This window comes from Streptomyces sp. NPDC057249, from assembly GCF_042669245.1.
Classification (GTDB): Bacteria; Actinomycetota; Actinomycetes; order Streptomycetales; family Streptomycetaceae; genus Streptomyces.
Map to the genome: position 1 here is coordinate 384,992 of NZ_JBHUXS010000004.1, position 56,880 is coordinate 441,871.

48 protein-coding genes and 2 pseudogenes (1 of these 50 running past the window's edge) are annotated in these 56,880 nt (G+C 73.0%); 25 read left to right on the top strand and 25 right to left on the bottom strand.

The genetic code is table 11. From position 1 onward, the window contains the following. Positions 1 to 167: 167 nt before the first annotated feature. A pseudogene (locus ACFUJY_RS10480) lies at positions 168 to 793 on the bottom strand (uridine kinase); the annotation flags it as partial. Positions 794 to 982: 189 nt separating this feature from the next. Between ACFUJY_RS10480 and ACFUJY_RS10485 the strand changes: the two are divergent. Beyond that, positions 983 to 2,338 carry a peptidase C39 family protein gene (locus ACFUJY_RS10485; RefSeq protein ID WP_383297326.1) on the top strand — a complete coding sequence of 452 codons (1,356 nt, stop codon included), beginning with the start codon at positions 983 to 985 and terminating at the stop codon, positions 2,336 to 2,338. A 489-nt stretch (positions 2,339 to 2,827) separates the two neighbouring features. On the opposite strand, the gene ACFUJY_RS10490 is transcribed toward ACFUJY_RS10485, so the two are convergent. The 11 genes from ACFUJY_RS10490 to ACFUJY_RS10540 all read right to left on the bottom strand — a co-directional run bounded on the left by ACFUJY_RS10490 (position 2,828) and on the right by ACFUJY_RS10540 (position 12,862). After that, the gene (locus tag ACFUJY_RS10490; protein ID WP_383297329.1) at positions 2,828 to 3,868 is read right to left on the bottom strand and encodes a hypothetical protein; all 1,041 of its coding nucleotides are present in this window, start codon (positions 3,866 to 3,868) and stop codon (positions 2,828 to 2,830) included. Positions 3,869 to 3,910: 42 nt separating this feature from the next. Beyond that, positions 3,911 to 4,183, bottom strand: coding sequence for a DNA-binding protein (locus ACFUJY_RS10495; protein ID WP_383297332.1), 273 nt, complete (start codon positions 4,181 to 4,183; stop codon positions 3,911 to 3,913). Next, complete coding sequence (locus ACFUJY_RS10500; RefSeq protein WP_383297335.1) at positions 4,180 to 4,902, bottom strand: hypothetical protein; 723 nt, start codon at positions 4,900 to 4,902, stop codon at positions 4,180 to 4,182. Before ACFUJY_RS10500 ends, ACFUJY_RS10495 begins: the two co-directional genes overlap by 4 nt. Before the next feature lie 13 nt (positions 4,903 to 4,915). Next, entirely contained in the window at positions 4,916 to 6,946 is a 2,031-nt protein-coding gene (locus ACFUJY_RS10505) for a hypothetical protein (protein ID WP_383297338.1), read from the bottom strand. Then, complete coding sequence (locus tag ACFUJY_RS10510) at positions 6,933 to 7,178, bottom strand: hypothetical protein (protein WP_383297341.1); 246 nt, start codon at positions 7,176 to 7,178, stop codon at positions 6,933 to 6,935. Before ACFUJY_RS10510 ends, ACFUJY_RS10505 begins: the two co-directional genes overlap by 14 nt. A gap of 912 nt (positions 7,179 to 8,090) precedes the next feature. After that, on the bottom strand, positions 8,091 to 8,300 hold the full coding sequence (locus ACFUJY_RS10515) for a hypothetical protein (protein WP_383297344.1): 210 nt from the start codon (positions 8,298 to 8,300) through the stop codon (positions 8,091 to 8,093). Positions 8,301 to 8,681: 381 nt separating this feature from the next. Continuing rightward, complete coding sequence (locus ACFUJY_RS10520) at positions 8,682 to 9,023, bottom strand: hypothetical protein (protein ID WP_383297346.1); 342 nt, start codon at positions 9,021 to 9,023, stop codon at positions 8,682 to 8,684. Positions 9,024 to 9,350: 327 nt separating this feature from the next. Then, positions 9,351 to 9,524 carry a hypothetical protein gene (locus ACFUJY_RS10525; protein WP_383297348.1) on the bottom strand — a complete coding sequence of 58 codons (174 nt, stop codon included), beginning with the start codon at positions 9,522 to 9,524 and terminating at the stop codon, positions 9,351 to 9,353. A 580-nt stretch (positions 9,525 to 10,104) separates the two neighbouring features. After that, on the bottom strand, positions 10,105 to 11,046 hold the full coding sequence (locus ACFUJY_RS10530; protein ID WP_383297349.1) for a hypothetical protein: 942 nt from the start codon (positions 11,044 to 11,046) through the stop codon (positions 10,105 to 10,107). Between the two features lie 148 nt (positions 11,047 to 11,194). Beyond that, entirely contained in the window at positions 11,195 to 11,854 is a 660-nt protein-coding gene (locus ACFUJY_RS10535; protein WP_383297351.1) for a Crp/Fnr family transcriptional regulator, read from the bottom strand. Between the two features lie 342 nt (positions 11,855 to 12,196). Beyond that, positions 12,197 to 12,862 carry a hypothetical protein gene (locus tag ACFUJY_RS10540; protein ID WP_383297353.1) on the bottom strand — a complete coding sequence of 222 codons (666 nt, stop codon included), beginning with the start codon at positions 12,860 to 12,862 and terminating at the stop codon, positions 12,197 to 12,199. A gap of 164 nt (positions 12,863 to 13,026) precedes the next feature. On the opposite strand from ACFUJY_RS10540, the pseudogene ACFUJY_RS10545 reads away from it, so the two are divergent. Together ACFUJY_RS10545 and ACFUJY_RS10550 are read left to right on the top strand one after the other, a co-directional pair. After that, positions 13,027 to 13,152: pseudogene (locus tag ACFUJY_RS10545) on the top strand (peptidase C39 family protein); the annotation flags it as partial. 130 nt (positions 13,153 to 13,282) lie between these two features. Next, a complete protein-coding gene (locus ACFUJY_RS10550; protein WP_383297355.1) occupies positions 13,283 to 14,335 on the top strand; it encodes a glucose 1-dehydrogenase in 1,053 nt (350 codons plus the stop codon). Positions 14,336 to 14,357: 22 nt separating this feature from the next. On the opposite strand, the gene ACFUJY_RS10555 is transcribed toward ACFUJY_RS10550, so the two are convergent. After that, positions 14,358 to 15,008, bottom strand: coding sequence for a TetR/AcrR family transcriptional regulator C-terminal domain-containing protein (locus ACFUJY_RS10555; protein WP_383297357.1), 651 nt, complete (start codon positions 15,006 to 15,008; stop codon positions 14,358 to 14,360). Between the two features lie 72 nt (positions 15,009 to 15,080). Here ACFUJY_RS10555 and ACFUJY_RS10560 point away from each other — a divergent pair, with 72 nt between their 5' ends. Beyond that, complete coding sequence (locus ACFUJY_RS10560) at positions 15,081 to 16,508, top strand: FAD-dependent oxidoreductase (protein ID WP_383297360.1); 1,428 nt, start codon at positions 15,081 to 15,083, stop codon at positions 16,506 to 16,508. A 4-nt stretch (positions 16,509 to 16,512) separates the two neighbouring features. Here the strand turns inward: ACFUJY_RS10560 and ACFUJY_RS10565 are convergent, their stop codons facing one another. After that, positions 16,513 to 16,977: an MSMEG_6728 family protein gene (locus ACFUJY_RS10565; protein ID WP_383297363.1), complete on the bottom strand. Its 465-nt coding sequence runs from the start codon at positions 16,975 to 16,977 to the stop codon at positions 16,513 to 16,515. Between the two features lie 139 nt (positions 16,978 to 17,116). On the opposite strand from ACFUJY_RS10565, the gene ACFUJY_RS10570 reads away from it, so the two are divergent. The 4 genes from ACFUJY_RS10570 (at position 17,117) to ACFUJY_RS10585 (ending at position 19,851) form a co-directional block, all read left to right on the top strand. Beyond that, positions 17,117 to 17,617, top strand: a complete 501-nt coding sequence (locus tag ACFUJY_RS10570) for a DUF2975 domain-containing protein (protein ID WP_383297366.1) — start codon at positions 17,117 to 17,119, stop codon at positions 17,615 to 17,617. Next, a complete protein-coding gene (locus tag ACFUJY_RS10575) occupies positions 17,617 to 17,868 on the top strand; it encodes a helix-turn-helix domain-containing protein (protein WP_383297368.1) in 252 nt (83 codons plus the stop codon). Before ACFUJY_RS10570 ends, ACFUJY_RS10575 begins: the two co-directional genes overlap by 1 nt. A 278-nt stretch (positions 17,869 to 18,146) precedes the next feature. Then, positions 18,147 to 18,296 (top strand): SCO1431 family membrane protein, encoded by a 150-nt coding sequence (locus tag ACFUJY_RS10580; RefSeq protein ID WP_383297371.1) that lies wholly within the window; start codon positions 18,147 to 18,149, stop codon positions 18,294 to 18,296. Positions 18,297 to 18,678: 382 nt separating this feature from the next. Next, positions 18,679 to 19,851 (top strand): acyl-CoA dehydrogenase family protein, encoded by a 1,173-nt coding sequence (locus ACFUJY_RS10585; RefSeq protein ID WP_383297373.1) that lies wholly within the window; start codon positions 18,679 to 18,681, stop codon positions 19,849 to 19,851. A gap of 395 nt (positions 19,852 to 20,246) precedes the next feature. On the opposite strand, the gene ACFUJY_RS10590 is transcribed toward ACFUJY_RS10585, so the two are convergent. Beyond that, entirely contained in the window at positions 20,247 to 20,642 is a 396-nt protein-coding gene (locus ACFUJY_RS10590; RefSeq protein WP_383297376.1) for a hypothetical protein, read from the bottom strand. Between the two features lie 202 nt (positions 20,643 to 20,844). Between ACFUJY_RS10590 and ACFUJY_RS10595 the strand changes: the two genes are divergently transcribed. From ACFUJY_RS10595 to fxsA, 4 genes are all read left to right on the top strand, one after another. Beyond that, positions 20,845 to 21,285: an Lrp/AsnC family transcriptional regulator gene (locus ACFUJY_RS10595; protein WP_383297379.1), complete on the top strand. Its 441-nt coding sequence runs from the start codon at positions 20,845 to 20,847 to the stop codon at positions 21,283 to 21,285. A 46-nt stretch (positions 21,286 to 21,331) separates the two neighbouring features. Continuing rightward, complete coding sequence (locus ACFUJY_RS10600; protein WP_383297382.1) at positions 21,332 to 22,972, top strand: amidohydrolase; 1,641 nt, start codon at positions 21,332 to 21,334, stop codon at positions 22,970 to 22,972. Between the two features lie 527 nt (positions 22,973 to 23,499). Further along, entirely contained in the window at positions 23,500 to 24,267 is a 768-nt protein-coding gene (locus ACFUJY_RS10605) for a polyprenol monophosphomannose synthase (protein ID WP_383297385.1), read from the top strand. A 62-nt stretch (positions 24,268 to 24,329) separates the two neighbouring features. Further along, positions 24,330 to 24,920, top strand: a complete 591-nt coding sequence (gene fxsA / locus ACFUJY_RS10610; RefSeq protein ID WP_383297388.1) for an FxsA family membrane protein — start codon at positions 24,330 to 24,332, stop codon at positions 24,918 to 24,920. A 135-nt stretch (positions 24,921 to 25,055) separates the two neighbouring features. Here the strand turns inward: fxsA and ACFUJY_RS10615 are convergent, their stop codons facing one another. The 4 genes from ACFUJY_RS10615 to ACFUJY_RS10630 all read right to left on the bottom strand — a co-directional run bounded on the left by ACFUJY_RS10615 (position 25,056) and on the right by ACFUJY_RS10630 (position 28,571). Then, the gene (locus ACFUJY_RS10615) at positions 25,056 to 25,430 is read right to left on the bottom strand and encodes an RNA polymerase-binding protein RbpA (RefSeq protein WP_003959706.1); all 375 of its coding nucleotides are present in this window, start codon (positions 25,428 to 25,430) and stop codon (positions 25,056 to 25,058) included. 274 nt (positions 25,431 to 25,704) lie between these two features. Beyond that, the gene (locus ACFUJY_RS10620; RefSeq protein WP_383297391.1) at positions 25,705 to 27,090 is read right to left on the bottom strand and encodes an MFS transporter; all 1,386 of its coding nucleotides are present in this window, start codon (positions 27,088 to 27,090) and stop codon (positions 25,705 to 25,707) included. Positions 27,091 to 27,147: 57 nt separating this feature from the next. Beyond that, the gene (locus ACFUJY_RS10625; protein ID WP_383297394.1) at positions 27,148 to 27,912 is read right to left on the bottom strand and encodes a glycerophosphodiester phosphodiesterase; all 765 of its coding nucleotides are present in this window, start codon (positions 27,910 to 27,912) and stop codon (positions 27,148 to 27,150) included. Then, positions 27,909 to 28,571, bottom strand: a complete 663-nt coding sequence (locus ACFUJY_RS10630; protein WP_383297396.1) for a YitT family protein — start codon at positions 28,569 to 28,571, stop codon at positions 27,909 to 27,911. Before ACFUJY_RS10630 ends, ACFUJY_RS10625 begins: the two co-directional genes overlap by 4 nt. 102 nt (positions 28,572 to 28,673) lie before the next feature. Here ACFUJY_RS10630 and ACFUJY_RS10635 point away from each other — a divergent pair, with 102 nt between their 5' ends. Further along, positions 28,674 to 30,170: a PLP-dependent aminotransferase family protein gene (locus tag ACFUJY_RS10635; RefSeq protein ID WP_383297398.1), complete on the top strand. Its 1,497-nt coding sequence runs from the start codon at positions 28,674 to 28,676 to the stop codon at positions 30,168 to 30,170. 55 nt (positions 30,171 to 30,225) lie between these two features. On the opposite strand, the gene ACFUJY_RS10640 is transcribed toward ACFUJY_RS10635, so the two are convergent. Together ACFUJY_RS10640 and ACFUJY_RS10645 are read right to left on the bottom strand one after the other, a co-directional pair. Continuing rightward, on the bottom strand, positions 30,226 to 31,815 hold the full coding sequence (locus ACFUJY_RS10640; protein WP_383297400.1) for a hypothetical protein: 1,590 nt from the start codon (positions 31,813 to 31,815) through the stop codon (positions 30,226 to 30,228). A 37-nt stretch (positions 31,816 to 31,852) separates the two neighbouring features. Next, positions 31,853 to 32,047 carry a hypothetical protein gene (locus tag ACFUJY_RS10645; RefSeq protein WP_018103962.1) on the bottom strand — a complete coding sequence of 65 codons (195 nt, stop codon included), beginning with the start codon at positions 32,045 to 32,047 and terminating at the stop codon, positions 31,853 to 31,855. A 242-nt stretch (positions 32,048 to 32,289) separates the two neighbouring features. Between ACFUJY_RS10645 and ACFUJY_RS10650 the strand changes: the two genes are divergently transcribed. From ACFUJY_RS10650 to ACFUJY_RS10675, 6 genes are all read left to right on the top strand, one after another. Beyond that, entirely contained in the window at positions 32,290 to 32,682 is a 393-nt protein-coding gene (locus tag ACFUJY_RS10650) for an ankyrin repeat domain-containing protein (RefSeq protein WP_383297402.1), read from the top strand. Between the two features lie 234 nt (positions 32,683 to 32,916). Continuing rightward, a complete protein-coding gene (locus tag ACFUJY_RS10655; protein WP_383297404.1) occupies positions 32,917 to 34,338 on the top strand; it encodes a HEAT repeat domain-containing protein in 1,422 nt (473 codons plus the stop codon). Between the two features lie 101 nt (positions 34,339 to 34,439). Beyond that, the gene (locus ACFUJY_RS10660; RefSeq protein ID WP_383297406.1) at positions 34,440 to 38,069 is read left to right on the top strand and encodes a hydantoinase B/oxoprolinase family protein; all 3,630 of its coding nucleotides are present in this window, start codon (positions 34,440 to 34,442) and stop codon (positions 38,067 to 38,069) included. Positions 38,070 to 38,139: 70 nt separating this feature from the next. Continuing rightward, positions 38,140 to 39,666, top strand: a complete 1,527-nt coding sequence (locus ACFUJY_RS10665; protein ID WP_383297408.1) for a hypothetical protein — start codon at positions 38,140 to 38,142, stop codon at positions 39,664 to 39,666. A 67-nt stretch (positions 39,667 to 39,733) separates the two neighbouring features. After that, a complete protein-coding gene (locus ACFUJY_RS10670; RefSeq protein ID WP_383297410.1) occupies positions 39,734 to 40,642 on the top strand; it encodes a hypothetical protein in 909 nt (302 codons plus the stop codon). A 55-nt stretch (positions 40,643 to 40,697) separates the two neighbouring features. After that, the gene (locus ACFUJY_RS10675) at positions 40,698 to 45,440 is read left to right on the top strand and encodes a hypothetical protein (protein WP_383297412.1); all 4,743 of its coding nucleotides are present in this window, start codon (positions 40,698 to 40,700) and stop codon (positions 45,438 to 45,440) included. Between the two features lie 6 nt (positions 45,441 to 45,446). Here the strand turns inward: ACFUJY_RS10675 and ACFUJY_RS10680 are convergent, their stop codons facing one another. Next, the gene (locus ACFUJY_RS10680) at positions 45,447 to 45,899 is read right to left on the bottom strand and encodes a hypothetical protein (RefSeq protein WP_383297414.1); all 453 of its coding nucleotides are present in this window, start codon (positions 45,897 to 45,899) and stop codon (positions 45,447 to 45,449) included. A 400-nt stretch (positions 45,900 to 46,299) separates the two neighbouring features. Here ACFUJY_RS10680 and ACFUJY_RS10685 point away from each other — a divergent pair, with 400 nt between their 5' ends. Genes ACFUJY_RS10685 through ACFUJY_RS10700 form a run of 4 tightly spaced genes read left to right on the top strand, consistent with a single transcriptional unit; the run spans position 46,300 to position 50,472 of the window. Then, positions 46,300 to 49,014: a nitrate- and nitrite sensing domain-containing protein gene (locus ACFUJY_RS10685; RefSeq protein ID WP_383297416.1), complete on the top strand. Its 2,715-nt coding sequence runs from the start codon at positions 46,300 to 46,302 to the stop codon at positions 49,012 to 49,014. Then, positions 49,011 to 49,454: a roadblock/LC7 domain-containing protein gene (locus ACFUJY_RS10690; protein WP_383297418.1), complete on the top strand. Its 444-nt coding sequence runs from the start codon at positions 49,011 to 49,013 to the stop codon at positions 49,452 to 49,454. The genes ACFUJY_RS10685 and ACFUJY_RS10690 overlap by 4 nt, the downstream gene beginning before the upstream one ends. A gap of 9 nt (positions 49,455 to 49,463) precedes the next feature. Continuing rightward, the gene (locus tag ACFUJY_RS10695) at positions 49,464 to 49,886 is read left to right on the top strand and encodes a DUF742 domain-containing protein (RefSeq protein ID WP_383297420.1); all 423 of its coding nucleotides are present in this window, start codon (positions 49,464 to 49,466) and stop codon (positions 49,884 to 49,886) included. After that, positions 49,867 to 50,472, top strand: a complete 606-nt coding sequence (locus ACFUJY_RS10700; protein ID WP_383297422.1) for an ATP/GTP-binding protein — start codon at positions 49,867 to 49,869, stop codon at positions 50,470 to 50,472. Before ACFUJY_RS10695 ends, ACFUJY_RS10700 begins: the two co-directional genes overlap by 20 nt. A 158-nt stretch (positions 50,473 to 50,630) precedes the next feature. On the opposite strand, the gene ACFUJY_RS10705 is transcribed toward ACFUJY_RS10700, so the two are convergent. Next, a complete protein-coding gene (locus ACFUJY_RS10705) occupies positions 50,631 to 50,981 on the bottom strand; it encodes a DUF962 domain-containing protein (RefSeq protein WP_018103974.1) in 351 nt (116 codons plus the stop codon). A 119-nt stretch (positions 50,982 to 51,100) separates the two neighbouring features. Beyond that, on the bottom strand, positions 51,101 to 51,907 hold the full coding sequence (locus tag ACFUJY_RS10710; RefSeq protein WP_383297424.1) for a M15 family metallopeptidase: 807 nt from the start codon (positions 51,905 to 51,907) through the stop codon (positions 51,101 to 51,103). Positions 51,908 to 52,033: 126 nt separating this feature from the next. Between ACFUJY_RS10710 and ACFUJY_RS10715 the strand changes: the two genes are divergently transcribed. Continuing rightward, on the top strand, positions 52,034 to 52,543 hold the full coding sequence (locus ACFUJY_RS10715) for an NUDIX domain-containing protein (protein ID WP_383297426.1): 510 nt from the start codon (positions 52,034 to 52,036) through the stop codon (positions 52,541 to 52,543). Between the two features lie 23 nt (positions 52,544 to 52,566). Here ACFUJY_RS10715 and ACFUJY_RS10720 read toward each other — a convergent pair whose 3' ends face one another. Then, on the bottom strand, positions 52,567 to 54,912 hold the full coding sequence (locus ACFUJY_RS10720; protein ID WP_383297428.1) for a glycoside hydrolase family 31 protein: 2,346 nt from the start codon (positions 54,910 to 54,912) through the stop codon (positions 52,567 to 52,569). A gap of 231 nt (positions 54,913 to 55,143) precedes the next feature. Between ACFUJY_RS10720 and ACFUJY_RS10725 the strand changes: the two genes are divergently transcribed. Next, positions 55,144 to 56,880 carry the 5' portion of an acetoacetate--CoA ligase gene (locus ACFUJY_RS10725; protein WP_383297430.1) on the top strand. The gene runs 240 nt beyond the window's last position, so 1,737 of the gene's 1,977 nt are visible here — the first part of the coding sequence; its start codon is at positions 55,144 to 55,146; its stop codon lies beyond the right edge, outside the window.

Sequence of the window (56,880 nt, forward strand, 5' to 3'; positions counted from 1 at the left end):
CCGGGCAGGCCGGCACGGCACAGGACGAAGCCCCCGGTCACGGGGGAACAACCGGGGGCTTCGTGTCTGCGGGGGCTCCGAAAAGCCGCACATTGAGAACGTAAGACCTGTACCGCCCCCGGGTCAAGCGGAGTTGAAGTACTTCCGAGCGGTTTTCCGCCGGCGCGATAGGGCGGCGCGAGCCGGTCACGCCGGGTGACGGAACGGTTCAGCGCCGCTCCCGCACGGGTCCCTCCAGCCACTCGTACCCCACAGGCAACTGCCGTACCAGAGCGTCCGCCCAGGGGCGCGACGGATCGGCCGAGAAGTGCGCGGTCTCGGCCGCCGTCCAGCCGTCCCAGAAGGAGCGCAGCGCCGGCCCGTCGCGCCGCCGGCCGCGCGCCCAGGAGTCCTCGGCGGCCAGCTCCATCCACAACAGCCGCGCCAGCAGCGGTCGCAGGGCGCGCCGCCCGGCGCCGACGCCCTCGATCAGGACGACGGGGGCGGGCTCCAGGGTCCTGGCCGGCCCGAAGGTCCGCGCCGTCCAGTCGTACGGGGCGTAGCGCGCGGGTTCGCCGCGCGAGAGCGGACCCGTCACCTGCTCGCGGAGCCGGTCCGTCCAGGCGAACGGTTCCTCGTGCGTGGCCAGATCGTCCAGGTGCAGCACGGGTGCCCCGCCGAGTGCCGCCGCGAGCCGGCCGGCGAAGGTGCTCTTGCCCGATCCCGCGTGGCCGTCGACGGCGACCAGGCGCACCGGTCCGCAGGAGGGCGGGAGCGCGGAGAGCCGCGCGGCGTGAAGCGCGAGATCGTTCATGCGCCCAGCCTAGGTGCCGGCCGGGGTAGGCCGTTCGGCCCAGCCGCAGGTCACGCCAGTGGTAGAGACCAATATTGGTCGACCGGCGCAGGTCGAATCGCTGGCCGAACCGGGACGCGACCCGCGATAGTTGGCGCACTGTCGTGCACCGCAGCCCCATTCCGCAGACGACGACCGGGGGTCTCGCCCATGCCCAGTCCCACTTCACGCCGCACCGTGCTCGCCGCCGCCGCCGTCGTGGCGGCCGCCGGTGCCGGAACGCTGTCGTCCGCCGCCTCGGCGGCAGCCGCCCCGCGCCGCGGCCGGCCCGCGCCGCCCTCGGTGGACAACCACGCCTGGACCACGTACACCGACTGGCGGTGCGGCGACCCGGCCGGGACCCGCGCGGTCGCCGGCCGCCGCGCCGGTCTGGTCATCGCCCACCCGCTGGGCCGTACGGACTACACCGACCCGCACACCGGCACCACCGCCGCCTGGGAGTACGCGACCTGGACCTCGCCCGTCCACCGCTCCTCCGTCCCCGCCACCGAGGTGATCGCCTCCTGGAACGCGGACACCCCGGCCGGCACCTGGACGCAGGTCGAGCTGTGCGGCCGTTACTCGGACGGCACCGAGACCCCCTGGTACGTGATGGGGCGCTGGGCCGCCGGTGACGCGGACATCCGCCGCACCTCGGTGGACGACCAGGGCGACGGCAAGAGCTCCGTCTGGACGGACACCTTCTCGGTGGACGACGCGGCGAGCGGCCTGCGCCTGCTCTCCTACCGCCTCCGGCTGACCCTGTACCGCACCCCGGGCACCCGCCTCACCCCGACGGTGTGGCGGGTGGGCGCGATGGCCTCGGACATCCCCGACCGCTTCACGGTGCCCGCGAGCACCCCGGGCCTGGTCCGCGAGCTGCCGGTGCCGCGCTACTCGCAGAACGTCCACGCGGGCCAGTACCCGGAGTACGACAACGGCGGCGAGGCGTGGTGCAGCCCGACCTCCTCGCAGATGATCATCGAGTACTGGGGCCGCGAACCGTCCGCCGAGGACCTGGCCTGGGTGGAGCCCGGCCTCCCGGACCCCTCGGTCTGCCACGCCGCCCGCTTCACGTACGACTACCAGTACGAGGGCTGCGGCAACTGGCCGTTCAACGCCGCCTACGCGGCCACGTACGACGACATGAGCGCCGCGGTGACCCGCCTGGGCTCCCTGAACGACGTGGAGACCCTGGTCCGCGCGGGCATCCCCGTCATCACCTCCCAGTCCTTCCTCAAGGAGGAGCTGACCGGCGCGGGCTACGGCACGTCCGGCCACCTGATGACGGTCATCGGCTTCACCGCCGACGGCGACGTCATCGCCAACGACCCCGCGTCCCCGGACGACGACGCGGTCCGCCACGTCTACAAGCGCCACGAGTGGGAGACCATCTGGCTGCGGACGAAGCGGTACGACGCGAACGGCAAGGTCAGGAGCGGGACCGGCGGGGTCTGCTACGTCTACTGGCCGGCCCACCCGACGCCGGCGCAGCGGTGGGCGCTGCGGTCGTTCGGGCTCCTGTGAACCTGTGCGGTGCCACGGCTGCATCGACCTGACGGCGGCGTTCCCAGCCGTTCTGGGTGAGGTGGCCGCACTTGTCCACCGTGACCTTGATCGAGCGGTGCCCTCGCCGGCGAGACACCTCGTAGATGGACACGCCAATCGTCGTGGTCACGGTAATCCACTTGTCCCGCAAGTCGTGCGGGTACGACAAATCCACTGTTCGCATTTCGGACAGGAAGCCGGCCGATGAACTGCTCAAGGAGAGGCCGGCACCGCGATGCCGCGCTATTCACCCTCCTCCGATGCTTCAAGGAAGCGCGGACAGTTCGGCTGTCACGGCGGCCATGAGGGTCTGGCCGCCCCAGTGGGGTGGGGAGTCGGCCGACCTGGGCGAATCCGGTCTACTGCGCGGGGCCGCCCGGGCGGGGGGAGGCGGAGGCCAAGTTCTCCGCCTCCCCGTTGCGGCTCATGGTGCCTAAGCCCAGGGGCCGGGCCGCGCCGGGGCACTGTTCAGGAGTGACGCAACTCCACTGCCTTGGAGTGCAGTTCCTGCATCATGGTGATGCTGTGAAGCATTTTCCGGAAGGCCGACGTGATCCTGCGTGCGGGGCGGCGCATAAGGCGACTGGCGGCACCGAGCATATTGATCATGGCCATGCCCTCCTGAACGGAAGCCGATTCGATCTCGGCGCCCCAGTCCATCAAGGCGATCTGTTCCAGCGCTTCCTCGGCGTCCTCCGGCCATTCGGCGGGAGGAGTGGTGGCCAGCCAGTCCAGGAATGCCTGAAAAGCGGCGTAGGAGGTGCGCATACGTTCGACGAAGCGGTCCGCCGCAGCCTCCAGTTCTCCGGTCGGTCCCTCGATGGCCTTGGCCAGACGGTTCACCACGGCCATCCTCTTGCTCGCCGGGGCCCCGGAGTGGTTGGCCTGGGTCATTTCCTCCCCAAGGAGCATCATGAGCTCCGTGAGGTCCGACATGGCCGCGTCCACGTCGGCCATGTCGTCGGCGAGTACCTCCAGCTGGGTCTCGGCCTCCACAATCAGATCGAACATGCCCGGGAGGTTCTCGTCGGGGCCGCTCTCCACTCCGGTCGCGGAGCCCGTCTCGATCGGGCTGTCCGTCCGCAGCGGGTTCGCCGCCAGCGTGTCCAGCAGTTGCTTTCGTGCAGTCTCGGTGCTGCCCGGGTGGGACGGGAAGGCCAGGCGTAGCACCATCCCGGCGGCGGGACGGCACTCGGCGTCGTGGGTGATGTGGACGGTGCGCCGGCCGAGCGCATGGCGCGCGCCGAAGGCGAAGGCCAGCTCCGGGTCGAGACCGCCGAGGTCCGCGACGACGACGTCTGCCTCAGTGAGCAGGTGTAGCAGTTGGTCCAGGGGCAGGCCGGCCTCGGAGAGGCTGCCCGCCCTCAGCAGGGTGAGGCCGAGTTGTTCGCACACCGGGCGCACGATCTCCTCGTGGATGACGGTGGACCGGTGCCGCACCTCCGGGAGGCAAGGGGCGGCGGAGTAGGTGGTGGTCGCGGTCCCGTCGATGACGAGGCAGGTGGGCATGATTGATACCTTTCGGTGGTGGTCCGGCAGGGCAGGAAACGGTCAGTCGAAGAGCGTGAGTGCCACGCCGTCGGCGATCTCGTCGGCGAAGATGGGACGCTCCTCGATGCCCAGTGCGGCCAGCAGTTCCACGGTCCGCACCCGGTGGCGGCGGCCGACGGGCACAGTGGGACAGGGAAACTCGTCATGGGCGACCAACCGGTAGGCGGTGTCCATGCACATGCCGAACGCCCGGGCCGCCGTGCGCAGGTTGACGGTCACCGGCAGGTCGAAGATCTCGCGGAAGGTGAGGGGGGTCTCTTGGCCGCCGCTCATCCCTTCCTCCCGACCCGGCGCAGGGAGAGGGCGGCGACCCGGCGGCCCCGGCCGGAGTGCCCGACGCTCGTGGCCGTACCGGCCACGCCCCAGGCGCTGGCGAGAGCGCCGATCCGTACGCCTTCGACACGGTGCGCGGGTACGGAGATCCGCAGGCTTGCGGAGAGCCCTGACCAGCGCGGGGCCGGGTCGTAGTCAGCCCGCCAGACGTCGTCGCTGCCCGCGCTGGAGGAAGTACCGCCCGCGCGTTCCACGTCCTCCACCGTGTTCTCGCGGTGCGTGTCGCGCCAGACCTCCCAGGCGCGGGAACAGGCCGACCGCAGCACCGTCCTCCCGGGATCCGGATCCTGCGGGTCCAGCTTCGTCAGCTCTTCGAGGTAGCAGGTGACGAGTTCCGCCTCGACGTCCTCGCGGTCGGCACGGCGGCACCGGGTGATCCGGGACGCGTTGCGGCGCAACCCCGGGAGCCCCAGCCACACCACCGCCTCCCGCCAGTCGGTACCTCCGGTCCGGAAGCGCTCCGCGACCTGGTGCCACAGGAAAGCCCGTGACAGGGAGCACGCGGTGCGGTCGTAGAGCAATGCGCGGGCCCGTTCCAGGGAAAGGGGTACGCCCGCCGGTTCCGTGCTGTCGAGCAAACGTAGCGGGGGCGTCGGGGCGTTGTCGGCCCACCGGCGCTCGACGGTGGTGAGGATGCCAGGGAGAGAGAAGAAAGTCATGGTCGCCTCCTGTTCAACCGGCCTGTCGGGCCAGGGTGTTGTCTCGCCAGGCCTTCAGCGCGCGGGCGGCGGGTACCTTGCCGGGCATCGTGTCTGGGCCTCTTTCCACGGCTAGGAGCCAGCGGAGGGATCCCGGCTCCCGGGCGGTCACCAGCCCGTCGAGGAGCCGGGCGACCGCCCGGGTCCGGCCCTTGGCGCCGGCCGCCCCGGCACACCAGGTGAGCAGGGTGTCGCCCATGCTGGAGAAGGCGACCGACTCATTCAGGGAGTGTCCGACGAGATGGACGGTGACCGCCGCCGACCCGGCGCGGGCCAGAGCCCGTCCGCTCCACCACGAGAAGTCGGTGCGGGCCAGGACGGGAAAGGCACAGGCGGTTAGCAGGCCGGCCGTGGCATCGGTCCGCGCCCAGTCCCGCATCCGGTGCAGGACGGTCATCCTGGTGGTGTGGTCGCCTCGGTCGAAGCGTCGTACGAGTGCCCTCTTGGCAGCCTCGAAGACGGAGAGATCGTCCTGCCCGGCGCCCAGGGTCTCCGTGAGCTGTTCCAGCAGTCGCAACGCCTGCTCGTCCCCGGGACCTTCGGGCTCCCCACAGGCGTACGCCACAGCGTGCATCAAGGAGGCTTCGGGCGTGACGCTCCACAGGTCGAGCAGGTCGGCCGCCGCCTGTGCCACCGCACGGTCCCGGAAGCGTGTCGCCAGGCATCGCGCAGCCACCCGCGGGGCGGGAAGGACTGGAGCGGAGGCCAGCGCGGGCAGCAGTTGCAGGGACTGGCCGCTCGTGACCTCCGCCAGAGCGGCGACGGCCCGGCCGGCCTGCTCGATCTGGTTCTCCTCCAGGCCGGGGTCGGCGAGCCAGGCGTGCACCACCGGCACGAGGTCCGCACGATCCCGGCACAGGCTCTCCCACACTGCCCTGCTCACGGCGGGCCAAAAGAAGGACACCGTGTCGGTGGCCTCGTCATCGGCGCGGCTCACGCGATGGGCTCCGAGGATCCGCAGGACCTCGGCCGGTGGCTTCGACGGGAGGTCCTCGCCCGGATGACAGTGGGAGCCGGGACCCCGCATCCTGTCCGGACCTGCCAGCCGCAGCAGTTCCTGCGCCCGTTCCATCACGAGGGCACGGTGCTGCCCTCCGTAGACGCAGAGGGAGAGCAGACAAGCCAGCAGGGCGGGATCGCGCTGAGCCCGGGCCAGGACCTCGGGGCCCTCGGCCCCGGCCAGGGTGCGCATGAGCTCCCCCGAGGCCGGGTCGCCCGCCGCCGCCAGGCGCCGCAGGGTGTCCGCGGCCTGTACGGCGTGGCGTGGCGGGAGGCCGTCGGGCAACAGCTCCTCTAGATTGCCGGGTTCCAGGGCCCGCAGTAACCGGGCGCGTACCGCCTCGTCGGGGCAGCCGTCCGCGAGGTGGGTGGTGAAGACCTTTCGGGGGTCCGGCGACCGGTGGCGCACGACCGGCACGCCGAGGTGGTCCTCCAGTGCGCCTACTAGGCCGGGGGCCTCCACGAGGACGATGACGAGGCGGGCGCCAGCCTCCGTCAGGAGCCCTTCGAGGCGGGCCAGGTCCCACGGCCGGAGCGCGAAGGGATCCGCGGGCTCCGTCACCAGGTATCCGTCCACGCCCTGGGCGCGCGGCGACCACCGGGAGAGGTTGGCCGTTCCGTCGACCTGGACGAGGACGGGGGCCTCGTGGCCGTGCGCGAGCAGGTTGAGTGCGTGTGTTTCCCGCCCCGTCCCGGCCTCGCCGACGAGTACCACGATGCCGGATTCGCGCACCGCGAGGGCTTCCTCGAAGCCGGGCGGCGGTACGAAGCGCCGCCGCGCCGTCTGCACATGCTTCGCCCGTACGGGGCCTTGCCGTATCGGCCTCGGGACCGCGCCGCCCTCCGCCGAAGGTGCGAGCCGCTGGTGCTGGCCGCCTGTCAGCAATCCGGTGTTGATGACGCCGTTGGGGGCCCAGATCGCCGGCCCCCGACCCGCCAGAGCCATCGCGAACTCGGCGAATTCAGTCTCGGGCTCGGTCTCGCTGGGGAGATCAGCTGTCGCCATCGGTTCCTCCGCCGGCGTGGTCGGAGAATCCGACGGTGGTGACGTGCTGACCGCCGTGGACGGTGCCGGTATTGATGATGCCGCGCTCGGCGTTCAGCACGGTCGCGGGGGAGGTCGCCGCCTGGGGAGCGGCGTCCGGTGTTGCCTCGGCCTCGTGTGCCGGGCCTGTGGTCTCTCGTCGTCGGCGGAACGCGAGGACATTGTCCGGGGCCTGGGGTTCTTCTGCTTGCATGTCGCCCTTTCCTTCCGTGGGCGCCCGGAACCGTGCGGGCGGGCGCCTCCCTTTCGGACACGTCGAGATTCCCGCAGGTGCATCCCCGAAGCCGCTCCGGAGGACCAGGAATCAAGTAACCCCAGTCACACACGGAAATGGTTTATGGAACGGCGTGGAGAAGAAGAGCGGGTGTGTCACCGAAAGGCGACACACCCGCTCAGAAATTCGATATTCGCATATGTTCGCCAGAGTCAGATGTACTTGCCGGGGGCCGACCTCCCGAGTGCCCCGATCCGGTCTCGCGGCAGGCTGGAGAGCTCCTTGCGCTCCTGTTCGGACAACGTGCCCAGCAAAAGGCCAAAGCTCCTCCTGCCAGTCGCAACGCGGCGGACTCAGCAGATCCTGGTGACCGACCGACCGACCGCCCAGTCCAGCACCTGCCGCACCTATGCGGGGTGATGAAGCAACCACAGGGCCGCCAGCGGCACCGGGTCGGTGTGGAGGGCCTGGAGACAGAACTCGTCATGCCCCGGCGGCTGGCCGTCCAGGAGTAACGGACCCCGTCGCTTTCCCGCCCGCCGAGAAGCAGCTCCTCACCGTTCTCCCGGAGCCGCACGTCGAACACCCGGCAGCGCAGGCCATCTTCCTCCAGGCGCTGCGGCAGACCGAGATGCCGCATGATCTACAGCGCCCACAGCCCGTTGCCGGAGGTGGTCTGGGCATCCGCCAAGTAACTCAGAGCAGAGGCGAGATGGGTCCGTACCAGGTGCCAGCCGTGCAGACACTCGCACGGACGATGCGTACGGGTCGGGGTCCCACCAGGAGACCCACAGGCCGACCGAGTTCGTACCGTGGACCTTGGGAGGCCGACCGCCCGCGTGTCCACGTGCTCCGTCGTGTCCACCCGGAAGACGTCGCTGTACTTTCCGTTCAGGTGAGGAGCGGGGGCCTCGTCCACCAGGGGTGCATAGGTACCGAACCCTCCGGGTCCCCTTGCCGGCCGAGAAAGGAGTACTCCCCCGTCTCGTCCCTGAGCACCAGCGCCCAGTCCTTCGACGCGCACCAGCGGTGGCCGGGGATCTCCCACCAAGGCTGCCTGTCCAGCCGGTGAAAGCGGCGGTCGGTGGTGTCGTCGTTCATGCTGCCTCGCTGTGCGCGCCGGTCCGCCGCCGATGGAGCGCGTCGCGGGCGGTGACGAGGCCGGGCCAGCCGTTCGCACCTGCCTGGTCCATTTCCACGAACAATCGGAATGCACCGGAGCGCATGGATTGGCCGCGACAAGGTTCTCGACGGCCCGGAACTGTTCGTCATTCCACTTACCCGCCTCCGCCCAGCGCAGCAACGTCCCGCACGTCGTTTCACACCGGACAGAAGAAAGCAACTGACGCGCTGGACCCACCACCGCGACCGTCTACCCGACACCTACCGCGCCATTGTCGGCCCCGTCTCCGACCGCACCGCTCAAGCCTGAAGCAGCGACCCCCCCCAACGGAGCACCACGCCTCACCGGCTTATCACGCATCAACTGGTTAGACGGAAGTCGGTCGCCGTGCTCCAGCGATGCAGTCGGTGGCGAATCTCGGCGACGAGCACGACGTCCTCGGCCGCGACGCCCAGCGCGTTCGCCACGATGAGCCGACGGGTCGCATGGTCCGACCGGGCGAGTTCCCGGAGGCGCACCAGGGCGTTGTGCCCGCCGCCCCAGCTCGCCATCCGTTCCATGGCCCGGCCCGCCGGTCCGGCGAACCCGCTGGAGCTGGCTACGTTCCGCAACCACTCGACGAGCAGTCCTGACAACTGCCCGTACTCGCGCCGCGCATGTCTGGAAACGGCCTCGGCCTGTCGACGTCCGATGAACGCCACACCCTCCACACTGTGCGAGTAGGCTCCCTCCGCCCGGATCTTGCGGTCCTGGCGGACCGCGCGCGCGGCGTTCAGCAGTTCCGTCGGGGAGTGCCGGAAGACGAACTTCGGTTGGGCCGGTCCGTTTTCGTGGCCCCGTAGACGTCTTGCCGGGCAGCACCGCCGTCAGTCGGTCCCCCGCCAGCTTCGCCGACCGGTCGGCCTCGTTCCTGACGATCTGCTGGTCCAGCCCCTCGTAGACCGAAGCAGTCAGCAGGAAGGCCAGTGATTTCGGCTTGTCGCACAAGCTCTCGATGAACTCCGAGATCTCCCGCTCGGCCTGGTAGCTCAGCCGGAGCCCCAGGTGGCCGAGAGCTTCCGGATCGTGTCGGCCTTGACGAGGGCCGTCACCCGCTCCACCGATTCTGTGGGTACCAGCCCCGGCACCAGAAGTTCGCCCAGGTCGTAATGGTCGGCGAGCGCAGACAGCAGTCGGTCCCGCTCCCACCGGTCCTGCACCACCGCCTCGAAGCAACTACCGAACACCAGGGGGCGGCGGGGCGCACACGGTGGCGCTGATGTGGAGGTCCGGTTCGATGCAGTGCAGCAGGGCCGTGTCGTCGGGCAGGACTATCACCATGCACGCATGGGTCCTTTTGAGCGGCTCCGGTTTCTCAGCATGACCGGGGAAGAGGCAGGGAGGGGAACACCCCATCTATCGGGTACCCCGCGCCGAAGCGTCGGCGGGCTTCCAGCGGTCCAGTTCGGTGATGCCGTCCAGTGCCGGCAGCGGCGCATCAGCCCCGCAGCTCGCCCGTAAAGGTTGAGCGCCGCGGCACGACGGCCTTTTCCTGGTCGGCCGGCCAGGAAAAGGGGCCCCTGCCTCAGCTTTGCGAGGGCTGCTTCGAACCTGTCGGGGCGTGCGAAACCCTGCGAGGCGGCCTTCCTCTCCACGTTCCTCCGGGGCGTAGATGACGGGCGCCCACTCCTTCGCCCCGCTGATCAACTCGGTGATGTCGTGCTCCGCTTCGGATCTCGGAGCCCCGTCCTCGCGCAGGGGTCCGGGGCCGGGCGGCCTGGCCGCCCCCGCTCTCCCGTTCCCTCACTCGCGCCCCCGGCGCTCGTCGCCGCGGATCTGATCGCCCTGGAGGCGGCGGATCTTTTGGCCCTTCACGTAGTCACCGGCGATCCGGTCGCCCGCCACGTGGTGATTGCGCACGCTCTGACCGCCGTGGAGGGTACCGGTGTTGATGTTGCCGCGGGGGGCGGTGATGACATCTGTGCAGCGGGCCGTCGTGTCGTCGCCGGACGATTCGGCAGGCCGCGGGGAGGGCTCCGGTACAGGTTCCGGAGCGGGGTCGTCGACGAGGGTGCCCTCGTAGAGGGGGCCGGAGGGGTTGGGGACGTAGAGCCAGGCCCGTCGGGAGAACGACTTACCCTCGACCGTCGCGGCCACCTCCACGAAGTGGTCGGGGTGGCGCCCCGTGTAACCGCCGGCGACCGCGTCCTCGTAGCACCGCTCGGAGAGAATGGCCGCGACGTGGGTGATGGTCTCGTTGTGGGAGGTGAGCACGGCCTTGACGGGGCGCGAGTCGAGCAGCCGGTGGGTGTCGTTGCGTGCTGTGCCGTTGCCGCTGAACTCGTCCCCGGTCTCCGGAAGCGGGCCGACATGCAGACTGACGCGGAGCCTAATCGGCGCCGCCCCGTGGGAGAGGACGTTGAAGTCGGTCAGAACCTCCTGGAGCGTGAGCAGCAGGGGGTGGATGACGAAGGGCATGCGTGCCGGGTCGAACCCGAAGACGTAGCCATCCCCGGTGGTGGCCGGGAAAGTACGGTCCTCCCACAGGTCTCCGAGGCCGGCCCTTAGCAGCGCGGTCTTGAGGAGTTCTGGGACGACCCGGCTGACGGCCTCGTGCTCGATCGCCGGGCGGCCCGTGAAGTCCTTCGCATCGACAGCCAGAATGCCCTGGTAGGGAGGCAACGGCCGGCTGTGGGTGTACGGGGCGATGATCCGCTGGGGTAGGGCGCTACTGAACTCGGGCATGTCACTCCTCCGTTAAGCCCACCCGGCCACTCTCGGGTCGGGTGGGAACGCTGTCGCGTGCCATGTCGAGCTTCACAGCGGGCGGGGAGCCGTTCCGTTCCACAGGTCCCGATTGAGAGTGATGTGGGCCACACCGCCGATGGAGGTGTCAGCCGCCCGCGTGGCCGTCGGCCGCCTTGCGTAGGCCCTCCACGCTGACCACCTCGATCCGGCGGTTTCCCGCTCTCACGCAGTCGGGGCCGAGCCGTTCGAGCGCCTTGCTGACGGCTTTGCGGCCCACATCGATGTGCCGGGCCAGCTCCTCCCTGGTGAGGGAGAAACAGGGCTTCTCTCCACCGGCGGCCGCGACCAGGCGGAGCAGGGCCAGGGCGAGACGTTCGTGCACAGCCCCCTCACTCAGCTCGACCTGTTCGCGCATACGATTCCAGGCCAATTCAAAAATGGGGGGTGCGAGCTTGTTCTCCTGGATGAAGCGATGGAAATCCTGTGCGGGCACAATGCACGCCCTGCTTTTCCTCAGCGCCCACACATCGGCCATCCGGACGCTTTTAGGCTGAAGCGCCATCTCCCCCAAAATCTCGCCCCGCCCCCGGAAACCGAGCACTCGCTGCCGCCCGTCGGGCTCGGTCCTGACGACCTTCACTAGCCCCTCCAGCAGGGCAAGCACATGCGTCCCCTGGTCGCCTTGCCGCAGCAGGGCGCGGCCCGCGAGGTAGGTCTGCTCCGGATACCGCGTCAGTCGCGCCCATTCCTCGTCCGGCACTAGAGCACACAGAGGAGCCGACGGAAGAGAATCATCTTCGCTCATACGGTCAAGCTAGAGGATAAAAGCTCCGGATGGGCATGGAATTCATAGGCCAGTGTGCGCGTCACAAATAGAACGGCCGAGTTATTTCCGTTTAACTGCCCGCCATCATCCTGCTGCCCTTGAGCCGTTCTAATGCGGAGAGGCGGACCTGGATGCGAAGAGGGAGACCAGGAAGGCGACCACGCAAAGGCGGCGGCGACGCTGGAGGTAAGGCTCTGGCTGCCTCAGGCTGGCGGGAGCCGACCGGGGCGGGCGAAGAGAACCTTCTCGGCCGGGTCCGCCCGGCCGAGAAGGGCGGGATCTGCTGGTCTGCCTGGTTGCGACCGGCGGTGCCGAAGGCGGTCACAGGATGCAGGGGCCAGCTAGCTGCCGACCTGCTCGGTGGTGTTGAGGAGGTCGGAGGCCGCGCCGGACTCGGCGGGGCCGGACGTCGGAGAGGGCCATCAGAGTCTGTGAGACGACCATCGTCCCCATACCCGAGCTGATCACCAGTGTCGGGTCGAGGGCAGAGCCCGCGTGGGTGGAGCGGACGTTCGTCAGGTAAGCCAGGGCCAGGCAGAGCGAGCCCAGGACCATGACATGCTTCGAGCCGTACATCGGCAGGAGTTGGGAGGTGAGGCCTGCCACCATCTCGATCACTGTACTGACTGGCAGGAAGGCGAGGCCCGCCTCCAGTGGGCTGAAGCCCCCGCACCTGCTGCACGAAGAGCGCAGGCAGAAGGACATGCCGAAGATCGCCGCCGCCAGGCACAGACTGATTTCGTATGTGCCCGCCCCTTTCCAGTCGGCGAACATGTGGCGGGGGATCGGCTTCCGGGAGCGGTGTTCCACCACGATGTACGTGGCCAGCAGGACGAACGCGGCGCAGAATGACGCGTCCGTGTACGGATCGCTCCATCCCCCGTGCGCCGAGCGGATGAAGCCGTACACCAGCGCCGTCGTGCCGAGGGCCGACGTGAGCGCGCCCGCCGGGGAAGCGGCCGGGGTGGCGTTCCGAATCCTTGGCACAACGGGGAGTCAGCAAAACGATCATCAGGGCGATCGGCACGTCACAGACGCCCGTAAAGGCTGGCATCGGGTCAGCGCCAACGCGTCTGTGCTCGATTGTCTCACGCGTCCCGAGTCGCTGACCTGCGTGTTTGCGTGGGAGGGCGGCGCCCTCCCTTTAGGGAACCATCTGGCTGCGGACGAAGCGGTACGACGCGAACGGCAAGGTCAGGAGCGGGACCGGCGGGGTCTGCTACGTCTACTGGCCGGCCCACCCTACGCCGGCGCTGCGGTCGTTCGGGCTGGTGTGAGCCGGTAGGCGCAATCCCGGGGCGTACCGGCCGCCGGGGCGCAAGATCGGCGGGCGATCGGGTAAACGGGCAGCGGGTGAGCGGCCGGGAGAGGCCGACGCCGCTGCCCGCGTGCTCGAAAGGGGTACCGATGCGTGCCGTTACCGTGCGGCCTTCGGCCGGCAAGAGCCTTGAGGTGTGCGAGGTGCCCGACCCGGCGCCGGGCCCGGGCGAGCTCCTGGTGGACGGGCTCGGTGTGGGGGTCTGCGGCACGGACAAGGAGATCGCGGCCGGGGATTACGGCTGGGCGCCGAGCGGGGAGGACCGGCTGATCATCGGTCATGAGTCGCTGGGCCGGGTGCGGCAGGCGCCCCCGGCGAGCGGCTTCGAGGCCGGGGACCTGGTCGTGGGCGTGGTGCGCCGGCCCGATCCGGAACCGTGCGGCGCCTGCGCCCGGGGCGAGTTCGACATGTGCCGCAACGGGCGCTACACGGAGCGCGGGATCAAGGAACGGCACGGCTACGCCAGCCAGTCCTGGACCGTCGAGAGCGATTACGCGGTCCGGCTCGACCCGTCCCTGGAGCGCGTCGGCGTCCTGCTCGAACCGACCACCGTGGTGGCCAAGGCGTGGGAGCAGGTCGAACGGATCGGTGCGCGGTCCTGGTTCGAGCCGCGCCGGGTCCTGGTCACCGGGGCGGGACCGATCGGCCTGCTCGCCGCGCTGCTGGGCCGGCAGCGCGGACTGGACGTCCACGTCCTCGACCGGGTGACCTCGGGGCCGAAGCCCGGTCTGGTGACGGGCCTGGGCGCCACGTACCACTCCGGCACGATCGACGAGGTGGCCTCGGCCCTCCGCCCGGACGTGGTGATCGAGGCGACGGGCGCCGGAGACGTGGTCTTCGGCGCGATGCGGGAGACCGCGAGCTACGGGATCGTCTGCCTGACCGGCGTCTCGCCGAAGGGGCGCCGGCTGTCGGTGGACGCCGGCACGCTCAACCGCGAACTGGTGCTGGAGAACGACGCCGTGGTGGGGTCGGTCAACGCCAATCTGCGCCACTACCACGCGGGCGCGGAAGCCCTCCGGCGCGCAGACCCGGACTGGCTGGAGCGGATGATCACGCGGCGGGTGCCGCTGCGGGACGCGGCCGACGCGTTCATCGCGCACGACGGCGACATCAAGGTCGTCATCGATCTCGACGACTGACGCCCGGGGGCGCCGAGCGCCGTCACTCGACGCCGTAGGCCGCCGCGATGCCCGCGATCACCAGGTCGAGCGCTTCCGCGTAGTGCCGCTCGTAGTCCGCGAAGATCTCCTCACCCGCCGCGGCGGTCAGCGGGTAGGCGGCCAGCAGCCGGGCGCGCTCGGCCACGTCGAAACCCTCCCGGCGCAGGCCCGGCAGGGGCTCGGCGCCCTGCTGCTCGATGACGGAGCCCAGCGTGAACATGTACGTCGTCGTGGCCGCCCGCACCGCCTGGGCCAGGGTGAACCCGGCGGCGGTGAGCAGCCGCAGGGTCCCCTCCATCTGCTCGGCGTGCACCGCGCCCGTGAAGCGCGAACCGCTGAACACCTTGGCACCGTCCCGGTAGCCGAGCAGCGACGTCCGCAGGGCGTGGTTGCTCGTCCGCAGCCGCTCCCGCCAGGTGTCGTCCGGGTCGAGCGGGGTCCCGGCGAGCATGCGCCGGTACATCTCGGTCGCCATCTCGTCCAGCAGTGCCTGCTTGTCCTTGAAGTGCCAGTAGAGGGCGGGCGCCTTGACGTCCAGCTCCTTCGCGATGGCGCGCAGGGACAGCCCGTCCAGGCCCACCTCGTTCAGCAGCGTCAACGCCGTGTCCGCGACCCGTCGGCGGTCGAGGGGGGCGCGTCGGTCGGTACTCACGCTTGACAGCTTAACGCCGTTAAGGGCACGCTCGGAACCACCGAGCACTTAACGGCGTTAAGGGGAATTGTCATGGATACGGATGTCCTGATCGTCGGCGCGGGCCCCACCGGCCTCGCCCTCGGAGTGGATCTGGCCCGGCGCGGCGTGCGCGCGCTCGTCCTGGAACGTGCGCGGGAACTGTTCCCCGGCTCCCGGGGCAAGGGCCTCCAGCCCCGCACCATGGAGGTCTTCGACGACCTCGGCGTCATCGACGCGGTCCACGCGGCCGGTGGCACCTACCCGGTCGGCATGGTCTGGCGGAACGGGGAACGGGTCGGCGAGCACCACATGTTCGACCCGGTCGAGCCGAGCGAGGACGCGCCGTACGACAAGCCCTGGATGGTGCCGCAGTGGCGCACCCAGGAGATCCTGGCGGAGCGGCTGGCGGAGCTGGGCGGCGAGGTCGCCTTCGGCCGGGAGGCCGTCGGTCTCACGCAGGACGCGGAGGGCGTCACCGCCCACCTCTCCGACGGCGGCACGGTGCGCGGCCGGTATCTGGTCGCCGCCGACGGCGGCCGGTCCGCGGTGCGCCGCGCGCTGGGCATCGGGATGACCGGTGAGGACGTCGACCCGGGCCCGACCCTGGTCGCGGACGTCCGCATCGCCGGGCTTGACCGCGACAACTGGCACATCTTCCCGCCCAGCGACGGCGCCGACCTCCTCGCCGTCTGCCCGCTGGCGGGCACCGAGGACTTCCAGGTGACCGCCCGCTTCCCCGAGGGGACCGACGTCGACCTCACCCCGGACGGCGTCCGCAAGGTCCTCGCCGCGCGCTCGCACATCCCCGCCGAGGCCGTGACCGAGGTGCGCTGGGCCTCCGACTTCCGCCCCCGCGCCGCCCTGGCCGACCGCTTCCGGGCGGGCCGGGTCTTCCTCGCCGGGGACGCCGCGCACGTGCACTCCCCGGCGGGCGGACAGGGCCTGAACACCAGCGTGCAGGACGCCTACAACCTGGGCTGGAAGCTGGGCGCGGTCCTGACCGGCTGTGCCCCGGCCGCGCTCCTGGACAGCTACGAGGAGGAGCGGCGCCCGGTCGCCGCCCAGATGCTCGACCTGTCCACCGGCGTCCACCGGGGCGAGGTCCGCCGAGGCGGCGCGACCCGCCAACTGGGCCTCGGGTACCGGGAGTCGTCGCTCACCGAGGAGGGGCGGCACGCGGTGCCGGAGGGCGCGCCCCGGGCCGGCGACCGGGCTCCCGACGCGACCGTGGACGGCGTGCGGCTCTTCGACGCCTTCCGGGGCCCGCACTGGACGCTGCTCGCGCTCGGGACCGACGCACCCGGCGGTCCGCGCGGACCCGTGGCGCGGGTGGTGAGCGGGAGTGCCCCCGGCGCGTACGGCACCGGGCTCTTCCTCGTACGCCCGGACGGGTACATCGGATGGGCCGGCGCCACGCCGGACGGGCTCGACGCCTACCTCCGCCGCTTCGGCCCGACCGGCTGGGCGGACACGGCCTGAGGCCCTAGGAGCGGTCCGACGCTGGCCACACGTACGGCAGGTCGTCCGGCACGCCGGGGAAGCGGCCCCGGTAGTGCTCCGGATCCTTGCGGAGCAGCGCCGACTGATGGCTCCGGTGGAAATCCGGGTCGCCCAGCCACGGCGGCAGCTCGCCCGCCGCCGCCAGCTCGGGCTGCGAGCGGACCGGTGCGTCGTCCGTGTGGGCCCGGAAGTCGTGGACGAGGGTGCCGGCGCAGGTGTCGGCGCGCCCCTCGGCCGTCCAGAGCGCGCACATGTCGAGGCCGTACCGGACGAGCGCTTCCTCGTACCCCGTCCACATGCGGACCGCGGGATGCCTGCGCCAGCCGTAACCCGGCACGGTCAGGCCGCGGAACACCTGCAGGGCCTCCACCCGCTGCTTGCCGAGCCGTCTGGCGTCCAGCACGGCGGCCGACTCCGTGAAGCCGGGAAAGGGGAGGAAGGTCTGCATACGACCTGTCTACCCGGGCGACCGCCGTTCCGCCCTCCGTGCGCCGCCCGGGTGCACCGGCTGGGCGGTGCGCCTCACGGTTGGCTATCGAGAAACGATAGATTAGGATCGCATCTCGATAGGTGGAGGGAGAGAGGTCATGGGAAGACTGACGGACTTCGCGCTGCGTTGCGTGATCGTGGCGCTGCTCGCCGGTGCGCTGTTCCTGCAGGTGCTGATGCTGGTGCTGATCTTCCGCGACCCGGGGAGCGGCGGCGCCGACGCCGCGGAGCTGCCCCGGGTCCCGGTCGCGCTGATCGTCGTCCTGGGGATCGGCTGCGCCGAGACCGTTCTGACGTGCGTATGGCGACTGGCCGCGATGGCCCGCCGGGGAACGGTGTTCTCCAGGCCCGCCTTCCGGTACGTGGACCTCGTGACCGGTGCCTTCGCCGGTGCCGCGGTCCTGCTCTGGGCCCTCGGAGCGGTTCTGGCGCCGGGCGAGGCCGTCGCGCCGGGTGTCGTCCTCCTGATCGGCGTGGTCGGCCTGGCGGTGTTCGGGGTAGCGCTCGTCGTGCTCGTACTGCGCACGCTGCTCGCCCAGGCGGTCGCCCGCGACGTCCAGGCGACACGGATGCAGGCCGAGCTGGACGAGGTGATCTGATGCCGATCGTCGTCGACGTCGACGTGATGCTCGCCCGGCGGAAGATGTCCGTGGGGGAGCTCGCCGAGCGGATCGGTATCACCCCCGCCAACCTGGCGGTCCTCAAGAACGGCCGGGCCAAGGCCGTGCGCTTCGCGACGCTCGCCGCGCTCTGCGAAGCGCTCGACTGCCAGCCGGGGGACCTGCTGCGCTGGGAAGCCGCGGGCGAGCCGGACCGCTTACCCGGCCAGGACGCGCCGGTCTCGCGCTGACGCGCTCGCCCCGGGCCGTTCTCCGCGGAGCGCGGGCATCGCCGACACCTGCGGCCCTCGGGGTCCCCTTCGCGGGGCGCCGAGCGCACGGTGTGGTCTGCGGCACACGCACCCCCGCCCCCTCACACGGTTTCCGCACGTCGTGGCGGCGGGGTGGGGCCGGTCCCACCCGGTGCAGTGACGGACATCTCTACCCCTGGCCCCGCCGGGGTGGCACTGTGGTCGGGTCCCGGCCGGGTGCTGGGCGCTCCCCCTGCCGGCCGACCGAACGAGATGCCATGACCGCGACTGCCGCCTCCTTCACCGCCGCCCGCCGCCGCGCCCGCACCGGCGGCCCCGACGACGGCCCCAAGCTGCTGGAGCACGTCATGGGCTGGACCCTCGTGGTCGTGGTGGCCATGCTCGTCACGCAGCTCGGTCTGCTCTAGGACGTACGCGGAAGGGGCCGGGAGGCCGCACGGCTCCCGCCCCCGACGTGCGCCGCGCTACCGGGTCGGCCGATTCCCTGACCGGCTCGCCGTCGGTGGTGTCACCGCTCAGCTGACGGACCGGTCCCGGCGATCTCCGGGGCCGTCGCAGCCGGGGCCGCGAGCCCGGTCATCCGTATGTTCGGTCAACCGGTGACGGATGCCATCCGATCGGGCATACTCGTCCCGCCACAGCCGCCTGCCTGCACCTCTCGTAATCCGGGAGGGCAACATCGGCTGGGCAGCAGTGATTTCGGGCATCGCCCGGAGATCCCCCCGGCGGCGCCGCTCACACCCCGCGCGCGCGACCGCCGCAACGCCCGACAGGGAGGAGAGCGCCGTCATGTCCGACCGTGCCCCGCAGTGGGTCGAACGCCGTCTGCCCACCGAGGAAGCCGGCCAGCTGATCGATCTCGTACGTGACATCGCCCAGCGGGAGATCGCGCCGAAGGCGGCCGAGGAGGAGGAAGCGGGCCGCTTCCCCCGCGAAGTCTTCACCCTGCTCTCCGAGTCCGGCCTGCTCGGCCTGCCCTACGACTCCGAACACGGCGGTGGCGACCAGCCGTACGAGGTCTACCTCCAGGTACTCGAAGAGCTCAGCGCCGCCCGGCTCACCGTCGGCCTCGGTGTCAGCGTCCACTCCCTCGCCTGCCACGGCCTCGCCGGCTACGGCACCCGGGAGCAGCGCGCCGAACACCTCCCGTCGATGCTCTCCGGCGGCCTGCTCGGCGCCTACTGCCTCTCCGAACCCGCCTCCGGCTCCGACGCCGCCTCACTGCGCACCAAGGCCGTGCGGGACGGCGACGACTGGGTGATCACAGGGACCAAGGCATGGATCACGCACGGCGGCATCGCCGACTTCTACACCGTGCTGGCCCGCACCGGCGCCGAGGGCGCCCGGGGCATCACCGCCTTCCTCGTCCCCGGTGACGCCGCCGGGCTGAGCGCGGCCGTCCCCGAGAAGAAGATGGGCATGAAGGGCTCGCCCACCGCCCAGCTCCACTTCGACGGCGTCCGCATCCCCGACACCCGCCGGATCGGCGAGGAGGGACAGGGCTTCGCGATCGCCCTCTCCGCCCTCGACTCCGGCCGGCTCGGCATCGCCGCCTGCGCCATCGGCGTCGCCCAGGCCGCGCTGGACGGGGCCCTCGGATACGCCACCGGCCGCAAGCAGTTCGGCCGCCCCATCGCGGACTTCCAGGGCCTGCGGTTCATGCTCGCCGACATGGCGACCCGCATCGAGGCCGGGCGCGCGCTCTATCTGGAGGCCGCCCGGCTGAGGGACGCCGGCCGCCCCTTCTCGCGCCAGGCCGCCATGGCCAAGCTGTTCTGCACGGACGCCGCGATGCAGGTGACCACCGACGCCGTCCAGGTGCTCGGCGGCTACGGCTACACGCAGGACTTCCCCGTCGAACGCCTCATGCGCGAGGCCAAGGTGCTCCAGATCGTGGAGGGCACCAACCAGATTCAGCGGATGGTCATCGCGCGTCACCTCGCGGGCCCTGAGTCCCGCTGACCCGCAGCGGCCGTTCGGACCACACGGGCGTCGTCATGATCCGGTTCCAGTCCTGGTCATGACGGCCCGGCAGGGTCCGGCCCGTGCTCTCCCAGTGCCGCAGCAGCGCCCGGTAGATCGGCGGATCGCTCGACCGGGGCACCGCGCGCGGCGCCGACCGGGGCGGCTCGGACCGGGACGCCGGTACGGAAGCGGACTGCGGAACCGATTCTTCGGAGGGCGGAGCGGCGAGCCGTCGGCGCCCGGCGCCGGCTGTGGAGTGCAGCGGGGTCATACCGGGCCAACGCCGCGGGACGGGGTGGGGTCACTGGCTGTTCGATTCGGGCGCATGTTCACCCGGTTCCCCCGGCTGCCGGGTTGCTCACGCACCCCGGCCGCGTGTTCGGGAGGCGGGGTCAGGCGGCCTCGCGCCGGAGCGGGTGGGCCACCCGGATCGGGCGGGAACCGGCACCGCCGGCGTGCGAGAAGGGCTGCGTCCGCCAGTCGAGCCCCTGCGGGAGCGTCAGCAGCAGCGCCGTCTCCTGCTCCTGCACCCCGTCCGCCTCGGCGGGCCGGGCTCCGGCGGCACGCCCCGTACCGGGGCACACGGTGAGCACGAACGGGTTCCACGGGGACGGGCACAGCGCGTGCTCCGGGAGCACGTCCTCGTCCGCCAGGAGCGCGATGGGCTGCGCGCAGTCCGGGCAGACGACCCGGTACATCTCGAAGGTGTCGTACGCGTCGGGAGCGGTGTCCTCGAACGGATCAACGGGCTCCGGTTCGGTACGTCCGGTGAGCTTCAGGTGTGACATGGGAAATCCCCCCTCGGATGGGCCGGCATGACGCTGTGGCCTCGGCCACAGCAAGCACTTCCCGCCGCCGATCGGCCGTAACCGTTCCGTGTCCCACTACTGCCGCGTAAACCTGTGGCGTTGGTCACATGCCCGGCGCAGGTGCCGTCCCAAAGGCTGGGCAGCTGTGCCGGGAACCACTCATGGCCATAGATTGATCCATATGGAGGAGCTGGACCGTCACATCGTGGAGTTGCTCGTCAAGGACGGGCGGATGAGCTACACCGACCTGGGCAAGGCCACCGGCCTGTCCACCTCGGCGGTTCATCAGCGCGTCCGCAGGCTTGAGCAGCGCGGGGTGATCCGCGGCTACGCCGCGGTCGTGGACCCGGAGGCGGTGGGCCTGCCGCTGACCGCGTTCATCTCGGTCAAGCCGTTCGACCCCAGCGCCCCGGACGACATCGCCGAACGGCTCGCCGGGATTCCCGAGCTGGAGGCGTGCCACAGTGTCGCCGGCGACGAGAACTACATCCTCAAGGTCCGCGTGGCGACCCCGCTGGAGCTGGAGAACCTGCTCACCCGCATCCGCTCGCTCGCCGGAGTCTCCACCCGCACCACGGTCGTCCTGTCGACCCCGTACGAGGCACGCCCGCCGCAGATCTGAGGGGGGCGCGCGCCGGGACGCCCCGGCGCGCGGGAGACTGGTGCTCATGACCGAGAGCACCGCCCCCCAGAGCGAACACCGCACCGTGCTGCTGCGCGGTGGAGACGTCCACAGCCCCGCCGATCCCTTCGCCACCGCCATGGTGGTCGAACGGGGCCATGTCGCCTGGGTGGGCTCCGAAGGCGCCGCCGACGCCTTCGCGAGCGGCGTCGACGAGGTGATCGACCTCGACGGGGCGCTGGTCACCCCCGCATTCACCGACGCCCACGTCCACACCACCTCGACCGGCCTGGCCCTCACCGGGCTCGACCTCTCCGGCGCCCGCACCCTCGGCGACGCCCTCGCCCGCGTCCGCACCCACGTCACCGCCCACCCCGCCGACCGGGTGGTCCTCGGACACGGCTGGGACGCCACCCGCTGGCCCGAGCAGCGCCCGCCCTCCCGCGCCGAACTGGACGAGGCGGCGGCCGGCCGGCCCGTCTACCTGCCCCGGGTCGACGTGCACTCGGCCGCCGTCAGCACCGCCCTGCTCGACCTCGTCCCCGGCGTCACCACGATGGCCGGATACCACCCGGACGGCCCGCTGACCGCCGCCGCCCACCACGCCGTGCGCGCGGCCGCCCACGACGCCGTCACGCCGGCCCAGCGCACCGCCGCCCAGCGCGCCGCGCTCCGCCACGCCGCCTCCCTCGGCATCGGCTCCCTCCACGAGTGCGGCGGCCCCGACATCTCCGACGAGGACGACTTCACCGGGCTGCTGAAGGTGGCCGCCGAGGAGGCCGGGCCCCGGGTCTTCGGCTACTGGGCCCAGGAGGTGGCCGACGAGAAGGACGCCCGCCGCGTCCGGGAGCTGGGCGCCGTCGGCGCGGCCGGCGACCTCTTCGTGGACGGCTCGCTCGGCTCGCACACCGCCTGCCTGCACGAGCCGTACGCCGACGCCCCGCACACCGGTACCGCCCACCTGGACGCCGCCCGGATCGCCGCCCACGTCGCCGCCTGCACCGAGGCGGGGCTCCAGGCGGGCTTCCACGCCATCGGGGACGCGGCGCTCTCGGCGGTCGTCCAGGGCGTCGGGGCGGCGGCCGAGAAGGTCGGCCTGGCCCGGGTGCGGGCCGCCCGGCACCGCGTCGAGCACGCGGAGATGCTCACCCCCGAGACCGTCGCGGCCTTCGCGGAACTGGGCCTGACCGCCTCGGTCCAGCCCGCCTTCGACGCGGCGTGGGGCGGCGGGGAAGGCATGTACGCCCAGCGCCTGGGCGCCGGACGGGCCGTCACCCTCAACCCGTACGCGGCGCTCCTGCGGGCCGGTGTGCCGCTCGCCTTCGGCTCGGACAGCCCGGTGACCCCGCTGGACCCCTGGGGGACCGTGCGGGCGGCCGCCTTCCACCGGACGCTGGAGCACCGCGTCTCGGTCCGGGCCGCCTTCACCGCGCACACCCGGGGCGGCTGGCGGGCCCTGGGGCGGGACGACGCGGGGACCCTGGTGCCCGGCGCCCCGGCCGACTACGCGGTCTGGCGTACCGACGAGCTGGTGGTCCAGGCCCCGGACGACCGGGTGGCGCGCTGGTCGACCGACCCCCGGTCCGGGACACCGGGACTGCCCGACCTCGGCCCCGGCGCCGACCTCCCGGTCTGCCTGCGCACCGTGGTCCTCGGACAAACTGTCTACGTAAGGCCGAACGAGTGACGTGCGGGCATTCCGGTCCGCCGATCGAAGGCGGGCCGGCTCTTCCGCTACCTGGGGATCTTCGGGACTGACCAGGCCATTTCGGTAATCGATGCAGGTCAGGCAAGTATTGACAGAATGCGGCCATCGGCCGGTAGGTTCGGCCGAGTCCACCACAGGACGTCCGACCGGTGAAACCTCCACGCAGTCGTCGAACGCCGCTGGGTCACGGGGTGGTGTGCCGCACCGGCGCACCACCACTGACAGCCAGGTTCAGCGCCCGCGCCTCGGGGGCGAGGGAAGGTTTCAGCCGGACGGAGGGTGCGACCCGGGTGGGGCCCGGACGTTCAGTAGACAACGGCTCTAGGTCGACCCGCAGCCAGCGGGTCCCAGGTCGGCCCGAAGGACACCGGGCCCCGATCCGCACTTCTGTCCCCGATTCCGCTCTTCTGTCCGTCGCGGCCCGCGCGCCACCCCGACCGGGTCGGCATTCCGCGCCGCCGCGCTCGATATGGTGTGCACCTGTGTACGGACGTGAGGGGCAGTAAGTGAACGACGGCGGTCAGCGGCAATTCGGCCCGCTCGGCAGTGTCTTGGTGATCATCCCGACGTACGACGAGGCCGAGAACATCAAGCCGATCGTGAGCCGGGTCCGCGCCGCCGTGCCGGAGGCCCACATCCTCGTCGCCGACGACAACAGCCCCGACGGCACGGGCAAGCTGGCCGACGAGCTGGCCGCGGCCGACGACCACGTCCACGTCCTGCACCGCAAGGGCAAGGAAGGGCTCGGCGCGGCCTATCTCGCCGGCTTCCGCTGGGGCATGGACCACGACTACGGCGTGCTGGTCGAGATGGACGCCGACGGCTCCCACCAGCCCGAGGAGCTGCCCCGGCTGCTCACCGCGCTCAAGGGCGCGGACCTGGTCCTCGGCTCCCGCTGGGTGCCCGGCGGCCGGGTGGTGAACTGGCCCAAGTCGCGCGAGTTCATCTCGCGCGGCGGCAGCACGTACTCCCGGCTGATGCTGGGCCTGCGGACCCGGGACGTCACCGGCGGCTACCGGGCCTTCCGCGCCGACACCCTGAAGGGCATCGGCCTCGACGCGGTCGCCTCGCAGGGCTACTGCTTCCAGGTCGACCTGGCCCGCCGCGCGATCGACGCCGGCTTCCACGTGGTCGAGGTGCCGATCACCTTCGTCGACCGCGAGATCGGCGACTCCAAGATGAGCAAGGACATCCTGGTGGAGGCGCTGTGGCGGGTGACCGCCTGGGGCGTCACCAGCCGTACGAACCGGGCCCTCGGCCGCCGTACCCCCTGAGCCGCCCCGGCGCCCTTCACCCCCTTACGGCGTACGGACGCGCGGCCAGGCACACTGGGGGCATGACGACCGGCACACCGCCCCCGACCGCCCGCAGGCGCTCGCGCGCCCGGACCTTCGTACCGCTCGCCGTCGCCGCCTGGGCGGTGCTGGAGATCTGGCTGCTGATCCTGGTGGCGGACGCCGCGGGCGGACTGGCCGTGCTGATCCTGCTGGCCGCCGGCATCGTCCTCGGCGCCGCGGTGATCAAGAGCGCCGGCCGCCGGGCCTTCCGCAATCTCACCGAGACGCTTCAGCGGATGCCGGGGCAGCCGGGCGCCGAGGGCGCCTCGCCCGTCACTCCCGAGAGCGGCCGGGGCAACGGCTTCCTGATGCTCGGCGGGCTGCTGATCATGATCCCCGGCCCGCTCTCGGACGTGGCCGGGCTGCTGCTCCTGATCCCGCCGGTGCGCACGGCGCTCAGCCGCTACGCGGAGCGCTCGCTGGACCGGCGCATGCGGACGGTCGCCCCCGGCGGCTTCTCGGACGCCTTCCAGCAGGCCCGCATCCACCGCCCGGACGGCAAGGTGGTCCAGGGCGAGGTCATCCGCGACGAGCCGCCCCGCCACGACCCGGGCCCGAACGACGAGCCCCGCCCGCCGCTGACGCGGTGACCCTTTCAAGCCCGTCCGGCGATTGAGGTCAGTCCTTGACGCAGGCCGGTGCGAGCCGCAGCACACGACAAAGCCGCGGGCCCGGCACGCAGAACGTGCCGAACCCGCGGCCTGTCGCGGAACCGCGCTAGCGGGTCACGCGGACTTCCTGCTGTCCCGAGGATGCACAGCAATGTTCATCGCCCCGGAGCGCAGGACGGCCAGCCGCTCGGCCAGCACCTCCTCCAGCTCCTCGCGCGTGCGCCGCTCCATGAGCATGTCCCAGTGCGTACGCGCGGGCTTGCCCTTCTTCTCCTCGGGGCCATCCCCGTCCACCAGGAGTGCCTGGGCGCCACACGCCTTGCACTCCCACTCCGGCGGAATTTCCGCCTCTACCGAGAAGGGCATCTCGAATCGATGTCCGTTCTGGCATGCGTACTCCACCGCCTGGCGCGGGGCCAGATCGATGCCGCGGTCCGTCTCGTAGCTGGTAACCACGAGTCGCGTGCCGCGGAGAGCTCGCTCACTCATGAATCGTGCCTCCCGGGCTTGTCGCCCACAGGACAGGTGTCGCTGTCGTCGTCAATCGGTCAACGTCCGGTCGGCGGCAAAGATTCCCGTTATCGGTCATGCGTCGCCCGTCGAACCGCTGATTTTCAGGTTTCCCAGGGTTCAAGTACCCGCCCATACCCGGTTTGTCACCTTTGACGGAAGTTGTCACCCAACGGTTCGCGAAGTTCCACTCGCCGTAACGGTCACCCGGGGCAGGCCAAAGGCGTACACTACCGGCCTTTTACTTCAACGTCTAAATCCGCTCGGGTACGGGGTTTCCCGCCGCCGCCACCGCCCGCCTGAGCGGGACCCGCGCGAGCAGCATCGAACCCACCGCGAAGAAGACCACCAGCGAGATGATCGCGTCCCGGTAGCTGCCGGTCAGCTGGTACGCGAGACCGAACACCAGGGGCCCCAGCCAGCTCAGCCCGCGGTCGCTCATCTCGTAGGCCGAGAAGTACTCGGCCTCCTTGCCGCGCGGCACCAGGTGCGAGAACAGGGAACGGGACAGCGCCTGGCTGCCGCCCAGCACCAGCCCGATCGCCGCCGCCAGCAGATAGAAGAAGACGGGTGAGCCGGCCGGCAGGAAGTACCCGGCGACCAGGATCAGCGTCCACACCACCAGCGAGCCCAGGATCGTGCGCTTCGCGCCGTACACCCGGGCCGTCCGGCCCATCGCCAGCGCCCCGGCCACCGCGAGCACCTGCACCAGCAGCACCGCGGTGATCAGCGTCGACTGGCCGAGCCCCAGCTCCTCGGAGCCGTACACCGACGCCTGCGAGATCACGGTCTGCACGCCGTCGTTGTAGACGAGGTAGGCGAGCAGGAAGGACAGGGTCAGCGGATGGCGCCGCATGTCCGCCAGCGTGGCCCGCAGCTGCCGCCACCCCGAGCCCGAGGCCGCCCCCCGGCCGCCCGGCGGCACCCGGCGGTCACGCAGCCGGCGCAGCGGGATGACGGTGAAGAGGCCCCACCAGAGCCCCGCCGACGCCAGGCAGATCCGTACCGCCTCGGACTCGGACAGGCCGAAGGAGTCGTGTCCCGAGTACAGGATCAGATTCAGCACCAGGACCAGTGCCCCGGAGGTGTAGCCGAACGCCCACCCCCGCGAGGAGACGTCGTCGCGCTCCTCGGGTTCCGCGATCTGCGGCAGGTAGGAGTTGTAGACCATCATCGCCACCGCCGTCGCGGCGTTCGCCACGATGAGCAGGAAGGCACCGAGCAGATAGCGGTCCCCGGCCAGGAAGAACATGGCGGTCGTCGCGGCGGCGCCGGTGTACGCCGTCGCCGCGAGGAGCGGCTTCTTGCGGCCCGTACGGTCGGCCGCCGCGCCCACCACGGGCATCAGGACGATCGCCAGGACGAGCGAGGCGGACACCGCGTACGCGAACAGCGACCCGGCCCGCACCGGGATGCCGAGCGGGTGGACGAAGCCGTCGGAGTCCGCGGCGGCCTTGGCCACCGACGTCAGATACGGACCGAGGAAGACCGTGACGACGCTCGTGGAGTAGACGGAGCACGCGAAGTCGTAGAAGTACCAGCCGCGCTGCTCCCGGCGCCGCGCCGCCGGGCCGTCCGGGCCGTCCGGGCCGGACGTGCCGTCGGCCGGCTCGGCGGTGTCTGCGGTCTCGGCCGTCATGGCGCCCCCTGGAATCTCCCCGTGCGGACGCCGGCCGTACGGCGGCGCGGCGGCGGGTCAGGCCCAGGCCCCCCGCTCGCTCAGCACCGTGCGCAGCGTCTCGATGTGATCGGTCATGATGCCATCCACCCCGAGGTCCAGGAGAGCGGCCATCCGCTCCGGTTCGTTCACCGTCCACACATGCACCTGGAGCCCTCGCGCGTGGGCCTCGCGCACGAAGCGGCGGTCGACGACCCGGATGCCGTTCTGGCTCTCCGGCACCTGCGCGCACACCGCTCCGGCGCGCAGCGCGGCCGGGATGCCGTACGAGCGCAGCCGCAGGCCGAGCACCCCGCGCACACCGTACGAGGTGGCCAGGCGCGGGCCGCCCAGCCGGTGCGCCCTGGCGACCCGGGCCTCGGAGAACGAGCCGACGCAGACCCGGTCCCAGGCGTCCGTCGCCCGGATCAGCTCCAGGAGCGGCCGGAGGGCGGCCTCCGCCTTGACGTCCACGTTCCACCGGGCCCCGGGGAACGTCTCCAGCAGCTCCTCGAACAGCGGCAGCGGCTCGCGCCCGGCGACCCGGGCCCGGCTTATCTCGCTCCACGGCAGCTCCGCCAGGCGGCCCCGGGCGTCCGTCACCCGGTCGAGCGTGGCGTCGTGGAAGGCGACGAGCCGGCCGTCCGCCGAGGCGTGCACATCGGTCTCGAAGTAGCGGCACCCGGCGTCGGCGGCGCGGCGGAAGGCGGCCGTCGTGTTCTCGGCCCCGCCCGCCGCCCCGCCCCGGTGGGCGAACGCGAGCGGGGCGGGGTGGTCCAGATAGGGGTGGCGTTCGAAAGTCACCGCCGCAGTATGGACCGCCGGGGCGCGGAGGTCCCGGCCGAGGGGGCGCCTTCCCCGGGGACCGCGAAGAGCCGCAGGAAGACCTGGGCGAGCGGGCCGATGGCCAGGGCGTACAGCACCGTGCCCACGCCGAGGGAGCCGCCGAGCAGGAAGCCGGTGACCACGACGGCGATCTCGATCGCTGTGCGCACCAGCCGGATCGACCTGCCGGTCCGCCGGTGCAGGCCGGTCATCAGGCCGTCCCGGGGACCCGGGCCGAACCGGGCGCTGATGTACAGCCCCGTCGCCACCCCGTTCAGCACGATTCCCGCCACCATCACCCCGGCCCGCGCCACCAGGCCGTGCGCCTCCGGGACGAGCGCGAGCGTCCCGTCCATCGCGATGCCCACGGCGAACACGTTGGACACCGTGCCGAGCCCCGGCCGCTGCCGCAGCGGGACCCACAGCACCAGCACGATCGCGCCGATGATGATCGAGACCACGCCGATGCTGATCCCGGTGCGCTCGGCGAGCCCCTGGTGCAGCACACCCCACGGCTCCAGGCCGAGACCGGCGACGACCAGGAGCGCCGAGCTCGCCCCGTAGAGCGCGAGCCCCGCGTACAGCTGGACCAGCCGACGGGTGAGGTGCGCCCCGCGAGGGGCGAGGGTCTCGGACAAGGGGTGCCCCCTGGTGTGGTGGTGTTGGACTGCTCCGTGTCACTCTGTGGCAGGGGATCGGCCGTCAACCATGGCCAATCCGAGGAAGGTGGACTGATTCTCATGGCGCAGTGGACTTCGGCGGTCGGTGCGGCCCAGCTGGCCCGGCAGCTCCGGGCCCAGCAGCGGCCGGCGGGCCCCGGCACCCGCCGCCCGCCCGCCTACCGGGCCCTGGCCGACGGCATCCGGCTGCTCGTCCTGGAGGGCCGGGTCGCGGTCGCCGCCCGCCTCCCCGCCGAACGGGAACTCGCCCTCGCCCTGGCCGTCAGCCGCACCACGGTCGCCGCCGCCTACGAGGCGCTGCGGGCCGAGGGCTTCCTGGAGTCCCGGCGTGGCGCGGGCAGCTGGACGGCGGTCCCGGCGGGCAACCCGCTGCCCGCCCGCGGCCTGGAACCCCTGCCGCCCGAGGCCCTGGGCTCCATGATCGACCTGGGCTGCGCCTCGCTGCCCGCCCCCGAGCCCTGGCTGACCCGGGCCGTCCAGGGCGCCCTGGAGGAGCTGCCCCCGTACGCCCACACACACGGCGACTACCCCGCCGGGCTGCCGGCGCTGCGCGGGATGATCGCCGACCGCTACACCGCCGACGGCATCCCGACCATGCCCGAGCAGATCATGGTCACCACCGGAGCGATGGGCGCCATCGACGCGATCTGCCACCTGTTCGCGGGGCGGGGCGAACGCATCGCGGTGGAGTCCCCGAGCTACGCCAACATCCTCCAGCTGATGCGGGAGGCGGGCGCCCGGCTGGTTCCGGTGGCCATGGAGGAGGGGCTCGGCGGCTGGGACCTGAACCGGTGGCGCCAGGTCCTGCGGGACGCCGCGCCCCGGCTCGGGTACGTCGTGGCGGACTTCCACAATCCGACCGGGGCGCTGGCCGACGAGGAGCGCCGCCGCGCGCTGGTGGACGCCGCCCGCTCGGCCGGTACGGTCCTGGTGGTCGACGAGACGATGCGGGAGCTGCACCTCGACGAGGACGTGGAGATGCCGCGCCCGGTCTGCGCGTTCGACCCGGCCGGCAGCACGGTCCTGACCGTGGGCTCGGCCAGCAAGGCGTTCTGGGCCGGCATGCGGATCGGCTGGGTACGGGCCGCGCCCGACGTGATCCGCAGCCTGGTGGCCGCCCGCGCGTACGCGGACATGGGCACCCCCGTCCTCGAACAGCTCGCGGTGAACTGGCTGATGCGCACCGGCGGCTGGGAGGAAGCCGTGCGGCTGCGCCGGGAACAGGCCCGGGAGAACCGCGACGCGCTGGTCACGGCCGTGCGCCGGGAGCTGCCGGAGTGGGAGTTCTCCGTGCCCGGCGGCGGGCTCACGCTCTGGGTGCGGACCGGCGGCCTCTCCGGCTCCCGGCTCGCGGTCGCCGGGGAGGGGGTCGGGGTCCGCGTGCCGTCCGGGCCCCGGTTCGGGGTGGACGGCGCCTTCGAGGGGTACGTGCGGCTGCCGTTCACGGTCGGCGGCCCGGTCGCGGACGAGGCGGCCCAGCGCCTGGCCCAGGCCGCCCGGCTGGTCGGCTCGGGGGCCGGGGCGGGCGTGGAGGCACCGCGCACGTTCGTGGCGTGAACGGCGGAGGAGGGCCCGGCACACCGCCGGGCCCTCCTCCGCCGCCGCCACGTGATCAGTCCCCGACGGCCACGGCCTCCAGCCCGGCCGGCGCCGCCACCGTCTCCACCGGCGCCGGTTCCGGCGCCCCCGCCTCCACCGCGGTGCGCCGCTCCGGCAGCAGGCTCAGCACCGCCGCGCGCTGCGCCTCGCTGGTGGCGTCGTCGTACGGGTCGGGCGTGGCCGGGACCTGGATGCGCAGGACCGGTCCGGCGCCGAACCGGGCGTAGCCGCGGCCGGCCGGGGCGTCCGGCGGCGGGGTGGTGTGCGGTCCGGTGCCGAGCACCGACTCCACCTGCCCGGCCGTGCAGTCGCCGAGCACCACCCGGGCCCTGGTGTGCGTCCGGACCGTCTCACCGAGGCCGTCGAGGTGGTCGAACGCCTCGGCCAGCACCACGACGACATGGGCGGCCCGGCCGTGCCGCAGCGGGATCTGGAGCAGTTCCTGCGCGTCGGGCGTCCCGTCGCCGGCCGGGCGGGCGAGCGCGCTCGGCCGGTCCAGCAGAATCCAGAGCGGCCGCGTGAGGTCCTCGGGGACCGGGTCGCCGGCCTGCCGGGCGCGGTTCGCCTCGATCAGCCGGCGTTCCGTCTCGTTGGCCGCCCACTCCAGCGTGGAGAGCGCGCCGGCGGGCCCGCACTCGACGGCCAGGACGCCCTCGCGGCCGGTGAAGCAGGCGTACTCGCCGGTGCCGCTGCCTTCCACGATGAGGATGTCGCCCTGCTGGAGCGCCTGGAGGGCGATGGACCGCAGCAGGGTGGTGGTGCCGCTGCCCGGCTGTCCGGCGACGAGCAGGTGCGGTTCGGTGGAGCGGGGGCCGGTGCGCCAGACGACGCCGGGCGCGTCGCGGGTGCCGGTGCCGTCGCTCACCGGGAGGGTGCGCCGCACGGCGTCCTCGTCCGTGAAGCCGAGGACGGTCTCGCCGGGGGCGGTGACGAAGCGCTGGGCGGTGAGCGAGGTCGGCAGGGCGTCCAGGACGCTCATCACGAGCCGGTTGGCCTCCTCGTCCCAGCTGAACCGGTACTCCCGGCCCCGGCCGGACTTGGCGTGCAGCAGCTGTTCGATCCGGGCCCTGGACTCGGGCTCGCTGTCGGTGAAGTACGCGGGGTAGGCGACCTGGAGGCGCGAGACGCGGCCGTCGCCGTCGAACGCGTAGTCGCTGAAGACCTTCTCCCACTCGCCGCCGTGGCCGAACAGCGGGCTGGGGTCCTCGGCCGTCGAGAAGTACGGCACGAGGGCTTCGTACAGGGCCCGCAGCCGGGCGGTCTCCGCCTCGTCGGGCCCGGTCCGGACGGGGGTGCGGTCCCGTCCCTTCCATGCGGCTGCGCCCATCACCGTGACGAGGGCCAGCAGCGGCCCGTACGGGATGAGCGCGACCACGAGTACGCAGGCCGCGACGAGGAACAGCGTGGGCCCACGCCGGTCCTTGGGCGTCGCGGCCCACTTCTGCCGTCCTGCGCCGGCCAGCAGCCGCAGACCGCGCGTGAGCGTGATCAGCGGATGGAGCACATCGGTGGCGCTGTCGGCGGCCGTGCGCGCGAACTCTCGACTGCGAGTGATCGAAGCGCTGCCGCTGCTCAGAATGCGGGGGAGTGGTCGCCTGGCCACGTCTGTCTCCTGAAGGGGTCGGTGCGGAGGCGGAGGGTCAGAACTTGATCCCGCCCAGGAGTCCGGCCAGGCTCGCTCCGCCCGCGGTGATGCTCGGTGCGATGGCGGTCCCGGCCAGGTAGAAGCCGAACAGGGCGGTGACGAGGGCGTGCGACGCCTTGAGGCCGTCCTTCCTGAAGAACAGGAAGACGATGATGCCGAGGATGACGACGCCGGACATGGAAAGGATCATGAGTGTTCTCCTGGTTGGAGGGGACGGTCACCATGAGTCCTTCCAGGCTCACCCCAAGTATCCATAAGATAAAAGGGGCAATCGGGTTAAAAGGGTGATTATCCACCCGATCGGCGGAGGTGACGCCCGGGCCTGATCATGTACCCGCACGGGCAGTACCCTGTCGGTTCACTCGCACGGCCCCCGCCGTGCACGTCCCGGCCGCCGACGGCGGCCGAACGGTCAAGGAAGGCGGTACCCCGATGAGCGAAGCGCCCGATCCCGAGGTCGTGGAGCTGGCCTCCAAGGTGTTCGACCTGGCGCGCGCCGGCGACGCCGACGCCCTCGCCGCCTATGTCGACGCCGGCGTGCCCGCCAACCTCACCAACGACCGGGGCGACTCGCTGCTGATGCTCGCCGCGTACCACGGGCACGCCCCCGCGGTCACCGCCCTCGCCGCCCGCGGCGCCGACCCGGGCCGGGCCAACGACCGGGGCCAGACCCCCCTCGCCGGAGCGGTCTTCAAGGGTGAGGAAGCGGTGATCCGCGCCCTCCTCGACGCGGGTGCCGATCCGGCCGCCGGAACGCCCTCCGCGGTCGACACCGCACGCATGTTCGGCAAGGACGACCTGCTGGAACTCTTCGGAGCCCGCTGAACGGGTACGCCGTAAATGTGGTCGCGGTGGCGAAATGGCTGGGTCATCATGACGTCGCGGGCCCGATCCGGGCCAACCGACGAGAGGCAGAGGAAGATGCTCTACACCAGGCAGAAGACGGCGGTCGGCGCATCGTGTTGCCGCGCGGCCTAGGGCTCGCCCCAGTGCTCGTCCCGGAGCACGTGGAACTGCACAGTCCCGGTTGTGTCGACAGCTTGATGTGAGGCTTTCCCCATGTTCGATCCGTTCATAGCGCCGAGCGGCACCCTGCTCGGCCTCCTCCAGAGAGGCCGCGGCGACGGCACGCTCCACGCGCTCGCCGCACCGCGCTCCGAGGCCCTGGCCGCGCTCCACCACTGCGTCCTGAGCGACCCGCGCCACGACTGGCAGATGGAGAACCGCTCCCTCTACTACGCGCGCCTGTTCCTCGACCTCGACGGCGGTGTCGAGGAGATCGAGCGGCACCTGACCGACCCCGAGGACCACCTCGACACCGAGGACTCGCGCACCGGCCTCGCCCTGTCCGTCCTCGGCCACCTCGCCTCCTACGGGCGCGGCGACGCCCTTGCCCTGCTGCGCCGCTACGCCGCCACCGGCTCCAACTGGGCCTGGGCCCTGGACGAGCTCGCGCTGCGCGACGACGACGCCGGACTCCGCTCCCTCGCCGAGCCCGTGCTCGCCCGTTTCCCCGACGACCCCGAGGGCCGCGCCGAGCTGGCCGCGACCGTACGGGACGCCTACGAGCCCCGCCCCTGGCGCCTGTGGGCCGACGACCCGCGCGAGGCGGTCGCCGCCCGCGTCCGGGCCGCCTCCGAGCAGGGGTCCTTCGACCGCTGGCAGCGCCAGATGCGCCCCGGCGCCCCCCGGCCGGGCTGGAGCGTCCAGGCCGTCTTCGACTGGGCCCGGCAAGGACTGGAGCGCGGCAGCGTCCTCCACGTGCCCGCCGCCCGCTGCCTCGCCGCCGTCGCGGGCCCCGAGAACCGGGCCGAGATCGTCGAGGCCGCCCGCAGCGGACCCGACGCCGCCCGCTGCGCCGCCCTCCACTATCTCGCCGCCGAGGTCCGCGACCCCGTCGTGCTCGACCTGATCGAGACCGCGGCCACCGAACCCCGGGGCACCGTCGCCGACGCGGCCGTCGCCGCCTTCGAGCGCATGTGCGGCGAGGACGCCGTGGAGCGCGCCCGCCGCTGGGCCCGCAGGCCCGACGCGCTCGGAGCGTCGGCCGCCGGCGTGCTGGCCGGACGCGGTGGCCCGCAGGACGCCCCCGCGGTGCTCGCCGCACTGCGCGACGCCGTACGCGGCGACGGACCGGACGCGCCACGGCTCTGGGCGCTCGTGGACGGCGCCGGGCGCCTCGGTATCGCCTGCGCCGCACCCGTACTGCGCCACATCTACCGGGAGACGTCCTCCTCGCAGCTGCGCGGCCGGACCGCCCGGGCCCTCGCCGCCACCGACCCGTCCTTCCCCACCGGGTTCGCCGTCGAATGCCTGTGGGACTGCGAGGAGACGACCCGCGAGGTCGCCGCGCGCCACGCGGAGACCGGCGACCTGCGCGTCGCCGAGCGGCTGCGCCGCCTCGCCGCCGACCCCGCCGAGGAGGCCGAGGTCCAGTCCGCGGTACGCAGCAGGATCGGCCCGGACGCCCCGGCGGTCTGACCGGCGGATACACCCCGTAACACCCCAGGAGTGCAGCGCGTCGGGGGCGCGCCGCCCCCGCCCTGTTCCGTGATCACCGGACGGCGGGCCAGTATGGGGGCATGACCGGGCGCTGGGAGTTCTGGATCGACCGTGGCGGCACCTTCACCGACGTGGTGGGGAGGCGCCCCGACGGACAGCTCGTCACCCGCAAACTCCTCTCGCACGACCCGGACCGCTACCGCGACGCCGCCGTCGCGGGCATCCGGCTGATGCTCGGCCTCGGACCCGGTGAGCCGGTCCCCGCCGACCGCGTCGCCGCCGTGAAGATGGGCACCACCGTCGCCACCAACGCCCTGCTGGAACGGCGCGGCGAACCGACCGTCCTGGTGATCACCGAAGGCTTCCGGGACGCCCTGCGCATCGCGTACCAGAGCCGCCCCCGCCTCTTCGACCGCCGCATCCTGCTCCCCGAAGCGGTCTACGACCGGGTCGTCGAGGTCCCCGAGCGCATCGACGCCCACGGCCGCACCGTCACCCCGCTCGACCGCGACGCCGTCGCCCGCCTGCTCCGCGAGGCCCACGCCGACGGGCTGAGCAGTGCGGCCGTCGTCCTCATGCACGGCTACCGCCACTCCGCCCACGAGCAGGCGGTCGCCGCCGAGGCCCGGGCCGCCGGCTTCACCCAGATCAGCTGCTCCCACGAGGTCAGCCCCCTGATCAAGCTCGTCCCGCGCGGCGACACCACCGTCGTGGACGCCTACCTCTCGCCGATCCTGCGCCGGTACGTCGACTCGGTCGCCGCCGAACTCCCCGGCATCCGGCTCATGTTCATGCAGTCCAACGGCGGCCTGCGCGAGGCCGCCCACTTCCGCGGCAAGGACGCCGTGCTCTCCGGGCCCGCCGGCGGAGTCGTCGGCATGGTCCGCACCTCCGCCCAGGCCGGCCACGACCGGGTCATCGGCTTCGACATGGGCGGCACCTCCACCGACGTCTCGCACTACGCGGGCGAGTTCGAACGCGAACTGGGCACCGAGGTCGCCGGCGCCCGGATGCGCGTGCCCATGATGAACATCCACACCGTCGCGGCCGGCGGCGGCTCCGTCCTCCACTTCGACGGCCGGCGCTACCGGGTCGGCCCCGACTCCGCCGGCGCGGTCCCGGGCCCCGCCTGCTACCGCCGGGGCGGACCGCTGACCGTCACCGACGCCCAGGTCATGCTGGGCCGCGTCCGCCCCGCCCACTTCCCCGCCGTCTTCGGACCGGACGGCGACCAGCCGCTCGACGCGGACATCGTGCGCGAGCGCTTCGAGGAACTGGCCGAGGAGGTCGCCCGGGCCACCGGCACCGAGCGGACGGCGGCCGAGACGGCGGCCGGCTTCCTGGAGATCGCGGTCCTCTCCATGGCCAACGCCGTCAAGAAGATCTCCGTACAGCGCGGCCACGACATCACCCGCTACGCCCTCACCGGCTTCGGCGGCGCCGGCGGCCAGGCCGTCTGCGCCGTCGCCGACGCCCTCGGCATCGACACCGTCCTCGTCCCGCCGCTGGCCGGGGTGCTCTCCGCGTACGGCATCGGGCTCGCCGACGCCACCGCCATGCGCGAGCAGTCCTTCGAAGCCGTCCTGGACGCCGACTCCGAGACCCGGGTGCGGGAGCTGTGCGACGAACTCGCCGCCCGCGCGAGCGCCGACCTGCGCGCGGACGGCGTGCCCGCCGACGCCATCACCACCCGTGCCCGGGTCCTGCTGCGGTACGAGGGCACCGACGCGAGCCTGCCCGTCGCCCTGGACACCGCCGCCGCCATGACCGACGCCTTCACCCGCGAGCACCGCTCCCGCTACGGCTTCACGGCCGACCGCGGGCTCGTGGTGGAGACGGTCTCCGTGGAGGCCACCGGGACCGCCGGCGGCCACGCCGAGATCCGGCCGGCCGCCCGCGGCGAGGGCGCCCCCACCGCGCCCCGCCCGTACGACACCGCCCGGATGTTCGCCGAGGGGCACTGGCAGGAGGCCCCGCTCCACCGCCGGGACGACCTGCGGGCCACCGACGTCGTCACCGGCCCCGCCGTCGTCGCGGAGGCCGACGCCACCACCGTCGTGGACCCCGGCTGGCAGGCCGAACTCGCCGCCACCGGACACCTCGTCCTCACCCGCGCCCGCCCGCGCCCGGCCCGGCAGGCCGTCGGCACCCAGGTCGACCCGGTGATGCTGGAAGTCTTCAACAACCTCTTCATGTCCATCGCCGAGCAGATGGGCGTGACCCTGGAGAACACCGCCCGCTCCGTCAACATCAAGGAGCGCCTCGACTTCTCCTGCGCCCTGTTCGACGCCGACGGCAACCTGATCGCCAACGCGCCCCACATCCCCGTCCACCTCGGCTCCATGGGCGAGTCGATCAAGGAAGTGCTCCGCCGCAACACCGGCACCATGCGCCCCGGCGACGTCTACGCCGTCAACGACCCGTACCACGGCGGCACCCACCTGCCCGACGTCACCGTCGTGACACCCGTGTTCGACACGACCGGCGACGGGCCGGTGCTGCGCTTCCTGGTGGCCTCGCGCGGCCACCACGCCGAGATCGGCGGCATCACGCCCGGCTCCATGCCCGCCTTCAGCCGCACCGTGGACGAGGAGGGCGTCCTCTTCGACAACTGGCTCCTGGTCCGCGACGGCACCTTCCGCGAGGACGCCACCCGCGACCACCTCACCACCGCCCCGTACCCCTCCCGCGACCCGGACACCAACCTCGCCGACCTCCGGGCCCAGATCGCCGCCAACGAGAAGGGGATCGCCGAACTGCGGGCCGTATCGGAGCAGTTCGGCGCCGAGGTCGTGGACGCCTACATGGGCCACGTGCAGGACAACGCCGAGGAGTCGGTCCGCCGCATCGTCGCCGGGCTCGCCGACGGCCACTACCGGTACGAGACGGACAACGGCGCCGTGATCGAGGTGACCGTCACCGTCGACCGCGAGGCCCGCGGCGCCGTCATCGACTTCACCGGTACCTCCCCGCAGCAGCCGGGCAACTTCAACGCCCCGAAGTCCGTGGTCATGGCCGCCGTGCTGTACGTCTTCCGCACCCTGGTCGCCGACGACATCCCCCTCAACAGCGGCTGCCTGAACCCGCTGGAGATCCGCGTCCCCGAGGGCTCCATGCTGGCCCCCGTCCCGCCCGCCGCCACCGTCGCCGGCAACGTCGAGACCTCGCAGGCGGTGACCGGCGCCCTGTACGCGGCCCTCGGCGTCCAGGCCGAGGGCTCCGGCACCATGAACAACCTGACCTTCGGCAACGACCGCGTGCAGTACTACGAGACCGTCGCCAGCGGCTCCGGCGCGGGCGAGGACTTCGACGGCACCGACGCCGTCCAGACCCACATGACCAACTCCCGCCTCACCGACCCCGAGATCCTGGAATGGCGCTACCCGGTCCTGCTGGAGAGCTTCCGGGTCCGCGAGGGCAGCGGGGGAGCGGGCCGCCACCGGGGCGGCCACGGGGTCGAGCGCCGCATCCGCTTCCTGGAACCGGTCACCCTCGCCCTGCTCACCGGACACCGCCGGGTGCCCCCGTACGGCATGGCCGGCGGTGCACCGGGCGCCCTCGGCAGCCAGCACATCGAACGCGCCGACGGAGGCCGCACCACGCTTGCCGCCTGCGACAGCGCGGACGCCGGCCCGGGCGACGTCCTGGTGCTCCGCACGCCCGGGGGCGGCGGCTACGGAGAGCCGGGCGGGGAGGACGCGGGGGCCTGACCGGTCCGCCGGGAGCGGCCCTTCTGCGCCGTTTCGACCGTTGTCGGTGCGAGGACCTAATCTGTGCACCGTGACTTCGCCTGCCTACACGGACAACGCTGCGCCCCAGCTCAGCGCGGGGCCGAGGCCCGCACCGGGCCCGGCCGCCGACGAGGGGCTGTCGCGGCGGCTGCGCGCGCTCGCCTGCACCGCGCCGCTGCACGACCTGGACGCGCGCAAGGCGAACCTCGCCGGTGAGTACAGCGGCTACGCGATGGCCGAGGTCGCGCTCGCCGCGATCGACCACGTCACGCTCAACATGGACTTCGACACCGGCGCGGACCACGACCAGATAGTGACCAGGCTCCTCCCGCGGGTCGCGGCCCAGGCCCCCTCCCGCCCCGCCGCCGAGCACGAACGCGTCGCCCGCTGGGTCCTGGAGAACCTGATCAACGTCGGCAGCGTGGACCGCGGCTTCCGCGCCGTCTACGGCACCTTCGGCCCCGACGGCGTCTACGTCCGCCGCGACTACGACTTCAAGCTCATCGAGGAGGTCCCCGGGCACGGCGGCAGCGTCTACCTCAGGGCCACCGACGAAGCCGTCAACGTCCTCGTCGGCGCCCTCGACACGGACGTCACCAGCGCCCAGATCGCCGCCGAGGTGAAGCTGGAGGTCCTGATCAGCCGGGGCCGCCTCGCCGACGCCCAGCTCGCCGCCGAACAGGCCCGCTACCGGACCGTCCAGTACGCGGAGACGCTGCGCAAGACGCTCGACGCCACCCGGCGCAACGTCCGCGCGGTCGACTGGCTCAACGCCGTGCCCGACATGATCGCCGAGGCCCTGGACCACGTCGCCGACCGCTACCGCCACGAGAACGCGATCCTGACCAACATCCGCAAGGCCCGCGACGAGGCCGAGGACCCCGAGCACAAGCGCCGCGCCGCCGAGCTGGTCGACATCGTCAAGGACTGCATCCGCCGCCACACCCAGCTCCAGTCCCGGCTCCTGGAGGCCGGCCCGCTCTTCCGCGCCGAGCAGGACCGCCAGGCCTTCGCCGCGCCCGCCGCCCGCACCGGACTCGACCTGTACGGGCAGCTCCTCGGCCCGCTGCTGCCGCTCCCGGTCGAGCAGGCGAGCCGCGCCACCGACGCCTTCTTCGCCCACGGCACGGGCCTGCGCACCCCGGTCTCCGTCCGGGTGGGCGACCTGGTCGACCTGCTCCTCAGCCCGCCCCCGGCCCGCGAACACCTCGGCGCCGAGATGCCCGAGCCGGACCTGATCGCCACCCCGGACGACAGCCGCTTCAGCGAGGAGCAGCTGGCCGCCGCGATGGAGCTGCTCGACCTGGAGCACGACGCGCCGCGCCGGCTCTCCGGCCTCCTCGCCGACGCCCGCCGCCGCGACCCGGACCTGCCCTACCTGGTCGCCCTGCTCGCCGTGCACGCCGCGAGCCCCCCGGTCGGCACCGCCTACCGCCAGGGCGAGCGCCGCCTGCTGTTCTCCGTGGACGACGGCACCCCGCTGGACGACGAGGAGTTCGGCGGCGCCGACCTCATCGTCGGCACGGCCCTGCTCGACGCCGCGGGCATGGCGGCCGACCGCACGGAGGCCCCGTGACACCCCCCGGCCCCCGGCCCACCCGGACCCCCTACCGCCGTACCTTCCGCACCGAGGAGCGAGTGTCGTGAGCGACCACCGCGCAGAGCACGCCGACGCATGGAGCGAACCCGCCGACCGGCCCGCCCACGAACCCGACCGCCCCGCACCCGCCGCCGTCACCCCGGCCGACGCGGCCGACGCCGCCCGGCTCGTCGCCTTCGGCCTCCAGCCCAAGCTGCTCCCCGCCCGCGACGCGGAGTACGCCGAACTGCTGCGCCGCTACCGGGACGACCCCGCCTTCGCCCGGCTCGCCGACGCCGTCGCCACCGGGCTCGGCCTCATCGTCCTGGAGGTGTCCCCCCGGGCCGGCATGGCCGTCACGGCGGGCGAGGACTCCGTCTTCGCCGTCCGCATGGGCGACTACGCGCGCCGCGCCTCCTCGGACAGCGCCGACCGCTTCCTGCACGGCCTCGCCCACCTCGCCGTCGCCGCGATGGCCTTCCCGCGCCCCGAGGACCTCGCCGACGACGCCTACATCGGCCGGATCACGGTCAACGGCGTCGACGCCTTCGTACGCCAGGCGTGCAACCGGCTGGAGGAGCGGGCCGAGGAGCTGGGCGACAACACTGACCCGGCCAGCGACGCCCCGGGCCTGGAGGCCGGCTGGCGCGTCTACGCCCGGCGCAGTGCCACCGGCGCCACCAAGGACGCCCGCCGGCTCGCCGGTTCCACCACCGGCATCATCGGCAAGGCCGTCGCCTTCCTCACCGACTCCGGCTTCCTCCAGCGCACCGGCGACGACGCCGGAGGCACGTACCGCACGACCGCCCGCTACCAGCTCCAGGTCCGCGACATGGCGGGCAGCGCCGCCATGGCCGAGCTCCTGGAGCTGGGCGTCGTCCCGGTCACCGACGGAAGCGCCACGCTGCTGCCGCCCCCGGACCCCGACGACCTGGAACTGGTGGCCGACGCGGGCCTGCCGTTCCACGGCTGACGGCCACCCGTCACCGACGTCTTCCCTCCTCCCAGAACGACGAGAGTCCGCCGCCATGTACGAGCTGTCCCGGGTCCGCCTCTACTCCATCGGACCGGCCGGCGCACGCTACGCCGACACCGTGCTCGACCTGCGCGGAGTGGGCGAACCCGTGCCCCGCCCCGCCCCGGCGCAGGCGGAGTTCTTCGAGGAGGAGCCGGTCGGCCCGCCGCGCCGGCCCGCTCCCGCGGGGGTCCTCTTCCTGGAGAACGGCGGCGGCAAGTCCGTCCTGCTGAAGCTGATCTTCTCGGTGATGCTCCCCGGCCACCGCAACACCCTCGGCGGCGCCAGCTCCGGCGTGCTGCGCAAGTTCCTGCTCGCCGACGACTGCGGCCATGTCGCCCTGGAGTGGCAGCACACGCTCACCGGCGAGTGCGTGGTCGTCGGCAAGGTCAGCGAGTGGCGCGGACGCCAGGTCTCCAACGACCCCCGGAAGTTCGCCGAGGCGTGGTACTCGTTCCGCCCGGGTCCCGGCCTCGGACTCGACTCGCTGCCCGTCGCCGAGTCCACCGCCGTCGGCCGCCCCGCCGAAGGCGCCTCCGGCGCCCGCGGCCGCCGCCGCACCATGAAGGGCTTCCGGGACGCGCTCACCGAGGCCGGCAAGTTCTACCAGCACCTGGACGTGCACTGGGAAGAGATCCACGACCGCTGGAACGAGCACCTGGGCGACCTGGGCCTCGACCCCGAACTCTTCCGCTACCAGCGCGAGATGAACGCCGACGAGGGCGAGGCGGCCGGACTCTTCGCGGTCAAGAAGGACTCCGACTTCACCGACCTGCTGCTGCGCGCCGTCACCGACACCCGCGACACGGACGGCCTCGCCGACCTCGTCAGCGGCTTCGGCAACAAGCTCGGCCGCCGCGCCGAACTCACCGCCGAACGCGACTTCACCGCCGGCTCCGTCGACCTCCTCGGCCGCATCGTCGAGGCCGCCGGGACCCGCGCCCGCACCCGCGACATCCACGCCGCGTCCGAGCGCCGCACCCGCACCCTCGCCCGCCGCCTCTCCGCCCGCGCCGGTGAGGAGCGCGGCCGGGCCGCCGAACTCGCCCAGCAGGTCACCGCCGCCGCCCACACCGTCACCGGAGCCGAGGAGACCCGCGGGCGCTGCGCCCTGATCGCCGCCGAACTCGCTTACCGTCACGCCTCGCTGGCGCTCACCGCGGCCGAGAAGAGCGCCGCCGCCCAACGCCGCGAACTGGGCGACGCGCGCACCCTGCACGCCGCCTGGCAGGCCGCCGAGGCCGTCTTGCGCCACCGCGCCGCCGCCGACCGCTCCGCCCGCGTCGCCGCCGCGATCCGGGAGGCCGAGCGCGACGCCGCCCCCGCCCTAGCCGCCCGCGCGAGCGCCGCCGCCGACCTCGTCCGGGCCCTGCACACCGCCGCCGAAGCGGGCGAGGGCCGGGCCAACGAGGAGGAGGAGCGCTCCGACGCACTCCAGAGCGCCGGCGAGGCCGCGCACCGGGACGCCACCACCGCCGCCACCGAGGCCCAGCGCGCCCGCAGCGAGGCCGGCCACCTGCGCCAGCGCCTGGCCGAGGTCGAGCAGGAGACCGCCGAAGCCGTCCGGGCCGGCTGGCTCGACGACACCGCGCCGCACGCCGACCCGGCCAGGGCCGCCCTCGCCGCCAACGACGCCGAACAGGCCGCCGTGGCCGCCTGGGACACCGCACGCGAGGCCGCCGGGGCCGCCGCCGACCGGGCCCGCCAGGCCACCGCCGACGAATCCCGCGCCGAACTGGCCGCCGCCCGCGCCGCCGACGCCGCCCGCGCCGCCGAGCAGGCGTACGAGGCGGAGCTGAGGGCCGCCGACTCGATCGCCGCGGAACCCCGCCTCGCCGAACTGCTCGGCCTGCCCGGAGCCCGGACCGGCGCCGTCCCCCGGCCCCGCCAGGCCGCCGCGCCCGAGGCCGGCGCGACCGCCGACGAGCAGCACCGGAGCGAGGAGAGCCCGGACCCGGGACCTGCCGACCACCCCCAGCCCCTCACCGCCGACGAGTTCGACCGCGGCGCCGACGAACTGCGCGACCTGCTCGACCAGAGCGTCGCCACCGCCGAACGCCGCCTGTTCGAACTGCGCACTGCGGCCGCCGACGACGCCCGCATCCTGGGCGCGCTCGGCGACGGCGGCCTCCTCCCGCCGAGCCCGGACGTCCTGGCCACCGTGGAATACCTCGGCGAACAGGGCATCCCCGCCCTCCCCGGCTGGCGCTACCTCGCCCAGGCCGTCGACCCCGCCGACCACGCGGCCGTCCTCGCCGCCCGCCCCGAGCTCGTCGACGGCGTCGTCATCACCGACCCCGACGCGCACGCCCGCGCCCGCGAGGTCCTGGGCGCCGCCGCCCTGCTGCCCCGCTCCGCCGTCGCCGTCGGCACCGCCGCCGCCCTCCTCGCCCCCGTGCCCGGCCCCGGAACGGGTGCGTCCGGTGCCGGTGAGGGCGTCTTCCTCGTACCGCCGAACCCGGCCATGCACGACGAACACGCCGCCGACGAGGAGCGCCAGGCCCTGCGCAGCCGGGCCGCCGCCCGCGACGAGGACATCCGGGTGCTCGCTGCCCGCCTCGGTGCCGACCGCGCGCTCGCCGCCCGCATCGGCTCCTGGCGCGCCGACTGCCCGCCCGGCATGCTCGCCGAACTCGCCGAGGCGGCCGGCACCGCCCGCACCGCCGCCGAGACCGCCGAGGCCGTCCTCGCCGAGGCCCGCACGGTCCGCGCCGAGGCCGACGAGGCAGCCGCCGACACCGCCCGGGTCCGCGAGGAGCGCCAGGAGACCGCCCAGCGCGCCCGCCGGGCCGCCGACGCGCTCGCCGGACTCGCCTTCCGGCTGCGGGAACGGGCCGGCTGGCAGGCCAAGCTGCGCGAACTGACCGACGAGGCGGCGGAGAGCGAGGCCCGCGCCACCGTCTTCCTGGAACGCGCCCGCGCCGCCGACGAGGACCGCCGCGCCGCCCAGCGCGCCGCCGACGACGCCCGCCGCACCGCCCGCGCCCTGCGCGCCGAACGCGCCGAGATCGCCGGCGCCCCCGAACACCTCCCCGACCTCGGCGAGGACGCCCCCCGCCAGGCACTGCCCGCCCTGCGCGAGGCGTACCGGGCGGCGTCCCAGCTGTACGAGAAGGTGGGCGTCGGCGCCGACCTGCGCGCCGAGCAGGCCCGCGCCGAGAGCGACGAGAGCGCCGCCCTCGCCGAGCTGGACCGCCTCACCAACAAGGTCCGCACCCGGGCCGCCCAGCTCCTGGAGGGCACCGACGGCGCCGACGGCCCGTCCCGGCAGGCCGCCGCCGCCCGCGCCGAATCACTCGTCCAGCTCCTGGAGACCCGGGCCTCCGCCGCCAGCGAGCAGCTGGGCCGGCTGCGCGGCGAGGCCGAACGCCTCGCACCCGCCGACGGAGAGAGCCTGCACACCGAGCTGCCCGACGACCGGGTGCCCGCCGACGCCGAACAGGCCCAGTCCCTCCTGCGTACCGCCACCGCCGAGCTGGCCGCCGCCACCGCCGCGCTGGACACCGCCCGGGCCGCGCACGCCGAGCTGCTGCACGCCCACCGCGCCGCCGAGGACGCGGCGGGCGGCTTCGACGAGACCGCCGCCCTGCTGCGGGACCTGCTGAGGGACCACGGCGCCGAGGACGACGCGGAGGACCCCGAGCCGTACCCGGGCAGCCTGGAGGAGGCCCGGCAGTCCGCCGCCGAGGCCCGCCGCTCCCTGCGCGGCTGCGCCGCCGACCTCTCCGCCGCCGAAGCGGCCGTCCGGGAGGCGAGCGACGTCCTCGTACGGCACGCCAACTCCACCCGCTACGAACAGGTCCGCACCCCGGCCCGGCAGCAGATCCGCGAACTGCCGGCCGCCGCGCTCCCCGAGCACGCGGAGAAGTGGGCCGCCGCCTTCGCGCCCCGGCTGCGCGTCCTCACCGACGAGCTGGCCCAGCTGGAGCGCAACCGCGACTCCATCGTGGACCGGTTGCGCGGCCTGGTGGAGTCCGCGCTCACCACGCTCCGCTCCGCCCAGCGGCTCTCCCGGCTCCCCGAGGGCCTGGGGGAGTGGTCCGGGCAGGAATTCCTCCGCATCCGCTTCGAGGAACCCGACCAGACCACCCTCACCGAACGGCTCGGCGAGGTCATCGACGAGGCGACGAAGGCAGCCCTCCGGAAGAACTCCGACCTGCGCCGCGACGGCATGTCCCTGCTCCTGCGCGGGGTCCGGGCGGCCCTGGAACCCAAGGGCATCGCCGTCGAGATCCTCAAGCCGGACGCCGTGCTGCGCGCCGAGCGCGTGCCGGTCGGACAGATGGGCGACGTCTTCTCCGGCGGACAGCTGCTCACCGCCGCCATCGCCCTGTACTGCACGATGGCCGCGCTGCGCAGCAACGACCGGGGGCGCGACCGGGCCCAGCACCGGCACGCGGGCACGCTCTTCCTGGACAACCCGATCGGCCGGGCCAACGCCACCTACCTGCTGGAGCTCCAGCGCGCCGTGGCCGACGCGCTGGGCGTACAACTGCTGTACACCACCGGCCTGTTCGACACGACGGCCCTCGCGGAATTCCCGCTCGTCATCCGGCTGCGCAACGACGCGGACCTGCGCGCCGGGCTGAAGTACATCAGCGTCGAGGAGCACCTGCGCCCCGGGCTGCCGCAGCAGGACCCCGGCAGCGAGACGGTGCACGGCGAGATCACCGCGACCCGCATGTTCAAGCGCGGTGCCCCGGCACCGAGGACACCGGACGCGTCCGAGACCGTCGAGGAGACCCGGGCTCCGTAGGGGGCCTCAGGCCCGCGACAGCCGGCGGTCCGCGCCGCCCCGGCGGGCTATCCGTGCCGCGTCCCGCTGCGCGGCGCGGGCCTCACGCCGCGCCGTGCGCCGCTCGCGGCGCAACTGCCGGGCCGAGCTGCTGGGCTCGGAGACCACGCCGTTGCGCTGGTTCCACACCTGACGGGTGACCCAGACGTCCAGCACCGCCCAGGTCGCGACCACCGTGCTCGCAACCCCGCTCAGCACCATGGGGAAGGAGAGCCAGGAGCCGGCCAGCGCGGTGAGGAACGCCACCATCGCCAGAATCAGCGTCAACGACAGGACCAGCACCGCCCGCACCGCCGCGGTGCGCACCGGGTCCGGCATCCGCCTGCGCGTCGCCGGCTCCTCCACCCACAGCGGCGGCCTCCCCGGCGCGCCCGCGTCCCCCGTCGGTTCCACCGCGCTCTCACGCTCCTGTGTGTCCAAGGCCCTTCACTCCCACCGCTGTCCGACTTCAGGGTTGCTGCCCGGCATACACCCTTTCTACGCGGACGGTCCGTCCCGTCCGCCCGAGCGTGCCCCGTTGGTCCCTCTACCCCCGTACAGACAGACGAGTGGCCGGCGGTGAAGATTCCTCCCAGCTGTCACGAAACGAAGAATTCCAGCCAACCGGGGCGTGAAGGAACTTGCCATGCCCCAGGGCCTCTTCTGTCGCTTTCGTGAATTTCATCTCCCGGAATACCGGGACAAGCCATGGTCAACTCCCGGTAAGGCGGCCGAAAATCGTCCGGACATGCCTTCGAGTTGTCTGTCCGTCGGTAGTAGGCTCGCGCCGTTTGTTGACGAAACCCGTCCCCGGTCCCGCGGGGATGACCTGGGGGAGGCCATGCGCTTTCGCGGAAAGTCCATCCGCAGGAAGATCGTGGCGTTGCTCGTGGTGCCCCTCGTATCGCTCACCGCCCTCTGGGGATTCGCCACCTATCTCACCGGGCGCGAGGCCGGGAAACTGCTCAGCGCGAGCACCGTCGTGGAGAGGGTCGGCCACCCCCTCGAAGACACCGTCCGGGTCATCCAGAGCGAACGCCGCCAGACCCTCGTCTTCCTCGCCGACCCGCGTGCGTCCGACGCCCTGCCCGTACTGCGCAGGCAGCGCGCCGCCACCGACCGGGTCGTGGCCGAGGTCCGCGAGAGCGCCGGGCAGAAGGACATCCGCGACGCGCTCGGCGCGACCGCGGAAACCCAGCTCGGCTCGATACTCGGCGCCGTCGAAGGACTCGACGCCCTGCGCGCCTCCGTCGACGAACGCACCATCGGACGGCTCAAGGCGATGGCGTACTACAACCGGCTGATCGACCCCTGCTACCGATTCCTGTCCGGCCTGCACACCATGGAGAACGTCTCCATGGACCGGCAGGTCCGGGCCCTGACCGGGATATCCCGCGCCCGGGAAATGCTTTCCCGGGAAGACGCCCTGGTCGCCTCCGGGCTCCTGGCCGGCCGCCTCACCGCCGCCGAACTCCGCCGGATATCCGACCTCGTCGCCCAGCGCGGCCTGCTCTACGAGACCAACCTCGACCTGCTCCCCGCCTCCGAACGCCGCCGCATCGAGCAGTACTGGCAGGGCCCGGACAGCGAACCCCTGCGCTCCGCCGAGGACGGGATCATCTCCCGGGGCCCCACCACCAGCCCGCGCACCGCCGACGCCGCCCGCTGGCAGGAGGTCGCCCCGGCCGCCCTGGAACGGCTGGCCAACGACTCGACGGAGATGAACAACCGCTTCAAGGACCGGGGCAAGCCCGCCGGCTACGGCATCCTGATCAAGGCGGGCATCGCCGGCGTCCTCGGCTTCCTCGCCCTCGTCGTCTCGGTCTTCGTCTCCGTGCGCATCGGCCGCGAGCTCGTCCGCGACCTCACCCGGCTCCGCAAGGACGCCCACGAGGTCGCCGGCGTACGCCTGCCGAGCGTGATGCGCCGCCTCGCCGCCGGCGAACAGGTCGACGTGGAGACCGAGTCCCCGCACCTCCAGTACGAGCGCGACGAGATCGGCCAGGTAGGCCAGGCCCTCAACACCCTGCAACGCGCCGCCGTCGAAGCCGCCGTCAAACAGGCCGACATGCGCCGCGGCGTCTCCGAGGTCTTCGTCAACCTCGCCCGCCGCAACCAGGTCCTGCTCCACCGCCAGCTCACGCTCCTGGACACCATGGAGCGCCGCACCGAGAACACCGACGAACTCGCCGACCTCTTCCGCCTCGACCACCTCACGACCCGCATGCGCCGGCACGCCGAGGGCCTGGTGATCCTCTCCGGTGCCGCCCCCTCCCGGCAGTGGCGCAAGCCCATCCAGCTGATGGACGTGGTCCGGGCCGCCGTCGCCGAGGTCGAGGACTACGAACGCATCGAGGTCCGCCGGCTGCCCCGGATCGGGGTGGGCGGCCCGGCCGTCGCCGACCTCACCCACCTGATCGCCGAACTCCTGGAGAACGCCACGGTGTTCTCGCCCCCGCACACCGCGGTCCAGGTGCACGGCGAGCGCGTCGCCAACGGCTTCACCCTGGAGATCCACGACCGGGGCCTCGGCATGCCCCCCGACGTCCTGCTCGACGCCAACCTCCGGCTCGCCGAGACCCCCGAGTTCGAGCTGTCCGACACCGACCGCCTCGGGCTGTTCGTGGTCAGCCGGCTCGCCCAGCGGCAGAACGTCCGGGTGTCCCTCCAGACCTCCCCGTACGGCGGCACCACCGCCGTCGTGTTCATCCCGGCCGCCCTCCTCACCGACGCCCCCGAGTCGCACGGCACCGGCTTCCGCCTCGACCGCAGGGCCGAGAAGGCCATCGCCGCCAGCGCCCCGGGGGGCGACCCCCGGCGCCCCGAGGCCGACGACCCGGTGCCGGGCCGGCCGAGCGGCCTCTCACCGGTGCCCACCGGACTGGTCGACCCGGCCCTGCTCAACGGCCCCGTCGAGCTGGAGGGCGACGAGCCGCTGGACTTCACCCGCGACCCGGTCCTCGAAGCCGTGGCGGGCCCCGGGCTCGACTCCGTGCTCGACGGGGTCGCCGACCTGGAGGACACCGAGAGCGAGCGCGGCGGCATCTTCCGCGCCCGCGCCCTGCGCCGCGACGCCGACCGCGAGCAGCACCAGCAGGCCGCCGACGACGGCGTGCGGGCGCTGCACCCCGAGGGCGCCCGGCCGCTGCCCCGCCGGCGCCGCCCGCCGACGCTGGTCACCGACCGCGGCCGACGGGTCGACGGGGGAGGCCGCGCCCACCCCGCCTCCGAGGACCGCGAGCCGGTCCGCCCCGCCGGGCCCAAGGTGCCCGCACCCCGTACGCCCGAACCCGCCCCCGACACCGTGGGCGGACTGCCCCGCCGCGTCCGGCAGGCGAGCCTCGCCCCGCAGCTCCGCGAGGGGCCGGACGCCCGCACGGCGGGGCCCGTTCCGGTGGAGAGCGCCGAGGACGTCGAGCGGGACGCCGACGAGGTACGCAGCCGTATGGCTTCGCTCCAGCGCGGCTGGCAGCGAGGCCGCCAGGAGAACGCCGAGGACCCGACGGACCCCGGCGACATCGCACCAGGAACCACTCCGGGAGGGGACGGTCCATGACCGCACCGCACGCCGCCGCAACCGACTCCGCACGCGAGGGGTCCGGCGAACTCAGCTGGCTCCTCGACGAACTCGTCGCGCGCGTCGCCAGCATCCGCAAGGCGCTGGTGCTCTCCAGCGACGGACTGCCCACCGGCGCGTCCAAGGACCTGACCCGGGAGGACGGCGAGCACCTGGCCGCCGTCGCCTCCGGCTTCCACAGCCTGGCCAAGGGCGTCGGCCGCCACTTCGACGCGGGCAGGGTCCGCCAGACCGTCGTGGAACTGGACGAGGCGTTCCTCTTCGTCACGGCGGCCGGCGACGGCAGCTGCCTCGCCGTGCTGGCCGAATCCGACTCCGACGTGGGGCAGGTGGCGTACGAGATGACGCTCATGGTCAAGCGCGTGGGGAGCCACCTGGCCAACGCGCCCCGGACGACCGGTCAGCCCTCCGGGGGGTGAGCGGACGCCATGAGCGCCGCATCGCCCGGCTCCCCGGAGACCCCGGAAGGGCCGCGGACCCCGCGCTGGTACGACGACGACGCGGGCCCCGTCGTCCGCCCCTACGCGATGACCCGCGGGCGCACCAGCAGCGCGTCCCGCCACCGCCTCGACCTGATCGCGATCGTCGTGCCCGAACCCGTGGCCGACGACCCGGACAGGGACCAGCTGCTCACCCCGGAACACGTCGAGATCCTCGAACTCTGCGGTGAGCTGCCCCAGTCGATCGCCGAGCTCGCCTCGTCCCTGGACCTGCCCGTGGGCGTGGTCCGGGTGCTGGTGGGCGACCTCGTGGACGACGAGCTGGTACACGTGACCCGTCCCGTTCCGCCGGCCGAGCTGCCGGACGTGAACATTCTCCGTGAGGTGATCAATGGCCTTCGGGCGCTCTAGCCGCGGCAGGCGGCCCGTGGAACCCGTCACCCTCAAGATCCTGGTGGCGGGCGGCTTCGGCGTGGGCAAGACGACGCTGGTGGGCGCGGTCAGCGAGATCAGGCCGCTGCGCACGGAGGAGCGGCTGACCGAGGCGGGCCGTCCGGTGGACGACCTGGACGGCGTCGAGGCGAAGACCACGACGACCGTGGCCATGGACTTCGGGCGCATCACGCTCCGCGAGGACCTGGTGCTGTACCTCTTCGGCACGCCGGGCCAGGACCGGTTCTGGTTCCTCTGGGACGAGCTGGCCCAGGGCGCGCTGGGCGCGGTCGTGCTCGCGGACACCCGCCGCCTGGCCGACTGCTTCGCGGCCGTCGACTACTTCGAGCGCCGCGAGATCCCGTTCGCCGTCGCCGTCAACTGCTTCGAGGGCGCTGAACTGTTCCCGGAGGCGACGGTACGGGCCGCGCTCGACCTGGACCCCCAGGTGCCGCTGTTGATGTGCGACGCGCGGGACCGGGCATCGGCCCGGGACGTCCTGGTGGCCGTGGTCGAACACGCCCTGGCCCGCGCGGACCGCCCGCGCGAGCCGGTCACGACCTAGGGCCCTTCCTTTGGATCAGGCCGGGCTCGCGGGCTCTGGCACCGCACCTCGCGGCGTTGTCGTCAATCACCAACGCTCCGCGTTGCCTCAATCCTCCGCCTTGCGATGCACGGCACCAGAGCCCGCTCCCTGATCCGGCCTGATCCAAAGGAAGGGCCCTAGCGCCCGTTCTCCGCGAGCCACTTCTCGGCGGTCTGCGCCAGCTCGTGGTCGCGCCCGGCCAGCATCATGCGGATCATCTGCGCGTCACCGCGCAGCGACCAGGCCGGATGGCCGAAGGTGGCCGGGTTGTTCTTCTCGATCAGGAAGTGCGCGGGCCAGGCCGTGCCGTAGCCGATGAGCGGCAGCGCGGCCAGATACCGCTTCCGGCCGCGCGCCAGCCCGTACGCGCTGATCGCGAGACCGGTCAGGGTGCCGGTGAGATGCACCCAGCGGGTCGCCGCCCGCGAGTGCATCGCGACGTAGTACGGCCAGAACTCTTCGTACGAATCGAACGTCTGCTGTGACATACGGGCACCGTAATGGCTGATCCGGCAACCGGAAACGGCCGGGCCGCGTCCGAAAGGGAGAACGGGCGGCCGGAACCCACGGGGGTGGTCCCGGTCGCCCGTTCCCCGCGCCGGCCGGCTCAGTGCCCGGCGACCGACCTGCGGGCCACCGGGAAGTCGAAGTAGGTGTCGGGGAACGCCTCGGGCCGGAAGGTGTAGTGCCACCACTCCTCGGCCAGGTTCACGAAACCGGCCTCGGTGAGCGTCCGCTTCAGGAACTGCCGGTTGGCGCGCTGCACCCCCTGGATACGGGGATCATCGGTGTGCGACAGCGTGTCGAAGCAGTCGAAACCGGTGCCCATGTCCACCGAGTTGTCCGGGAAGCGGTCGGCCTGCGGCGCGTAGCACGGCACCAGCTGCTCGCCCGGGCGGTACGGCCTGGTCGGCAGGGCCGGCAGCCGTACGAGCGTCAGGTCCACGGTGCTGCCCCGGCTGTGCCCGGACTTCTCCGCGATGTAACCGTCCGCGAAGAGGCGCGACTTGTCGACCCGGGGATAGAACTCGCCCTTCATCGTCTCGTCGTCGAGGTCCTTCGCCCAGCGCACGAAGTGGTCGACGGCCCGCTGCGGGCGGTAACAGTCGTACACCTTCAGCGAGTAGCCCTGCCGAAGCAATCGCAGCTGCGCGCGGTGCAGGGCCTCGGCGGCCGGCCGGGTCAGGATGCACAAGGGCTGCCGGTACCCGTCCACCGGCTCGCCCATGAAGTCGTGGGCGGTGGGGTAGCGCATCTCCTGGATGATCGTGGGATCGACCGAACGCAGCGAGACGAACTCCCGGGGCGCCTTCGGCTCGGGCTTCGCCTGCGCCACCGGGGCGGTGACGGTCACGGCGAGCAGGGCGGCGGCGGAGGCCGCCAGGGCACGGAAAGCGGTCGCGATGGCTGTCATGAGCACATCCTCCATGGTCCCGGGGTGCCGCGGAGGCGATCCGGTACAGTCCGCGCGTGTCCGCCACCGGCCCCACGCCCGGTACCCACGAGCGCCGGCCCGGCCCCACGAGGAAACGGAGCGCCCGTGACCCACTCCCACTGCCCCGCCTGCGGAGCCGCGTACACCGGCCTCCCGGCCCCCGGCACCTGGCCCCGCACCTGCGCCGCCTGCGGCGAGACCGCCTACCGCAACCCGCTCCCGGTCGCCGTCGCCCTGCTCCCCGTCACCGACGGCGGGACCACCGGACTCGTCGTCATCACCCGCACCATCGAACCCGCACGCGGCGGCCTCGCCCTGCCCGGCGGCTTCATCGACCACGCCGAGGACTGGCAGCACGCCGTCGTACGCGAACTGCGCGAGGAGACCCGCATCGAGGCACGCCCCGAGGACGTCCGCCTCGCCGACGCCCTCAGCTCACCCGCCGGACACCTGCTCCTCTTCGGACTGCTCCCCGCCCGCCCGGCCGCCGCGCTCCCGCCGTCCGCCCCCACCGACGAGACGTCCGGCCACACCCTGCTCACGGCCCCCGCCACGCTCGCCTTCCCCCTCCACACCGAGGCCGTCCACCGCTGGTTCGCGGGCCGCTACCGCTGAACACGCCCGCCGCCGCGCCACGCTCACGCACCCCGCACCCGGACCGGACGGTCCACCGCCCCGCCGTCCCGCTCCACCACGACGCGCCCGCCCTCCAGCCGGGACGTGTACCGCTCGACCTCCACCGGCTCCCAGCCGTCACCCGCGTCCCGGACCACCGTCCCGCCACCCGCGCGCCCCGCCACCGGCGCCCACACCTCCAGCTCCGGGCCGCCGTCCGCACCCCGCACCGGAAGCACCGCCCCCGCCCGGGCCAGCACCGGCACCCGGGACAGCGGCGCCTCCACCACCACCCGCCCCGGCCCCTCGTACACCGCCCCGCTCACCGTGTCGTACCAGCGCCCCGGCGGCAGCCGTACCGCCCGCCGCACCACCCCCGGCTCCAGCACGGGCGCCACCAGCAACGCGTCACCGAGCAGGAAGGCGTCCTCGCAGTCCCGCAGCCCGCGGTCCCCGGGCGAAGCCCACCACAGCGGGCGCACATACGGCGCACCCGTCAGCGCCGCCAGCCGCGCCAGGGTCACCCAGTACGGCCGCAACCGCTCCCGCTCCACCAGCACCGCACGTGCCCCCGCCAGCACCTCCGGCCCGAACTCCCACGGCTCCCGGCGCCCCGCGTCGATCGCCGCGTGCGTACGGAACAGCGGCAGGTACGCCCCCAGCTGGAACCACCGCAGATACAGCTCGGGCGACGGCGACCCGTCGAACCCGCCCACGTCCGTACCCGAGTACGGCACCCCGCACAACCCGAGCCCCAGGACCAGCGCCAACGACGCCCGCAGCCCCGGCCAGCCCGTCGCCACGTCACCGGACCAGGTGCCCCCGTACCGCTGCATCCCCGCCCAGCCCGAACGCGAGAACAGGAACGGCCGCTCCTCCGGCCGCAGCCGGGCCAGCCCCTCGTACCCGGCCCGCGCCATCGCCAGGCCGTACACGTTGTGCGCCTCCCGGTGGTCGCCGCCGCGCCCCTCCAGCGCGTGGCGCGCCGAACGCGGCAGCGACGGATCACCGAACGCCGCGAACGACACCGGCTCGTTCATGTCGTGCCACACCCCGGAGAACCCCTGCGCCAGCCGCTCCGCGTACAGCCCGCCCCACCACTCCCGTACCCCCGCATCCGTGAAGTCCGGATACACGCACGCACCCGGCCACACCTCCCCGCGCACCTCCCGCCCCCGGGCGTCCCGGACGAACGCGCCCGAAGCGCCCACCGCCCGCCCGGACGCGTAGACCGCGTTGCCCCCGGCCGCCGCCACCGCCGGGTCCACGATCGACACCAGCCGCACCCCGCCCTCCCGCAACTCCCCGGCCAGCCCCGGCAGATCCGGGAACCGCCCGCGGTCCACCGTGAACACCCGGTGCGCGTCGTAGTGGTCGATGTCCAGGTGCAGCACCGACAAAGGCAGCCCCCGCTCCCGGTACCCCGCCACGATCCGCCGGACCTCCCGCTCCGAGCCGAACCCCCACCGGGCGTGCTGCGGACCCAGCGCCCAGGACGGCGGCACCGCCGCCGAACCCGTCAGCGCCGACCACCCCGCCAGCACCCGGGCCGGCGTACCCGCCACCGCCCAGCAGCGCAGCGGGCCGCCGTCCACCCGCACCTCCGAAGCGCCCGGCCGGTCGTGTCCGGACCCCGCGCCCTCCCGCCCCTCCCGCAACGACACCCGGCCCGCCCAGGAGTTGTCGTAGAAGACCAGGTGCGTCCCCGCGTCCGCCACCACCAACTGCACCGGCATCGTCAGATACAGGGGATCGTCCCCCGGCCCGAACCGCCCGCCCGGGTCCGTGTTCCACAGCGCGTACACCCCGTCCCGCAGCCGGGGCCCCGCCGCCCGTCCGCCAAGACCGAAGAACCGCGCGTCCGCCGGCACCTCCGAACGCTGCACCCATCGCGCCTCCCCGCCCGCCACCGGCTCCCACCAGCGCGGCGGCAGCTCCCGGCGCAGCACCACCCCGCCCGGCGTCCGCAGCTCCACCGCCCCGTGCCGCGACACCGCGACCGTCAGCCGCTCCGCCACCACCTGCCAGCCTCCGTCCGTACCCGGCTCCAGCACCGCCCGCGGATCGGCGGCGGGCGCCTCCCCGTCCACCGCGTACGACGGCCCCGGCCCCGCCCCGTCCCACCCCCAGAACACCGCGCCGCCCACCGCGACCCGGATGCGCAGCTCCGAACGGGCGAACCGCACCACACCGCCCCCGGGCCCCGGCTCCGCGCCCGTCACCGGGCCCGGCACCCGCGCCCGCTCCGCCCCACGCCCCGGCAGCGCCCGCGCGTCCGCACGCGTCCGGCGCCACGCCGAGCGCACTGTGCGCAGCCCTCGCTTCGAACCCATCAGCTTCACCGAGCGCACCAGGTCACGACCGTTCATGCGGCTCACCCTGCCACCCGCCCGGCCGCCAACAAGCGCCGTTCAACTTCCGTTCACCCCGCGCCGGGCGTGGTGGGAGCACATGCCGGGACACGGAACCATGTACGGGCAACCCTGGTGCGAAGGACGATCACATGGCATCGTCCGTGGCGTCGCCTCACGCGCACACCCCCGCTCGTGCGCGCGACCTGCGCACACACCGCGTACCCGCTACAGCCAGGGAGCCGCCCCATGACCTCAGCAGCCGACGAAGCCCCCCTGTGGCAGCCCGGCCCCGACCGCGTCGCGGCCGCCGCCGTCACCCGATTCCAGAGCTGGGCCGCCGAACACCACGGCGCACCGGCCGAGGGCGGCTACGCCAGTCTGCACCGCTGGTCCGTCGACGAGCTCGACACCTTCTGGAAGGCCGTCGCCGAGTGGTTCGACGTGCGCTTCTCCACCCCGTACGAGCAGGTCATCGGCGACCGCTCGATGCCCGGCGCCACCTGGTTCCCCGGCGCCACGCTCAACTACGCCGAGCACGCCCTGCGCGCCGCCGAGGACCCCCTGCGCGCCGACGCGCCCGCCCTGCTCCACGTGGACGAGAGCCACACCCAGGTCCCGACCTCGTGGTCCGAGCTCCGCCGCCAGGTCGGTTCGCTCGCCGCCGAACTCCGCGCCCTGGGCGTCACCCCCGGCGACCGCGTCAGCGGCTACCTCCCCAACATCCCGCAGGCCGTCGTCGCCTTCCTCGCCACCGCGGCCGTCGGCGGGATCTGGACCTCCTGCGCCCCCGACTTCGGCGCCCGCAGCGTCCTCGACCGCTTCCAGCAGGTCGAACCCGTCGTCCTGTTCACCGTCGACGGCTACCGCTACGGCGGCAAGGAACACCACCGCGCCGACACCGTCGCCGAGCTCCGCCGCGAACTCCCCACCCTGCGCGCCGTGGTGCACATCCCGCTGCTGGGGACCGACGCCCCCGAGGGCGCCCTCGACTGGGCCGCCCTCACCTGCGCCGACACCGAACCGGTCTTCGAGCAGGTCCCCTTCGACCACCCGCTCTGGGTCCTCTATTCCTCGGGCACCACCGGACTGCCCAAGGCCATCGTCCAGTCCCAGGGCGGCATCCTGCTCGAACACCTCAAGCAGATCGGCCTCCACTGCGACCTCGGCCCCGAGGACCGCTTCTTCTGGTACACCTCCACCGGCTGGATGATGTGGAACTTCCTCGTCTCCGGCCTCCTCACCGGCACGACCCTCGTGCTGTACGACGGAAGCCCGGGCTATCCGGACGTCAGCGCCCAGTGGCGCGTCGCCGAACAGACCGGCGCCACTCTCTTCGGCACCTCCGCCGCGTACGTCATGGCCTGCCGCAAGGCCGGCGTCCACCCGGGACGCGACCTCGACCTCTCCCGCGTCCAGTGCGTCGCCACCACCGGCTCCCCGCTCCCGCCCGACGGCTTCCGCTGGCTCCACGACGAGGTCGCCGACGACCTGTGGATCGCCTCCGTCAGCGGCGGCACCGACGTGTGCAGCTGCTTCGCCGGCGCGGTGCCCACCCTCCCCGTCCACATCGGCGAGCTCCAGGCCGCCTGCCTCGGCACGGACCTCCAGTCCTGGGACCCCGCGGGCGAACCGCTGACCGGCGAGGTCGGCGAGCTCGTCGTCACCGAGCCGATGCCCTCCATGCCGGTCCGCTTCTGGAACGACCCCGACGGCAGCCGCTACCACGACAGCTACTTCGACGTGTACCCCGGCGTCTGGCGCCACGGCGACTGGATCACCCTCACCGACCGCGGCTCCGTCGTCATCCACGGCCGCTCCGACTCCACCCTCAACCGGCAGGGCGTCCGCATGGGCTCCGCCGACATCTACGAGGCCGTCGAACGCCTCCCCGAGATCCGCGAATCCCTCGTCATCGGCCTGGAGGAACCCGACGGCGGCTACTGGATGCCGCTCTTCGTCCACCTCGCCGAAGGCGCCACCCTG

Bases quoted from the DNA above. Each gene is read 5' to 3' on its own strand.
- ACFUJY_RS10485 (WP_383297326.1), top strand. From the start codon at position 983: ATGCCCAGTCCCACTTCACGCCGCACCGTGCTCGCCGCCGCCGCCGTC.
- ACFUJY_RS10490 (WP_383297329.1), bottom strand. From the start codon at position 3,868: ATGCCCACCTGCCTCGTCATCGACGGGACCGCGACCACCACCTACTCC.
- ACFUJY_RS10495 (WP_383297332.1), bottom strand. From the start codon at position 4,183: ATGAGCGGCGGCCAAGAGACCCCCCTCACCTTCCGCGAGATCTTCGAC.
- ACFUJY_RS10500 (WP_383297335.1), bottom strand. From the start codon at position 4,902: ATGACTTTCTTCTCTCTCCCTGGCATCCTCACCACCGTCGAGCGCCGG.
- ACFUJY_RS10505 (WP_383297338.1), bottom strand. From the start codon at position 6,946: ATGGCGACAGCTGATCTCCCCAGCGAGACCGAGCCCGAGACTGAATTC.
- ACFUJY_RS10510 (WP_383297341.1), bottom strand. From the start codon at position 7,178: ATGCAAGCAGAAGAACCCCAGGCCCCGGACAATGTCCTCGCGTTCCGC.
- ACFUJY_RS10515 (WP_383297344.1), bottom strand. From the start codon at position 8,300: ATGAACGACGACACCACCGACCGCCGCTTTCACCGGCTGGACAGGCAG.
- ACFUJY_RS10530 (WP_383297349.1), bottom strand. From the start codon at position 11,046: ATGCCCGAGTTCAGTAGCGCCCTACCCCAGCGGATCATCGCCCCGTAC.
- ACFUJY_RS10535 (WP_383297351.1), bottom strand. From the start codon at position 11,854: ATGAGCGAAGATGATTCTCTTCCGTCGGCTCCTCTGTGTGCTCTAGTG.
- ACFUJY_RS10550 (WP_383297355.1), top strand. From the start codon at position 13,283: ATGCGTGCCGTTACCGTGCGGCCTTCGGCCGGCAAGAGCCTTGAGGTG.
- ACFUJY_RS10560 (WP_383297360.1), top strand. From the start codon at position 15,081: ATGGATACGGATGTCCTGATCGTCGGCGCGGGCCCCACCGGCCTCGCC.
- ACFUJY_RS10565 (WP_383297363.1), bottom strand. From the start codon at position 16,977: ATGCAGACCTTCCTCCCCTTTCCCGGCTTCACGGAGTCGGCCGCCGTG.
- ACFUJY_RS10570 (WP_383297366.1), top strand. From the start codon at position 17,117: ATGGGAAGACTGACGGACTTCGCGCTGCGTTGCGTGATCGTGGCGCTG.
- ACFUJY_RS10575 (WP_383297368.1), top strand. From the start codon at position 17,617: ATGCCGATCGTCGTCGACGTCGACGTGATGCTCGCCCGGCGGAAGATG.
- ACFUJY_RS10580 (WP_383297371.1), top strand. From the start codon at position 18,147: ATGACCGCGACTGCCGCCTCCTTCACCGCCGCCCGCCGCCGCGCCCGC.
- ACFUJY_RS10585 (WP_383297373.1), top strand. From the start codon at position 18,679: ATGTCCGACCGTGCCCCGCAGTGGGTCGAACGCCGTCTGCCCACCGAG.
- ACFUJY_RS10590 (WP_383297376.1), bottom strand. From the start codon at position 20,642: ATGTCACACCTGAAGCTCACCGGACGTACCGAACCGGAGCCCGTTGAT.
- ACFUJY_RS10595 (WP_383297379.1), top strand. From the start codon at position 20,845: ATGGAGGAGCTGGACCGTCACATCGTGGAGTTGCTCGTCAAGGACGGG.
- ACFUJY_RS10600 (WP_383297382.1), top strand. From the start codon at position 21,332: ATGACCGAGAGCACCGCCCCCCAGAGCGAACACCGCACCGTGCTGCTG.
- fxsA (WP_383297388.1), top strand. From the start codon at position 24,330: ATGACGACCGGCACACCGCCCCCGACCGCCCGCAGGCGCTCGCGCGCC.
- ACFUJY_RS10615 (WP_003959706.1), bottom strand. From the start codon at position 25,430: ATGAGTGAGCGAGCTCTCCGCGGCACGCGACTCGTGGTTACCAGCTAC.
- ACFUJY_RS10620 (WP_383297391.1), bottom strand. From the start codon at position 27,090: ATGACGGCCGAGACCGCAGACACCGCCGAGCCGGCCGACGGCACGTCC.
- ACFUJY_RS10635 (WP_383297398.1), top strand. From the start codon at position 28,674: ATGGCGCAGTGGACTTCGGCGGTCGGTGCGGCCCAGCTGGCCCGGCAG.
- ACFUJY_RS10645 (WP_018103962.1), bottom strand. From the start codon at position 32,047: ATGATCCTTTCCATGTCCGGCGTCGTCATCCTCGGCATCATCGTCTTC.
- ACFUJY_RS10650 (WP_383297402.1), top strand. From the start codon at position 32,290: ATGAGCGAAGCGCCCGATCCCGAGGTCGTGGAGCTGGCCTCCAAGGTG.
- ACFUJY_RS10655 (WP_383297404.1), top strand. From the start codon at position 32,917: ATGTTCGATCCGTTCATAGCGCCGAGCGGCACCCTGCTCGGCCTCCTC.
- ACFUJY_RS10660 (WP_383297406.1), top strand. From the start codon at position 34,440: ATGACCGGGCGCTGGGAGTTCTGGATCGACCGTGGCGGCACCTTCACC.
- ACFUJY_RS10675 (WP_383297412.1), top strand. From the start codon at position 40,698: ATGTACGAGCTGTCCCGGGTCCGCCTCTACTCCATCGGACCGGCCGGC.
- ACFUJY_RS10685 (WP_383297416.1), top strand. From the start codon at position 46,300: ATGCGCTTTCGCGGAAAGTCCATCCGCAGGAAGATCGTGGCGTTGCTC.
- ACFUJY_RS10690 (WP_383297418.1), top strand. From the start codon at position 49,011: ATGACCGCACCGCACGCCGCCGCAACCGACTCCGCACGCGAGGGGTCC.
- ACFUJY_RS10695 (WP_383297420.1), top strand. From the start codon at position 49,464: ATGAGCGCCGCATCGCCCGGCTCCCCGGAGACCCCGGAAGGGCCGCGG.
- ACFUJY_RS10700 (WP_383297422.1), top strand. From the start codon at position 49,867: ATGGCCTTCGGGCGCTCTAGCCGCGGCAGGCGGCCCGTGGAACCCGTC.
- ACFUJY_RS10705 (WP_018103974.1), bottom strand. From the start codon at position 50,981: ATGTCACAGCAGACGTTCGATTCGTACGAAGAGTTCTGGCCGTACTAC.
- ACFUJY_RS10710 (WP_383297424.1), bottom strand. From the start codon at position 51,907: ATGACAGCCATCGCGACCGCTTTCCGTGCCCTGGCGGCCTCCGCCGCC.
- ACFUJY_RS10720 (WP_383297428.1), bottom strand. From the start codon at position 54,912: ATGAACGGTCGTGACCTGGTGCGCTCGGTGAAGCTGATGGGTTCGAAG.